Source organism: Hydrogenispora ethanolica, assembly GCF_004340685.1.
Classification (GTDB): Bacteria; Bacillota; UBA4882; order UBA8346; family UBA8346; genus Hydrogenispora; species Hydrogenispora ethanolica.
In genome coordinates this window covers 168,967-217,779 of record NZ_SLUN01000004.1, presented here as the reverse complement: position 1 = coordinate 217,779, position 48,813 = coordinate 168,967, and the positions used below count along the sequence as shown (strand labels likewise).

51 protein-coding genes and 1 riboswitch (1 of these 52 only partly in view) are annotated in these 48,813 nt (G+C 52.1%); of the genes, 12 read left to right on the top strand and 39 right to left on the bottom strand.

Going from position 1 to position 48,813, the window contains the following annotated elements; genetic code table 11:
- Positions 1–475: 475 nt before the first annotated feature.
- The 3 genes from EDC14_RS05585 to EDC14_RS05575 all read left to right on the top strand — a co-directional run bounded on the left by EDC14_RS05585 (position 476) and on the right by EDC14_RS05575 (position 4,225).
- Positions 476–1,264, top strand: coding sequence for a response regulator transcription factor (locus tag EDC14_RS05585; RefSeq protein ID WP_132013275.1), 789 nt, complete (start codon positions 476–478; stop codon positions 1,262–1,264).
- 156 nt (positions 1,265–1,420) lie between these two features.
- On the top strand, positions 1,421–3,052 hold the full coding sequence (locus EDC14_RS05580; RefSeq protein ID WP_132013274.1) for a sensor histidine kinase: 1,632 nt from the start codon (positions 1,421–1,423) through the stop codon (positions 3,050–3,052).
- Between the two features lie 138 nt (positions 3,053–3,190).
- The gene (locus EDC14_RS05575; RefSeq protein WP_132013273.1) at positions 3,191–4,225 is read left to right on the top strand and encodes a Gfo/Idh/MocA family protein; all 1,035 of its coding nucleotides are present in this window, start codon (positions 3,191–3,193) and stop codon (positions 4,223–4,225) included.
- Between the two features lie 198 nt (positions 4,226–4,423).
- Here EDC14_RS05575 and asd read toward each other — a convergent pair whose 3' ends face one another.
- The 11 genes from asd to EDC14_RS05520 form a co-directional block, all read right to left on the bottom strand.
- Positions 4,424–5,509, bottom strand: coding sequence for an aspartate-semialdehyde dehydrogenase (asd, locus tag EDC14_RS05570; RefSeq protein WP_132013272.1), 1,086 nt, complete (start codon positions 5,507–5,509; stop codon positions 4,424–4,426).
- 378 nt (positions 5,510–5,887) lie between these two features.
- Positions 5,888–6,418: a 2'-5' RNA ligase family protein gene (locus EDC14_RS05565; RefSeq protein ID WP_165907813.1), complete on the bottom strand. Its 531-nt coding sequence runs from the start codon at positions 6,416–6,418 to the stop codon at positions 5,888–5,890.
- Positions 6,419–6,534: 116 nt separating this feature from the next.
- A complete protein-coding gene (gene dapF / locus EDC14_RS05560) occupies positions 6,535–7,383 on the bottom strand; it encodes a diaminopimelate epimerase (protein ID WP_132013270.1) in 849 nt (282 codons plus the stop codon).
- 312 nt (positions 7,384–7,695) lie between these two features.
- Positions 7,696–8,163 carry a GNAT family N-acetyltransferase gene (locus tag EDC14_RS05555; RefSeq protein WP_132013269.1) on the bottom strand — a complete coding sequence of 156 codons (468 nt, stop codon included), beginning with the start codon at positions 8,161–8,163 and terminating at the stop codon, positions 7,696–7,698.
- An 18-nt stretch (positions 8,164–8,181) separates the two neighbouring features.
- Positions 8,182–8,589 (bottom strand): VOC family protein, encoded by a 408-nt coding sequence (locus EDC14_RS05550; protein WP_132013297.1) that lies wholly within the window; start codon positions 8,587–8,589, stop codon positions 8,182–8,184.
- Positions 8,590–8,691: 102 nt separating this feature from the next.
- Entirely contained in the window at positions 8,692–9,336 is a 645-nt protein-coding gene (locus EDC14_RS05545) for a gamma carbonic anhydrase family protein (RefSeq protein WP_132013268.1), read from the bottom strand.
- An 89-nt stretch (positions 9,337–9,425) separates the two neighbouring features.
- Positions 9,426–9,818: an ASCH domain-containing protein gene (locus EDC14_RS05540; RefSeq protein ID WP_165907812.1), complete on the bottom strand. Its 393-nt coding sequence runs from the start codon at positions 9,816–9,818 to the stop codon at positions 9,426–9,428.
- A gap of 14 nt (positions 9,819–9,832) precedes the next feature.
- The gene (locus EDC14_RS05535) at positions 9,833–10,249 is read right to left on the bottom strand and encodes a GNAT family N-acetyltransferase (RefSeq protein ID WP_132013266.1); all 417 of its coding nucleotides are present in this window, start codon (positions 10,247–10,249) and stop codon (positions 9,833–9,835) included.
- Positions 10,250–10,391: 142 nt separating this feature from the next.
- On the bottom strand, positions 10,392–11,042 hold the full coding sequence (gene trhA, locus EDC14_RS05530; protein WP_132013265.1) for a PAQR family membrane homeostasis protein TrhA: 651 nt from the start codon (positions 11,040–11,042) through the stop codon (positions 10,392–10,394).
- Positions 11,043–11,108: 66 nt separating this feature from the next.
- Positions 11,109–12,302 (bottom strand): acyltransferase family protein, encoded by a 1,194-nt coding sequence (locus EDC14_RS05525; protein ID WP_132013264.1) that lies wholly within the window; start codon positions 12,300–12,302, stop codon positions 11,109–11,111.
- A gap of 214 nt (positions 12,303–12,516) precedes the next feature.
- On the bottom strand, positions 12,517–13,098 hold the full coding sequence (locus tag EDC14_RS05520; RefSeq protein WP_132013263.1) for a nicotinamide mononucleotide transporter family protein: 582 nt from the start codon (positions 13,096–13,098) through the stop codon (positions 12,517–12,519).
- A gap of 110 nt (positions 13,099–13,208) precedes the next feature.
- Here EDC14_RS05520 and EDC14_RS05515 point away from each other — a divergent pair, with 110 nt between their 5' ends.
- Complete coding sequence (locus EDC14_RS05515; protein ID WP_165907811.1) at positions 13,209–13,874, top strand: Crp/Fnr family transcriptional regulator; 666 nt, start codon at positions 13,209–13,211, stop codon at positions 13,872–13,874.
- Positions 13,875–13,974: 100 nt separating this feature from the next.
- Here the strand turns inward: EDC14_RS05515 and EDC14_RS05510 are convergent, their stop codons facing one another.
- From EDC14_RS05510 to EDC14_RS05500, 3 genes are all read right to left on the bottom strand, one after another.
- Positions 13,975–14,622 carry a Crp/Fnr family transcriptional regulator gene (locus tag EDC14_RS05510; protein ID WP_132013261.1) on the bottom strand — a complete coding sequence of 216 codons (648 nt, stop codon included), beginning with the start codon at positions 14,620–14,622 and terminating at the stop codon, positions 13,975–13,977.
- A gap of 388 nt (positions 14,623–15,010) precedes the next feature.
- Positions 15,011–15,733 (bottom strand): radical SAM protein, encoded by a 723-nt coding sequence (locus EDC14_RS05505; protein WP_132013260.1) that lies wholly within the window; start codon positions 15,731–15,733, stop codon positions 15,011–15,013.
- A gap of 75 nt (positions 15,734–15,808) precedes the next feature.
- On the bottom strand, positions 15,809–16,261 hold the full coding sequence (locus tag EDC14_RS05500) for a hypothetical protein (RefSeq protein WP_132013259.1): 453 nt from the start codon (positions 16,259–16,261) through the stop codon (positions 15,809–15,811).
- 246 nt (positions 16,262–16,507) lie between these two features.
- Between EDC14_RS05500 and EDC14_RS05495 the strand changes: the two genes are divergently transcribed.
- Positions 16,508–17,506 carry a 3-oxoacyl-ACP synthase III family protein gene (locus EDC14_RS05495; protein ID WP_165907810.1) on the top strand — a complete coding sequence of 333 codons (999 nt, stop codon included), beginning with the start codon at positions 16,508–16,510 and terminating at the stop codon, positions 17,504–17,506.
- Between the two features lie 18 nt (positions 17,507–17,524).
- Here EDC14_RS05495 and pflB read toward each other — a convergent pair whose 3' ends face one another.
- On the bottom strand, positions 17,525–19,747 hold the full coding sequence (gene pflB / locus EDC14_RS05490; RefSeq protein WP_132013257.1) for a formate C-acetyltransferase: 2,223 nt from the start codon (positions 19,745–19,747) through the stop codon (positions 17,525–17,527).
- A gap of 44 nt (positions 19,748–19,791) precedes the next feature.
- A riboswitch (ZMP/ZTP riboswitch) is annotated at positions 19,792–19,875 on the bottom strand.
- A 656-nt stretch (positions 19,876–20,531) separates the two neighbouring features.
- On the opposite strand from pflB, the gene EDC14_RS05485 reads away from it, so the two are divergent.
- The 4 genes from EDC14_RS05485 to EDC14_RS05470 all read left to right on the top strand — a co-directional run bounded on the left by EDC14_RS05485 (position 20,532) and on the right by EDC14_RS05470 (position 24,135).
- A complete protein-coding gene (locus tag EDC14_RS05485; RefSeq protein ID WP_132013256.1) occupies positions 20,532–20,996 on the top strand; it encodes an aminoacyl-tRNA deacylase in 465 nt (154 codons plus the stop codon).
- Between the two features lie 198 nt (positions 20,997–21,194).
- Complete coding sequence (locus tag EDC14_RS05480) at positions 21,195–21,620, top strand: bacteriohemerythrin (RefSeq protein ID WP_132013255.1); 426 nt, start codon at positions 21,195–21,197, stop codon at positions 21,618–21,620.
- Complete coding sequence (locus EDC14_RS05475) at positions 21,613–22,080, top strand: chemotaxis protein CheX (RefSeq protein WP_132013254.1); 468 nt, start codon at positions 21,613–21,615, stop codon at positions 22,078–22,080. Before EDC14_RS05480 ends, EDC14_RS05475 begins: the two co-directional genes overlap by 8 nt.
- Before the next feature lie 285 nt (positions 22,081–22,365).
- Positions 22,366–24,135: an ABC transporter ATP-binding protein/permease gene (locus EDC14_RS05470; RefSeq protein ID WP_132013253.1), complete on the top strand. Its 1,770-nt coding sequence runs from the start codon at positions 22,366–22,368 to the stop codon at positions 24,133–24,135.
- 123 nt (positions 24,136–24,258) lie between these two features.
- Here EDC14_RS05470 and EDC14_RS05465 read toward each other — a convergent pair whose 3' ends face one another.
- Complete coding sequence (locus tag EDC14_RS05465) at positions 24,259–24,603, bottom strand: hypothetical protein (RefSeq protein ID WP_132013252.1); 345 nt, start codon at positions 24,601–24,603, stop codon at positions 24,259–24,261.
- A gap of 727 nt (positions 24,604–25,330) precedes the next feature.
- Here EDC14_RS05465 and EDC14_RS05460 point away from each other — a divergent pair.
- Positions 25,331–26,065 carry a 2'-5' RNA ligase family protein gene (locus EDC14_RS05460; RefSeq protein ID WP_132013251.1) on the top strand — a complete coding sequence of 245 codons (735 nt, stop codon included), beginning with the start codon at positions 25,331–25,333 and terminating at the stop codon, positions 26,063–26,065.
- A gap of 119 nt (positions 26,066–26,184) precedes the next feature.
- Here EDC14_RS05460 and EDC14_RS05455 read toward each other — a convergent pair whose 3' ends face one another.
- From EDC14_RS05455 to EDC14_RS05425, 9 genes are all read right to left on the bottom strand, one after another.
- Positions 26,185–27,318: a serine hydrolase domain-containing protein gene (locus EDC14_RS05455; protein ID WP_132013250.1), complete on the bottom strand. Its 1,134-nt coding sequence runs from the start codon at positions 27,316–27,318 to the stop codon at positions 26,185–26,187.
- 285 nt (positions 27,319–27,603) lie between these two features.
- Positions 27,604–27,771 carry a hypothetical protein gene (locus tag EDC14_RS26660; RefSeq protein WP_165907809.1) on the bottom strand — a complete coding sequence of 56 codons (168 nt, stop codon included), beginning with the start codon at positions 27,769–27,771 and terminating at the stop codon, positions 27,604–27,606.
- Between the two features lie 485 nt (positions 27,772–28,256).
- Positions 28,257–28,610 (bottom strand): hypothetical protein, encoded by a 354-nt coding sequence (locus tag EDC14_RS05450; RefSeq protein WP_132013249.1) that lies wholly within the window; start codon positions 28,608–28,610, stop codon positions 28,257–28,259.
- Positions 28,591–28,806, bottom strand: coding sequence for a hypothetical protein (locus EDC14_RS05445; RefSeq protein WP_132013248.1), 216 nt, complete (start codon positions 28,804–28,806; stop codon positions 28,591–28,593). Before EDC14_RS05445 ends, EDC14_RS05450 begins: the two co-directional genes overlap by 20 nt.
- Before the next feature lie 6 nt (positions 28,807–28,812).
- Positions 28,813–29,826 (bottom strand): ParM/StbA family protein, encoded by a 1,014-nt coding sequence (locus tag EDC14_RS05440; protein ID WP_132013247.1) that lies wholly within the window; start codon positions 29,824–29,826, stop codon positions 28,813–28,815.
- A 274-nt stretch (positions 29,827–30,100) separates the two neighbouring features.
- Entirely contained in the window at positions 30,101–30,994 is an 894-nt protein-coding gene (locus EDC14_RS05435; RefSeq protein WP_132013246.1) for a hypothetical protein, read from the bottom strand.
- A 114-nt stretch (positions 30,995–31,108) separates the two neighbouring features.
- Positions 31,109–31,279 (bottom strand): hypothetical protein, encoded by a 171-nt coding sequence (locus EDC14_RS26655; protein ID WP_165907808.1) that lies wholly within the window; start codon positions 31,277–31,279, stop codon positions 31,109–31,111.
- Between the two features lie 92 nt (positions 31,280–31,371).
- Positions 31,372–32,055: a hypothetical protein gene (locus EDC14_RS05430; RefSeq protein WP_132013245.1), complete on the bottom strand. Its 684-nt coding sequence runs from the start codon at positions 32,053–32,055 to the stop codon at positions 31,372–31,374.
- Positions 32,056–32,150: 95 nt separating this feature from the next.
- Entirely contained in the window at positions 32,151–32,339 is a 189-nt protein-coding gene (locus EDC14_RS05425) for a hypothetical protein (protein ID WP_132013244.1), read from the bottom strand.
- 133 nt (positions 32,340–32,472) lie between these two features.
- Here EDC14_RS05425 and EDC14_RS05420 point away from each other — a divergent pair, with 133 nt between their 5' ends.
- Positions 32,473–32,673, top strand: coding sequence for a helix-turn-helix domain-containing protein (locus tag EDC14_RS05420; RefSeq protein ID WP_243662818.1), 201 nt, complete (start codon positions 32,473–32,475; stop codon positions 32,671–32,673).
- A gap of 6 nt (positions 32,674–32,679) precedes the next feature.
- On the opposite strand, the gene EDC14_RS26650 is transcribed toward EDC14_RS05420, so the two are convergent.
- The gene (locus EDC14_RS26650; protein WP_165907807.1) at positions 32,680–32,856 is read right to left on the bottom strand and encodes a hypothetical protein; all 177 of its coding nucleotides are present in this window, start codon (positions 32,854–32,856) and stop codon (positions 32,680–32,682) included.
- Positions 32,857–33,454: 598 nt separating this feature from the next.
- Here EDC14_RS26650 and EDC14_RS05415 point away from each other — a divergent pair.
- Positions 33,455–33,880, top strand: a complete 426-nt coding sequence (locus EDC14_RS05415; RefSeq protein WP_132013243.1) for a LexA family protein — start codon at positions 33,455–33,457, stop codon at positions 33,878–33,880.
- A 61-nt stretch (positions 33,881–33,941) separates the two neighbouring features.
- Here EDC14_RS05415 and EDC14_RS05410 read toward each other — a convergent pair whose 3' ends face one another.
- The 13 genes from EDC14_RS05410 to EDC14_RS05355 form a co-directional block, all read right to left on the bottom strand.
- The gene (locus EDC14_RS05410; protein ID WP_132013242.1) at positions 33,942–34,604 is read right to left on the bottom strand and encodes a hypothetical protein; all 663 of its coding nucleotides are present in this window, start codon (positions 34,602–34,604) and stop codon (positions 33,942–33,944) included.
- Entirely contained in the window at positions 34,588–34,764 is a 177-nt protein-coding gene (locus tag EDC14_RS26645) for a hypothetical protein (protein WP_165907806.1), read from the bottom strand. Before EDC14_RS26645 ends, EDC14_RS05410 begins: the two co-directional genes overlap by 17 nt.
- A 479-nt stretch (positions 34,765–35,243) precedes the next feature.
- A complete protein-coding gene (locus EDC14_RS05405; RefSeq protein ID WP_132013241.1) occupies positions 35,244–35,870 on the bottom strand; it encodes a hypothetical protein in 627 nt (208 codons plus the stop codon).
- Complete coding sequence (locus tag EDC14_RS05400; protein ID WP_132013240.1) at positions 35,867–36,349, bottom strand: glycoside hydrolase family 73 protein; 483 nt, start codon at positions 36,347–36,349, stop codon at positions 35,867–35,869. Before EDC14_RS05400 ends, EDC14_RS05405 begins: the two co-directional genes overlap by 4 nt.
- The gene (locus EDC14_RS05395) at positions 36,336–36,815 is read right to left on the bottom strand and encodes a phage holin family protein (RefSeq protein ID WP_132013239.1); all 480 of its coding nucleotides are present in this window, start codon (positions 36,813–36,815) and stop codon (positions 36,336–36,338) included. The genes EDC14_RS05400 and EDC14_RS05395 overlap by 14 nt, the downstream gene beginning before the upstream one ends.
- Positions 36,816–36,964: 149 nt before the next feature.
- Positions 36,965–39,103, bottom strand: coding sequence for an LVIVD repeat-containing protein (locus EDC14_RS05390; RefSeq protein ID WP_132013238.1), 2,139 nt, complete (start codon positions 39,101–39,103; stop codon positions 36,965–36,967).
- On the bottom strand, positions 39,104–41,548 hold the full coding sequence (locus EDC14_RS05385) for a phage tail protein (RefSeq protein WP_132013237.1): 2,445 nt from the start codon (positions 41,546–41,548) through the stop codon (positions 39,104–39,106). It lies immediately after the preceding gene.
- Positions 41,548–42,351 carry a phage BR0599 family protein gene (locus EDC14_RS05380; RefSeq protein WP_132013236.1) on the bottom strand — a complete coding sequence of 268 codons (804 nt, stop codon included), beginning with the start codon at positions 42,349–42,351 and terminating at the stop codon, positions 41,548–41,550. The genes EDC14_RS05385 and EDC14_RS05380 overlap by 1 nt, the downstream gene beginning before the upstream one ends.
- Complete coding sequence (locus EDC14_RS05375) at positions 42,344–42,970, bottom strand: hypothetical protein (RefSeq protein WP_132013235.1); 627 nt, start codon at positions 42,968–42,970, stop codon at positions 42,344–42,346. Before EDC14_RS05375 ends, EDC14_RS05380 begins: the two co-directional genes overlap by 8 nt.
- Positions 42,963–44,180, bottom strand: a complete 1,218-nt coding sequence (locus EDC14_RS05370) for a hypothetical protein (protein ID WP_132013234.1) — start codon at positions 44,178–44,180, stop codon at positions 42,963–42,965. Before EDC14_RS05370 ends, EDC14_RS05375 begins: the two co-directional genes overlap by 8 nt.
- A 14-nt stretch (positions 44,181–44,194) precedes the next feature.
- On the bottom strand, positions 44,195–45,226 hold the full coding sequence (locus tag EDC14_RS05365) for a hypothetical protein (protein WP_132013233.1): 1,032 nt from the start codon (positions 45,224–45,226) through the stop codon (positions 44,195–44,197).
- 13 nt (positions 45,227–45,239) lie between these two features.
- Complete coding sequence (locus EDC14_RS05360) at positions 45,240–46,202, bottom strand: hypothetical protein (RefSeq protein WP_132013232.1); 963 nt, start codon at positions 46,200–46,202, stop codon at positions 45,240–45,242.
- Positions 46,202–48,813, bottom strand: partial view of a tape measure protein gene (locus EDC14_RS05355; RefSeq protein WP_132013231.1) — the 3' portion only. The gene runs 868 nt beyond the window's last position; the window shows 2,612 of its 3,480 coding nt (coding positions 869–3,480); its start codon lies off the right edge, out of view — the gene reads right to left on this strand; its stop codon occupies positions 46,202–46,204. Before EDC14_RS05355 ends, EDC14_RS05360 begins: the two co-directional genes overlap by 1 nt.

The window sequence follows — 48,813 nt, the reverse complement described above, 5'->3', positions numbered from 1 at the left end:
GCGCATGCTCACTCAGTTACTGCGCATGCTCACTCAGTTACTGCGCATGCTCACTCAGTTACTGCGCATGCTCACTCAGTTACTGCGCATGCTCACTCAGTTACTGCGCATGCTCACTCAGTTACTGCGCATGCTCGCTCAGTTACTGCGCATGCTCACTCAGTTACTGCGCATGCTCGCTCAGTTACTGCGCATGCTTATGGAGTTGTCGAAGATGCACATCCGCACCAACAACAGGAGTGAAGCCGGGCTCCGCACTGTTTTTTGAACATCCGCTTCGAAACTCCCTTTTCTTTTCCAGCAATTCTGCCGACTTTGAATCCGAGAGAGAATCGCAAATCTTTACATAATACTTATTTTATGAACGGTGCGTGACATTCTTTAGCAGATATTGGATGATCTTTAGATTCAATTGTTAACTTCAAATTAACATGATACAATAAAGTATCATCGCATAACGAGGGAGGAATTCTGCTTGTATCAAGTCATGATCGTGGACGACGAGCCGAGCGCCCTGGATGAATTGGCTTTGTACATCAACCGGGTCGGTCCGGAGTTTCACGTGACCGCCAAGGCGCAAGGGGCGGAAGACGCCCTCTTTTCGCTGGAGATGACCAGTCCGGATCTGGTGATTACGGATATCCGGATGCCGGTCACCGATGGCTTGACCCTGCTTCAACAGATTCGCGAAACCGGCTGGGAAGGCTTCGCGGCGATCGTCACCGGCTATGAGGACTTTTCCTATGCCCAACAAGCCATGCGCCTGGGCGTCTTTGAATACATTCTGAAACCGGTCTTTTCCGATGACATTCAGGCCCTGCTGCAACGGACCAAGCAACTTTTGGACAACGAGCAGATGAAAAAGGATAAACTCCGCGATGAAATTCAGGCCGAACTGTATCACCAATCGTTGGAAGGGAACGGCGACTGCCATATCCCGTCCTATCTCGGACAGGCGAAGGCCTTTATCAAAGAACATTTCGCCGAGCCGCTCTCCTTGAGCAAGATCGCGAAGCAGGTCGCGGTCAATCCCGCCTATTTAAGTTATAGTTTCACCAAGTATTGCGGGCAAAACTTCCTGGAGTACCTGACCCAATACCGGATTGCCAAAGCGAAGGAACTCCTGATCCAGACTTCTTTTCAGATTCAGGAGGTGGCCCACCAGATCGGTTATACCGATATCTCTTACTTTACCCGGGTTTTCCGGAGAGAGACCGGCTTGACTCCGGGAGGTTTCCGTTCGCTCCACCGCAAGCAGCAATAGCCGGAGGAGCATCTCGGGTTGCCGCCAATTTGTCCTTTATAAGCAATCCCGGCCACGGTCCGCCGATTGTGTCATCCTTATATTGTACTGGGGAAGTCTTCCCGGCGAATCCGAGATCCCATGGAAAACTTCGAATAAAACGACTTCGAGGCAGCTTTGAAAAGAAGACCGCTTTTTATTTACACCAAAGGCTTATTTTATAAAATCTGGCTCGCCGCCTGCGCCCTCATCATGGTCACCGCCATTGCCAACAGCGTTTGGGTATACCTTCAGGTATCCGAACAATTGAATCATAATATCCGGCGGCGCCTGCAATGGGAGGCCCGCTTTTACCGCCAGCAACTCGACCAGGTGTTTATCCGGACGACCGAGAAGCTGAACGCCCTGGTCGATTCGCCGGCGGCGGTCGCCGCCAATCTTCCGTTGCTCCAAGACGAGATGGAAACCATTCATAATCTTGCACCCAGCATCGTCCGGAGCTGGGTTGCTTACCCCGACGGCAGGCTGATCCCTTCAACCCGGACCCGGCCGGAATATGTGCGGCTGCTGCCGTGGTGGCGGGAGTATCTGGTCGGCAAGACTCCCCAGACTGCGAACGGATTATGGGTCGGCCGCGGCCAATCCCTGATCGGAAGGCCGCGGGTCGCTCAAGCGGATGTCATGACGCTGGTCCCCTTATTCAGCTTCAAACTGCGCGGCATCAAAATCATGCGCGCCGCCGGGGCGGAGCTCGATCTGAACAGCATTCTGAGCGACGAAACCAATGCCAATTCCAGTTGGGCCGATGTCCCGGTTTCCATCTATACCATGGATGGGATCTTGATCGCCTGTCCCTACCGGTACCAGCGCGGGAATTTGAAATTATTCGCGCGAACCAGCGATCACCCCTTGATCCGCCAGATGCTGGCCCATCCCAATGAAATTTCGGGGTTTGGGATCTACGCGCACGACGACCAGAAAAAAGTCGGTCTTTATCTCCGCGATCCCTCGCTGGGACTGGTTTTGACCGTTGAATATCCGACCGCCGAGATCGTCGATCCGGTCAGCCGCACCACCACCGGATCGCTGATGGTCACCGCGCTGCTGTTAGTCATCGCCACCATCGTCCTAAGCACCATTTATTCCAATACCAAACGCCTGCACCGCCTGGAGCAGCTGGCCCGTTCCGCTGAGATCCGCGCCCTCCAGGCCCATATCAATCCGCATTTTTTATTTAACACACTGGACCGGATGGTGGGACTGGCCACCTCGGCCGAGAATCTTCCCTTGCTCAAGATGTTAAAATCCCTGGCCAATATCCTGCGCTACACCATCCGCAAGACCGGAGAATTAGTGACCTTGCAGGAAGAATTGAACTATCTCCGCGAATATATCAACTTGCAGCAGGTTCGCTTCGGTTCGCGCTTTTCGTTCGAATTGGAAGCCGCTCCCGCCTTACTGCAGTATAAATTGTTCAAATTGAGCATCCAGCCGATCGTGGAAAACTGTTTCACCCATGGGGTGGACAAGACGCTCGATCCCGTCGCCATTACGCTGGCGATCCGCAAGAAAGGGCATTGCCTTGAGATTTGCGTTTTCGATAACGGCGTGCGCGTCCCGGAGGAGCGTTTTGCGGAGATCAACCGGCGTTTGGAGCAGGAAACCTACGAGGCGGACCTGCTGGAGCACGGTCTGGGGTTATCCAGTATTCACCACCGCTACCGCTATGCTTACGGCGAACTTTACGGGATCCGCCTGGAACGGCTGGAACAAGGGTTGGCTGTCTATCTGGTGATCCCGCTACTATAGCTTGCATCCCCCCGGCCCTGAGCCAGCGTCATCCGCTGGCCGCTCCCGGGACGCCGAGCGCAAAAAGGGGGTCCTTGCGGTGTAAAACGGTTCTTATCGTAAGGAAATTGTCAAAATAAAACGGAGACGGTGACCAAAATGCTTCCATTGAATTCAGCCATTATCGGTTGCGGAGCTATCTTCCCGATGCATGCGGAAGCGCTCCGGCAGCTCCCCGCGGCCCGCTTGGCGGCCGTGGTCGATATCGATAAAACGAGGGCGGCGGCCGCGGCAGAACAGTATGATTGCCGGAGCTACGCCGATTACCGGGAGATGTTGCAAGATGAGACGATCCAGGTGGTCCACATCTGCACTCCCCATTATTTGCACGCGGAGATGGCCCTGGCCGCCCTGCGCCGCGGCAAGCATGTCCTGACGGAAAAGCCGATGGCCATCGAACTGGCGGACGCGGCGGCCATGATCCGGACCGCCCGGGAAACCGGCAGGCAATTGGGGATCTGCTTTCAAAACCGCTACAACGCCACTTCGCTCCGGATCAAAGCCCTGCTGGACTCGGGGGCGGCCGGGAAGCTCATCCGCGCCCGGGGCAGCGTCCGCTGGCACCGCGATGAAGCCTATTACCGGAGCGGCGACTGGCGGGGCACCTGGGCGATGGAGGGCGGCGGAGTCCTGATCAACCAGGCGATTCATACCTTGGATCTGCTGCAATGGTTCGGCGGGCCGATCCGGGACATCCGGGGCGAGATCGCCACCACCGGATTACAAGGCGTCATCGAGGTGGAGGATACCGCGCAGGCGGCAATCACCTTCCAGAATGGCGCAGTCGCCACTTTCTCCGCCACCAACTGCCATCCGGTCAACGATCCGGTGGAGATCGAGCTCGAATGCGAGCGGCTCACCCTGAAGCTGGCCGACGGCCTGACCATCGAGACGCGCGACGGCCAAATCGAGCGGGTCGAGGAGATCAATACCGCAACCGGGGAGAAATCCTATTGGGGAATGAGCCACGCCGTGCTGATCGGCCATTTCTACCATTGCCTCGAAACGGGCCAGTCGTTCCCCATCGCCGGAGAGGACGGCTTGACCGCGCTCCAGATGGTTCTGGCCATCTACCGCTCGTCTCGGGAGCAGCGCGCCATCCCCTGGGAGGAGCTGGCGCTGGCCGCCGGCTGAAGCTGCCGCGCCGCAGCATGAAAGTTCCGGAAATAAAACAAGGAGGCCCTCCTCCCGCCCCCGGTTCGGCGTTTTCGCCCAAGCCGCGGACCGGAGAATGCCTCCTTTGACTCACTCCCGGCCCCGGAACTGACCATCAACGGTCAGCCGGGGCCGGAGCGTTCATGCTCATGAATGACGCCGCCGTGTTCACCAAACCTACTTGGCGGCGATGTACCCTTCGGCCGCCAGCAACTCGGCGGTCAACACCCCGCCGCCGGCCGCGCCCCGCAGGGTATTGTGGGAAAGGGCCACGAACTTATAGTCGAAGAGCGGATCTTCCCGCAACCGGCCGACGGTGATCCCCATTCCCTTGTCGAAGTCCCGGTCCAGCTTGGTCTGGGGCCGGTTCTCCTCCTCGAAGTACTTGATGAACTGCTCCGGCGCGCTCGGCAGCTTCAATTCCTGCGGCCGGCCCTTGAAGGCCGCCCAGCGTTCGAGAATCTCGCTCCGGCCCGGTTTTCGGGCGAAGGCCACCGATACCGCGGCCAGATGGCCGTCGGCCACCGGAACCCGGATGCATTGGGCGGAGATGACCGGTTCCGCCGTATTCACAATGGCGTTCCCCTCGATCCGGCCCCAGATCTTGAGCGGTTCCTGCTCGCTCTTCTCTTCCTCGCCCTTGATGAAAGGAATCACATTGTCGATCATCTCCGGCCAATCCTTAAAGGTCTTGCCGGCGCCGGAGATCGCCTGATAGGTACAGACATTGACCCGGGTGGGACCGAACTCCCGCAGCATATGGAGGGGCGGCACGTAGCTCTGGATCGAACAGTTGGGCTTGACGGCGATGAAGCCGCGCTTGACCCCGAGCCGGGCCCGCTGGAGCGGGATGATCGCCAAATGCTCGGGATTGATCTCCGGCACCAGCATCGGCACATCCGGGGTAAAGCGATGGGCCGAATTATTGGAGACCACCGGCGTCTCCGCCCGCGCGTACCGTTCCTCCAGGGCCCGGGTCTCGTCCTTACTCATGTCCACCGCGCAAAAGACGAAATCCACCCCTTCGCAGACCGCTTCGACCGCGGCGGCGTTCTGCACCCGGATCTTGCCGATCGCCTCGGGAACCGGTCCGGCCATGCTCCAGCGGTCAGCGACCGCTTCCAGATAGGTTTTGCCCGCCGAACGCTCGCTGGCCGCAATGGCGGCCACTTCAAACCAAGGGTGCTCCGCCAGCAGGGTCACGAACCGCTGCCCGACCATGCCGGTTCCCCCCACGATGCCTACTCGCAGTTTCCGTTCCATTCACATTCACCTCAGTTATGAATCATTTCATTTCCCGTTACGGATACAAATAAGCGTAAACTTTCTATAAGACAATACTTTAGCATAGTTTCCACGGCCACGGTATGGTCCGGAGATTACGATTGGGTTAATAATACCGTAAAATCGCTTCATTCGCAAGATCCAGTCCGCGGCAGTTTCCGCGCCCGCCTGGTTCCGGCACTCCGAAAAAGGCCGCGCCCCTCGCGGTATCCCTTGCGCCGGCCGAGGGACCGCCCTGGGCTCCGGCAGGATCGGCAAAATAAAATGCTTCGCCGGCTCATTCGAGTCGCGGCGAAGCATGGATGTCAGCAAACGGAGATCCGGGGCAACGGGCCCTCCCCATGGCAGAGCCGTAATTTATTCCAGCTTGTAACGGCAGAGATTCCGCACCGGACGGAACTCGATCAGTCCGACCTCGGCGATCCGGCATTCCAACGGCAAGGGGATGGCCATGGCCAGGGCCACCGCCTCGGGAATCTTCGCCCTGGGGATGTCCATTCCCAGCGTGCAATGGGGCACCCAGCGCCCGCCATGATAGGATTCCCACTCATGCTCGATGAAGGGCGTGAACAATTCATGGAAATTGCGGTGCATCGCCAGCAACTCCGGAGTCACGGTGGGCCCCAGGAAGACCACGTTCTTTTCGGAATGGAAGACTCCCAAGTGGGAGAATTCCAGCGGGAAAAACCGGGTCTGTTTCACAAACCGGTCCAGATAGCTCTGGCACTCCTCCAGCCGCAGATCGTCGAAGACCGCCAAGGTAATATGGGGCCGGGCATCGGATTCATAGAGATAGGCGGTGATCCCGGCCCGGGCGTACTGCTCCCAAACGCCGCGCACCAGCCGTTCAAATTCAGAATCGAAAAACAGCTCAATGGCAAAAGGCATCCTCATGCTCCTGTCGTGTTATAGCATTTTGATAAAAAGTGTAAACGGCTTTGTTCGATCCAAACCCGTCAACGCTTTCGCAAAATGCTGTATCGGGCGTCCCGGTCCGTACGGCCCTATTCCAAAGCTGCTTCCAAGTCGTCCGCCAGTTCCCCGCGGGCCACCCCGGCCACGGGCCCGGTCATCAGGACGTGGCCGTCCGGCTGGATGGCAATGCCGATGCTGCCGCCCGGCATCTCCACCGTCAGCTCCGAGTCGACCAGACCCAGCCGGTGGGCGGCGCAGGCCGCCGCGCAGCTGCTGCTGCCCGAGGCCAGGGTATATCCGGCGCCCCGCTCCCAGATCTCGATCCGGATCCGCTTCCTGTCGATCACCTGCAACAGCTGCAGGTTGATCTTGTGCGGGAAGAGCGGGTGCTGCTCCACCGCCGGGCCGATCGCCAGGGCCAGCTCCCGGGAGACCTCCGGTAGCGGAATCACGCAGTGCGGATTGCCGATGGAGAGACAGGTGGCCCGGTAGGTGGTACCGACCACCTCCAGCGGCTGGTCCACCATCTCCCGGGGCGGGCCGCTCACCGGAATCGCCGCGCTCTGGAAAGTCACGGTACCCATATCCACCTCAAAAAGGTCGGCGCGCTCCGACAGGACCATCACCGCCACCCGGCCGCCAAGCGTGCTCAAGGTGAAGGAACGCTGCTTGGCGTAGCCCGCTTCCACCAGATAGCGGGAGAAGATCCGGATGCCGTTGCCGCTCTTCTCGGCCTCGCTGCCGTCGGGATTGAAGATGCGCAAGCCGAAGCTGCCGTCCGCCAACAATTCGGGGCCGTATAAAATGCCGTCCGATCCGATGCCGTAGTTGCGGTGGCAGACCAGACGGATATTCTTGGCGGTCGGGTTAAAGCGCTCGCGGTTCCGGTCGATGACAATATAATCATTGCCCAGACCATGGTATTTATGGAATTGCATTTCCCAAGACCTCCTGCTGCGATAGTGCCCGGAACCGCCCCCCCGCCCAAGCGGAGCGGACCGGTGCGGCCGGCGGGCTATCTTCTAGTTTAAACCGCAAGCCCGGGCTTTAACGATCTACCCGTCCGGGCCCGCGTTTTACTTTCAAAATGAATGATTCCATCCCGCAGAGGATTCTCCTTCCGGCGGCGGATCGTTTCGTCCCCGCCGCCTTCTCTCCCGCCCGGTTTGGGGATGAAAAAAGCCGGGCGTTCCGGGCCTTGACGAAGGGATCGACGCGCTAAAGGCCGGCGGCCTCGGTCCTCCGCTCTCTCACCGGCTCACCCGCTGCAACGAATAACTGCGCGGCCGGAAACCGAACTTCTCATAAAACGGCAAGGCCGCTTCATTGCCGCAGGCCACGCTGATGGTGACGGCGCTGATTCCCGCCGCGTCGAGCCAGCCCAACGCCGCCTCCATCAACTGTCTTCCCACGGCCCGGCCCCGGAGCTCCGCCGCGACATACAGCGAATCGATCTCACCCCAGGCCTGGTCGGTGATGGTTGCGATGCAATAACCGGCCAGGCCCGCGCCGGACTGGACCGCCAGTATCTTCAGCTGTTTATTCGGCCGGACCAGTTCGCGTTTGCGGTCCTCCCAGCTTTTTCCGCGCATATCCTCCCAAGGATACGGAGCCCGCGCCAGATGGTGCTCCTTCAACCTTTCCCACAGCGGTTGCAGCAGGTCCAGCCGCTCCGGCGGCAGCTCGATGATGGTGATCTCCGTCATGCCCATGCTCATTCCTTTCTCTTTGAAAAGCTACACGCCGGGATAGTCTCGGATCTCTATCTCGGTGCCCTCGGGCGCTTTCACTTTGAAGAGGTATCCGCCCTCCACCCGGTACAGCTCGGCGCCGTCTCTAGTCTTAAAATCGCGGTACCCTTTCTTTTTAAGTTCCGCCAGGGCTTCCCGGACGTCGTCCACTAGAAAACATAAGTGCACCGGCCCGCTCTGCCGCGGGCTCCAGGCGGAGAGTTCCCGGCCGGCCTTGACGGTCTGCAGCTCAATCAGGAAGGAGCCGTTTTGCAGCCAAGTATTGTATTCCCGGTCATGAAAATCCGGCGTCTCTTTGAGCACCGTGAAGCCAAGCATATCGCGGTAAAAACCCAGCGACTCCCGGTAGCGGCCGGTCTGGATGCAAACATGGTGCAACTTTTGGAGCAGCATTTTCTTTCCTTTCGGTCCGTTTTCATTTTTGACGCATTTTTTTAAGCTGCGCACCCATCCTCCCGCGCGGCGGCGGAGCGGAAGTTAGCCGGACCCGGCTTACTAATTCTCAGAAACCCGGCCCGCCGGTTCCGATTCGGCCTCTTCCAGCACCCGGTCAGTTTGATGAGCTCCCAGCGCCCGGGCCATCCCCGTCATAATCTCGGGCATGATCGTCCCCCCGTCCGGCCGGCGGTCGACTCCGTACACGAATTTCGGGAAATTCAGCGGTTCTTGGACCGCCCAGATCCGGTCGTGCTCCCCCGGCGGCAGGAGCACCGCAGGATCCCCCACGGCCACCCAGCCGATAGGCACCGTGGCATCGGCCGGCAACTCGGTGCGCAGATGGACGACTCCGTGAATGCGGACCTCCGAACCCGCGCCCAGCCTCGCGCCATGAAACACCGCAGCCCCGGTGGCGATGAAGACGTTATCCTCCAGCGTGCAACCGACGACATGGGCATTGGGGCCGATCAATACCCGATCCCCGATCCGCAAGGAATGCCTTGCCGTGCTGCGCAGCACGGCGTTTTCCAGTACGACGCAGTCCGCGCCGATCTCGATCGTGCCGCCCTCGGCAATGACTGTGGCGCCGAACATGATCCGGGTGTTGGCCCCGATCTTCACAGCGCCGCAAAGGGTGGCCGTGGGCGCAATGTAAGCGCTGGGATCGATCTGCGGTTTCTCGCCAAGATGTTCGATGCGCATTGGGACGCGCTCCTTCCTATTCTATATAAGTTGCTGACTTTCCCAGCCTCGTTTGGGGCTAGGAAGGATTATTCAAAATGGCTGGCAACTTACTTCGGTTCGACCGATATCAATCGGAAGTGTTCCACCACGATCACGAGATCATCGCTCAGGCTGTATCCCTCTTTCTCCAGGTCCGCTTGCCAGACCATCGCGTGGTCGGCGCGAAACTCCGCAATGTCGGCGCAATGCTCCCCCCGGGCGATCCGCTCATCGACCCTTCCGAAGGGCAACTCATAATTCTCCGTAATCTCAATGGTGCAGCGGTGAACCCCTTGGCGGTTATAGACCCGCACTCGATCCCCCACTTGGGTCGGTTCTTCCCCGGGATTGTCATAGTACCAGATCTTGGGCGTGCAGGTTACGGTCTTTACTTGCCGGATAACCTGCTCGATCAGACTTTCGTCGTTTTCATCCCTGCCCCACAACGTCATTCTTTTCATGCGCACAACTCCATTCATACCGGCCTCGCTTGCCGCCGCATGTAACGTACCGGGTCTTTGACAAAACCGTATTGTTCGTAGAGTCCATGGGCGTCATTGGTCGCCAGCACGCCGGTCAAACCCTGCAGTTCGGCCGATTCCACGATGCATTGGATCAACTTTTTGCCCAATCCCTGACCGCGAAAGGCCTCATCGATATAGACATCGCCAATCCAAAAGAAGGTGGCCAGATCGGTAACCGCCCGGGCGAAACCGATCTGCTGTCCGTCGCGGTAGACGCCGTAACAAATTGAATTTTGGATGGACAACTCGATCTTTTCACGGGTCCTTTGGTTGGCCCAATAGCTTTGCGCCAAGAATTCACAGATGCGGTCGATGGATAATAGCGATTTATCGGTACTGATCCGATAGGTTCCGTCCGTCCATTCCATGGCTCATCCCCCTTACAAGCGTTGTGATAAACCCCGTCCGAAAGGTCGGGGTATTCACAAAAGCTCAGAAAAGCAAGTGATAAAGTCGTTTTGAGTCCACTGAAAGGATGATTTCCGAATTGGAGACTTTATCACATGGCTTTTACAGCAATGCGATATAATGGTAGATCAGCCAAAAATGGCTGATGCTTCCCAGCAGCACGAAAATGTGAAATATCTCATGAAACCCGAATACCTTGGGCCACGGATCCGGGCGCTTTAGGCCGTAGATCACTGCGCCCACGGTATAAAAGACGCCTCCGGCCAGCATCCATCCCAAACCGGCCAATGGCACCCGTTGGACCAGCGGCCAAACCGCCACGACGGCCAGCCAACCCATTCCGATATAAATGGCGGTGCTCAGCCAACGGTAGGTGTTGAACCAGATGATCTTGAAACCCATTCCCAATAACGCCAAACCCCAGACGCATCCGAACAGGCTCCAGCCCCAGGGTCCGCGCAAGGCCACCAGGCAAAGCGGTGTGTACGTCCCGGCAATCAATACGAAGATCATCACATGGTCGAACTTACGCAAGAGCTTGGTTCCCCGCTCCGATAAGGGCAGCCAGTGATACAAGGTACTGGCCGTATACAACAGGATCAGGCTGACTCCGAAAATGGCAAAGCTGGCCACGCGCCAGGCGCTGTCCAGGGCCATCCCGCGTTCGACGAGCAGAACCAAGCCCGCCACCGATAAAATGGTTCCGATGCAATGGATCAGTCCGCTGAGCGGATCTTTCAACGTTTTAACCAATTTTTCCGCCTCTATCAAATAAATTTTTTACCATGTTAAAACAAATCATTTGATTCACCATTTCGGCTAAAAAACCTTCCGCCATAGCGGAATTCTCCGCAGCAAATCGCTCAATCCAAAACAGGACGGCAATACGATCAGGGTCATTAGGAATGTCTTGAGCAACGGCCGAAGCGGGATCTCACGGGCTAACAAAGTCAGGCCCACGAGAATCGGCGCATGAAATACGTAGACCGCGAAAGCATTCCGGGTCAAGAAACCGGCGATTTTCCCCTGACGGTTGAACTTCTCCCGAAATAAGACCAATAATCCCAAACAGATCCCAATACAGAAAAAAGATTCCCAAAAGGCGTAGGCCGCTGCTTGCCAATAAAGCCCTCCATAGTACGGAGTCATATTCGTCAATGCCCCGCCGAGTAGAATCAACATTATCCAAAAAGGAATCCCCACTAACCAAGCCATTTTAAACCAAGCGATTCCGAATGAATAGGGGATGTTCAGGAACCAATTCCGACGATAAGCGACGATTCCCACGCTGAAAAGGAAGATATATTGCGGGAAAAAACAGAGTTTCATGTTGAATACCGATGTCCCGAAAGGATAAACCAATCTTACGAAAAAACTGATTACCGCCAGGACAATAATGGACAGGATCACCCACGGATGGGTAACCGTTGTAGACCGCGGGGGCCGCGGGGATGAAGGCCGGATGAACGAAAGAAGCCGCCTGATCCCGGCATAGAGGAGTATAAATATCAACAAAGCCAACGCAAACCACAGGGGCCCGGAATAAGTAACGAACTGAAATGATTTGATGTAATGCCAATACCCCGTCAAGGTAGGCATGGGGTTTCTCGGGTTGAAAAACCAGGCTATCGCGGTGATCAGCGGTTGCAGCAACCCCATATGCACAAGCGTTGGAATCCCCAACCGAGCCGACCTATCCAGTACAAACCTTCCCATGCCTTTTTTATCATAGGAGCCGGGCGCGAAATATCCGGCGATCAAAAAAAGCAAGCCCATGAAATAGGCTTGGGTAAAGGTAATAAACGCCACAAAAATAATTTGGGAAGCAGGATCCAGCGCTCTATTTTCAGTATAATACCAGTCACCGACCTGCCCGTAGGTCAGGCTAAGGTGAAACATCACTACCAACACGATCATGAGCCAGCGGATATTGTCGATAAACCACAATCTGCCGCCGTCGCTAGTAAGTGCAGCCGGGAATATTGCGCTGCCGGATCTGGTTTGAATCTGCATGGTTACCTCCCTTCATTGCAACCGAAGTGATTCATTCGCTTGACTTTTCCCGAAAACGAGTCCGGAATCTTTCTATTTCTATTGACCTGACCTATTTTCTAAATTATTTCTGCGATTACTGTTTACCTCCTGCCATAATTTTTACATTTTAACATCAAACCCCATTCGCATCGGCGTTCCCGACCCGATTTCATCCTTACCTCCTATTTCACCGCTATTGAATTGAACAGGTAATGGATTTCGGACTATTTTTTTTATCAACTTTTCGCCACTCAAACAAACCCCATACCGATGCCGCGAAGTACACCACTTGCATGAGGAAGAGCGCATAAATATGGGCATTCCACAGGAACAGGCCAAAAACCAGATCGCCGCTGATCCAGAAATACCAGCAATAACGATGTTGGCGCGCGGTCAGCCAATTGGCGACGATTAACAGGCTCACCGCCAGCAGTTCGCAATAGCTATTCAGTCCGGTAAACCTGGTTTTCAGAACGGCCAAGCTAAAAATGATCAGCGATATCAGCGTACCGGTGTGCTCTAGTAACGGCGGAATCGGTTTTTGGGCTCGCTCCAACCGCCAACGGATAATCCCGTAACCCGAAAACAGGAAATAAGTAACTTGCAAACCCGCGGCAATCAATAGCGACCGCTCCATAAAAAGAAACAACCACATGATGTTGCAGACCATCCCACAACACCAGCACCAGATGCTTTTCTTAATCAGCAGGATTGCTCCGGCGGTCCCGATGGCCACGCTGATGGCGTCGTATAGCGATATTCCCCATTGCTCCATGGCATTTCCATTCCTTTCGGCATCAAATGGTAAAAACTAGATCTCTCACTCATGGTTGTTATGGTATAGTAGAAGTAGCCATTTCGAAAGGACATATTTCCGGTGCCATCATGAGAAAATATGAGGATTACCAAGAAACCCGCCGCTTTCTGGCCCAATATCAATTAGATCAGTATTTTGGGGAACGGTTTGTCAAAGAGTTCTCTATCTGCGCGTATGGGGAAAATGAGTATATCTTGGTGGCGGAAGAAGCAAATTCCGATATCCTGATCCTGGTGGAAGGAACCGCTCTGGTTACGGTACTGTCGGAGGATGGCGACGAATTGATCATCTGCTTGAGAAGGCCGTTTGATGTATTTGGGGACATTGAGTTTGTTTTGGGGGACCGCTATATCCTTAACAATGTGACGGCCAAGACCCCCTGCAAGCTGCTGAGCCTGCCCAAAGAGTGGGCAGCCAGGGAACTCCATCATCATGCCGGCTTTTACCGGCTGATCTCCCTCACCTTAGCCAACAAATTACGCGAGACTTCGATCAAGTACAATCGGAATCTGCTATACCCGCTACGGATCCGTCTCGCCCGCTTTTTGGAAGAGAGCGCCGCTGACGAGGGTCTTTTGCAGACCCTGCAATATAACGAGCTAGCTAAACTGCTGGGGGTCACCGACCGCCAGTTGCGCAGGGTGTTGGCGGAATTCGAGGAGCTGGGAATCATCGCTCGCGACCGCCGCGGCATCCGGATCAAGGATCTCCGGCGGTTGCAAGACATCGGTTGAACCGGTCCTGATCCGGGCGGTGGCGATTTTGGAGACCAACCCGAGACCGCGAGAGTATCCTCATCAAGAGAATCGTCGGGCGCAACCGGGACCCTGGGATTCAGGAAAGCCAGAATTCTTTGTTCAGCAGATCGATGGACAACACCTTGATGACGCCGTCCCGGCATTCGGCAATCCCTTTCTCCGTCAGTTCGCCGAGGATCTGTTCCACGCTTTGCTCCGTCGCTCCCAATGTCTCCACCAACAGCTTCTTTTGGATCGGCCCGTCCTCGCCATGTAAGTATCCAAGCAGGTTCATCAGGCGGTATTTCAACGGATATAGCCCGTCTTCGGCGCTTTTTTTGATCAGAAGGTAAAAATTATTGCATAGCAGCTTATGAACATAGAGGCTAAACCGGTGATCCTCACTCAACCACCGCTCGTACATCGGCTGCGGCACCGCGAGCACCGTCGAATCCTCAATCGCTTCCAAGGTTCCGATGTAGGGCATGCCGCCCAACAATGTTTCGACCTCGCCCACGATTTGACCGGCATGCTGAATGAGCAGAAAATACTTGGCTCCCAAAGGATTGCAGAGATAGGCCTTTAAGTTGCCTTTCAAGATAATATAAACGTATTGCGACGTTTCGCCCTGGCAAAATAAAATCTCGCCGGTCTTCAGCGTCTTAATCTCCGATTGACGGTATACCTCCGGCGGACAGTCCTTAATCAATTGCCGCAGGACCGAGATATCAAGGAATGCATTCATCCCATTATCAACCTCCTACTACCATTATAAGGCAAAATCAATTTTTGAAAAGGACCTTAGTCTAAAAGAGCTGTGATAAACCCGGCTAAAAGCCGGAAGGGTCACAGCGATTGCCTGAAGCAAGTGATAAAGTCGTTTTAAATCTTTTTATGAGCTGATTTCCGTTTCGAGAGACTTTATCACATGGCTTCTAAAAGCGTTGTGATAAACCCTGTCCGAAGGTCAGGGTGAACACAAAAGCTCAGAGAAGCAAGTGATAAAGTCGTTTTGAAATCCTCTTGCCAGTCGAATCGTTTGGAAAGAGACTTTATCACATGGCTTCTAATCCGAGGCATAAAAAATCCCGGCCAAAAACCGGGATCATCAAGAGGATATTTGAAAGAGAGAATCATTTTGATTTTCCGTCCGGCTGCCAACCGATCAATCGCTCCGCCGCCCGCACCGCTTCCTCAGTCACCCGGAGCGGCGTGCCTTGAAAGAGTGGGCTGGTCAGACCGGTTTGATGCCATTTCTCTTCCGCCAGGCTATTGAAGGGCAGCACTTCCAGGCGCTCCAGATTCGGCAGCTGTCGCGCCATGCCGGCCAGCGCTGCCAAGGCCTCGGACTGGTCGCTCCAGCCGGGGATCAACACATAGCGCAGCCACACCGGAATGGGCAAGCGCGCCAAAGCCCGCCAGTTCTGGGAGATGTCCCGGGAATTGCAATGCGGCGCCAGCCGTTCCGGAGACAAGGGGTGCTTGATGGAGAAAATGACCAGATCGGCCGCAGTTGCGATTCGAATGAAAGTCTCCGGCGGCCCCCAACCGGAAGTATCCAAGGCCACGTGCCAGCCGGCCCGTTTCGCCCGCTCCATCAGTTCCAAGGCGAATTGCGGTTGAAACAGCGGTTCTCCGCCGCTGAGCGTCAGCCCCGGTTGACGCAGAAAAGGCCGAAAGCGCTCCAGGCGGCGCAATAGTACCTCAACTTCCAGCTCCTCACCGCCCGTAGCGGCCCAGGAATCCGGATTATGGCAGAATACGCAGCCCATCGGGCATCCCTGAAAAAAAACCACCGCGCGGGATCCCGGACCATCGACCGTGGAAAAACTTTGAATGGATTGAATTTTTCCCAAAGAGAACGCTCCTCCCTAAGCGTAGCGGGGCAAACGCCGCGCTGCGTTCCATGAATGAGTCTCCCTCGTGGAGTCTCACCGGATTTTCCGAAAATCAGCATACTTGGCAATGATGCCGGCATTGATGATCCCTAGAATATTAAATTCGATCACCGCCATGATATTGGAGAGCGGATCGCCTCTTCCTTCGATAGCGATGTGCAACAAATGCATAAAGAAGCCCACCGTCCCCATCCAGTACATCGCCCCGACACCGATGCCTTTCAGGATATAGTAATCCTTGCCGGTAAAGCGCAGCGTGTAGGCTACCGCGATCCCAAAGGTGGCCCCTAGGATGAATTGGCCGATGAAGCCGATCAGATACCCGACCGGCGTGTGGACCAGTTCCGGATTGAGAAAAATGGCCGCCGCCGTCTCCCAGGTCGTTATGAATTGAAAACCCATCCAGCGGACGATCAAGATAACGAGCGTCATAACCGCCGACGAAATGCATCCGGCAATCGTTCCGATTGTGATGGTATCCCGCATCGTATGCACCTTTTGAATGATTTTTGACGATTTACGGACGATTTCTCATTGAAAGCTGAATTGAGAAATCGCTACTTCCGGCACAAGCTCATGCCGGAACATCCAATCAAAATTTTGGAGTAGAATAAAGAAACCCATGCTCAAATGAGTATTCCCTCCGCTGACAGAACTATACAACATACGCCCGCTGTCTCCGGGCAATACTGGATTTATATAGCGGTTTATCACCGTTTGGGAGGTTTTCTTATGGGCTTATCCATCGCCGGCATCGGATATTATTTGCCGGATCATCAAATTACCAATGACCAGTTGCTTCAGATGCTCAGGACCCGAGGCGGTCCGGACGTTGATATCGAAAAATTAGCGAAAAAGCTCACGCTCAACCAAGCGGAGCTGCGCCATTTCAAAGCTCCGGGGGAAAGCGGGGCCGACATGGCGGCCCAAGCGGCCCAAAATTGCCTGGCCAAGACGAACTTTGACCCCCGGGATCTGGACTTCATTCTCTACGTCGGAATGCTGCGCGATTATGTGGAGCCGGCCATGGCCATTATCCTGCAGGACCGGCTGGGCGCAAACCGCGCCCATGCCTTTGATCTGTCCAACGCCTGCAATAGTTTTTTAAACGGCATGGAGATCGCCGACCTCTATATCAAAAGCGGCAAATACCGGAATGCTCTAATCGTCGCCGCCGAGGACGGATCGGAGCGGATCCCGTGGCATTTGTTCGATTCCGGGGAGAACCTCTCCGGTTTCTCGGCATTGACCATCTCCGACGGCGCTGCCGCCATGTTGCTGCGGGATGACCCGGAGCATCGGGGGTTCACGGAATTTGATTTCGAGACTTACGGCCAGTATAACGACCTCTGCCGGGTAAAGATCGGCAAGGAAAGGGACGACCTGAAGATCCTGGTCAAAAGCAAACGGCTGGCCATGACCGCCCTGGAGATCTTGCCCCAATTCGTGCCGGCCTTTTTGGAAAAGGCCCGAAACATACTGGGGGACATCGACATTTGGTTTTTTCATCAGGTGACCGGCGATCCGCGCAAGTTCTGGGGCGATCTGGATGAAAACCTGGTTCAAAAGGCCTATAACACCTTTTCGCGAGTGGGCAATACCGGCAGCGCCTCCATTCCGCTGGGCATGGCGCTGGCGGAGGAGAACGGCCGTTTAAAACGGGGCGATCGCGTCGCCGCAGTGGTCGGCGCATCCGGTTTCAGCTGCGGCGGGACCGCTTTTATTTATTGAAATGAAGCACTTTTTACCCTACATCCGCTCATAGATGGTCCGTTCAATCACTTCCAGCTGTTGTTCCCGGCTGAGTTTGATGAAGTGCACCGCATAGCCGGAGACGCGGATCGTCAGATTGGGGTAGAGTTCCGGATGATCCATCGCCTCGATCAAGGTCTCGCGGCTGTAGACATTGACATTGATATGGTGCCCCAAAGCTCCGAAATAGCCGTCGATCAGGGCCAGCAGATTCAGGACCCGCTCCTCGGGCCGGTCGCCCAACGCCCGCGGGGTAATCGAAAAAGTATACGAGATCCCGTCGCGGCAGATGTCATAGGGCAATTTGGCGACCGAACGCATCGCCGCAACCACTCCGGCCTTTTCGCGGCCGTGCATCGGATTGGCGCCCGGGGCGAAGGGTTTCCCGGCCGGCCGGCCGTCCGGCGTGGGGCCGGTCTTCTTGCCGTACACTACATTGGAAGTAATGGTCAAAATGGAAAGGGTCGGCAAGGCATCCCGGTAGATCGGTTGGGCGGCCAGCGAATTGTAGAAGTAACGGATCACCCGGACCGCCAGGCCGTCGACCCGGTCGTCGTCATTGCCGTAGCATGGGAAGTCGCCGGTGGCCACGAACTCCTGGGCGATGCCCCGTTCATCGCGGACCACCTTGACCTTGCCGTAACGGATCGCGCTCAGCGAGTCCGCTACCACCGACAGGCCGGCCATTCCGAAGGCCATATGACGGTGGGGTTGCGAATCCAGCAGAGCCATCTGAACCCGTTCATAATTATATTTATCGTGCATATAGTGGATGCAGTTCATCGTGCGGCTATAGAGAACCGACAGCCAGGTCAAGACGCGTTCGTAATTGCTCCAAACCTGGTCCCAGTCCAGATAGTCGCCGCTCAATTCCGGCACTTCCAGGACTGGTTCGCCAGTGGCTTCATCCCTGCCGCCATTCAGTGCCAGCAGCAATGCTTTGGCCAGATTGGCCCGGGCGCCGAAAAACTGCATATCCTTCCCCAACCGGGTCGCGGAGACGCAGCAGGAGATGGCGTAGTCATCCCCAAAGACCGGCCGCATCAATTCATCGTTCTCAAATTGGAGCGCCGAGGTTTCGATGGCCAGCCCGGCGCAGAATTCCCGGAAATTCTGGGGCAGGCGGGGGCTGGAGAGCACCGTCAGGTTGGGTTCGGGCGCCGGCCCGAGATTTTTTAAGGTCTGCAGCCAGCGAAAGTCCGTCTTGGTCACCAACGGCCGGCCATCCTCGCCCATCCCGCCCAATGATTCGGTGATCCAGGTCGGATCGCCGGCGAACAGTTGATCGTACTCCGGGGTTCGCAAATGCCGCACCAGCCGCAATTTGATAACCAGCTGATCAATGAGTTCCTGAGCCTGAGCCTCGTCGATCAACCCTTCCCGCAGATCACGCTCGATGAAAATATCCAAAAACGGGCTGGTATGGCCGAAGGACATCGCCGCCCCGTTCTGCTCCTTGACCGCGCATAGGAAGGCCATGTACAACCACTGCACCGCTTCCCGGGCATTGGCGGCCGGACGGGAGATATCGAAGCCATAAGCCTGGCCGAGTTCGATCATCCGCTCCAGCGCCCGTACCTGATCGGCAATGTCCTCCCGCAGATGAATGGCGGTATCATCGACATTGTCCAAAGCGTAAAGGTCCTTCCGCTTCTCCTCCATCAACCGCTCGGCCCCGTAAAGCGCCAGCCGGCGGTAATCTCCGATCAGCCTGCCCCGGCCGTAAGCGTCGGGCAGGCCGGTGATGATCCCGAGTTTTCGGGCTTGCCGCATCGCCGGGGTGTAAATCCGGAAGATGGCTTCATTCTGGGTCCGCCGGTAGCGGGTGAAGATCTTGGCCATCGTCGGGTCCGGCTTGATATTTCGCGCCGCGCAGGACGCTTCGACCATCCGCCAGCCGCCCCAGGGATTGACCATCCGTTTCAAGGGTTGATCGGTCTGGAGTCCCACAATAACCTCGTCTTCCCGTTGAATGTACCCGGGAGGCCAGGCCGTGATCCCGGCCACCCGGCGGGTATCGATGGCCAGCACTCCGCCGGCGGCCCGTTCCTCCTCCATCAGCTCCAGGCAACGCCGCCAGAGCCGGCCGGTCTTCTCCGAAGCGCCGGTTAAAAAATCCGCCGTGCCATAATAAGGTTGATAGTTATCCCGTACAAACTCCGCCACATCGATTCGATCGCGCCAAACCTGACCGTTAAAATCCCGCCATGGCTCCATCATCTCTTCCTCCTTTATGGACAGCCCAATAAAAAAGCCGCCCAGGCATATTGTGCCCAGGCGGCCGGCTAAAAACGATTCCCGTATTCCCTCGTGGTGACCCACTGTTTCCGCCAGTCATACGGGTTGAATGGATGATTTAATTGTACCCAATTTCCGGGGGGAAGTCAAGGGATCCTTCCTAGAAGCGTTGTGATAAACCCTGTCCGAAGGCCAGGGTGAACACAAAAGCTCAGAGAAGCAAGTGATAAAGTCGATTTTTTATCCTTTGAAAGAGTGATTCCGAATTTGAGGACTTTATCACATGGCTTCCAGACCGTGTGAAACAAATGCCTGGAGGCACTATAGGATCGGGCTTCGCCTCGGCATTACGGCTTCAGCCGACGAGCCGCAAAGCGAGTGGCCGAATGGAAATAAAAAAAAGACTCATTCTGTAACGAATGAGACAACGAAAAGGAGTAATTTGATGATTGTCATAACGAAAGGATGCCGTTCTATCGTTTCTTTTGCCCCCAACCGCCTTACTTTTCTTATTGTAAAGGAGATCCGCAATCATGAATAGCGACAATACCTCATTTTCAAGCGACAAAATATGAGTTGCCAGCCATCCGAACGAAACCCCGATCGTGGAGAAGCCCGGAATATGCCGCAAAGGCGCCCCCTATGTCCGCTTCATCCACTTTCTGTTTCCGCTGCTAACTTCGAGGAGGAACCCGGTCAAATGGATAGAAATTAACGGGTAGACTGATCTTTTGGCTGAGATGCCGGATTTTAACGGAGGAAATCGATGAATCGCTACGAAGCGAAACTCAAGGACTTTATGACGGCCCGTCATATCCGAGCCGAACAATTGATATTCACCCAATCCTGCCACTCGGTCCAGGAAGCGGCGAGCGCCGCCGGCGCTTCTCCGGAAGATTTTGTGAAAAACATTTGCCTGGTGAGCGGGGAAGGCAATCTCATTGTGGCCATCGTTAAGGGCGAGGATAGCGCCAGCCGCTCCCGGGTCGGAAAAGCCTTGCGCGAGGACCCGCCCCGAACCGCCACCGCGGACGAAATTCTCGAAAAAACGGGATTCCCTTGCGGCGGCGTTCCCTCTTTCGGCTATTGCGCCACGTTTCTCGTCGATCCGAAAGTGCTGGAAAAGGAGATCGTTTATACCGGCGGGGGTTCGCCATGTTCCCTGGTGCGGATCGCCAGCCGGGAACTGATCCGGTCAAACAACGCAACCATTATTCGGATCCGAAGGTAAAAACTTAACCAGTCCGGGCGCTTTTCAGAGGGCAAAGATTGATGCTCCAATTTTCTCCGTCAACGTCTGTCTATTCTAACATTTTTGAAAAAATAACGGATAGCAATATAAAATTACGATGTTTCCTGATATATTAAAATTATAATTTTACTTTCAAAAGCGAAGATTTAAAAAATCTCCGCTGGAAAGGAAGAAACCATGATTTGGAAAGAAAAATATAATTTGGGGGTTCCCCTGATCGATGCGCAGCACCGGGAACTTTTCAGCCGGGTCACCGATTTTGTGGAAACCTTACGCAAACCGGTCCGCTGGGAAGAAAAAGTGGACAATGTCAATCAAACGCTGAATTTCATGAAAGACTACGTGGTAACCCACTTTCATGATGAAGAGGCTTACCAGCGCAAAATCGGATATCTGGAATTCGAGGCGCACCGGAAAATCCATAACGACATGGTCGAGTATGTCGTGAATATTGCCAAGCAATATGAAAAAGAGGGTTATCAGGAGCAACTGATGCAACAATTTGCCGGCAAGCTTTTGGCCTGGCTCATCAACCATGTCGCGGCGGAAGACCAAAAGATTGCCTCGTTTGCCAAGGCGAAGGGGGTGGAATGCAATGGCTGACGAACTTTACCGTCTCTTCTTCCATGCCACGCAAGACGTATTCTCCCTGATGCTCGACCTGAATCATATTTCGGAGGTCCTGGATGGCAAGAAGGAAGATACCGGCTCCAGCGGGAAAATCAATATTTCCATCGGCGTGGTCGGCGATCTGCAAGGAGAAATTATTTACCACTTCCCCAAAGAGACCTCGCTTGAAATGGTAAAAATCATGAGCGGCATGGATTTTCCGGAAGTCGATGATTTTGTTACCTCCGCAATCGGCGAGATCACCAATATCATCAGCGGCAAAGCGCTGATGGCCCTCTCCGAAAAAAAGGTCTCCTGCGACATCCTGCCGCCGAAAATTGTGATTGACGGCCAGGTGAGCGAGGATTCCGCCCCATCGTCATCCAGCGCCCGGATCTGTACCGACATCGGCGAAATTGACTTGGATGTAAGGCTCAACCGTAAACAAGCATAAACGGAACCGTCCTTGATTCAAGTTAAATTCTGTGCCTCCAATCTATCGCAACCTCGGACTGAGCAATCAGTCTTTTTTCTTGCCTCCGATGATGAGGCGGACGGTCCGATAAACTCGCCAAACTTTCCAACTTACTTGCCGTTCAAAAACCCCACTGTTTCGATAAAAATGGCATAATCAACCTGCAACTCCCCGGATAAAAGGCCCGTTATGAAAAATAACGGTTTTTTTTATGGGTTGATAACCCGCCGGGAAATCACCAATTCTCACGGAAGGAATGCGTACATGCGGAAGTTTGATATTTCGTTTATCAAAGCGGGATGGGGGCTAACCCGTGAATACTGGCGCTCGACCGAAAGATGGCTGGCCGGTGGTTTATTGGCGGCTATCGTCGCGCTGAATTTAGGGGACGTCTATTTGCTGGTGCGGTTGAATGAATGGAATAACGGCTTTTACAATGCCTTGCAACGTTATGACCAAAAGGCTTTTTTCGGCGCGCTGGGCACGTTTTCGATTCTCGCCGGAATTTACATCCTGGTTGCCGTCTACGAGCTATACTTCCAGCAAATGCTGGAGATCCGCTGGCGTCGCTGGATGACGGAGCATTATCTCCAAAACTGGCTGCGGAAACAGCATTATTACCGGATGCAGCTGCAGAACAATGGCTCCGACAACCCGGACCAACGGATTAGCGAAGACATCCGTTTATTTGTGTCTTCAACCTTAACGCTCTCCCTGGGCCTTTTGAAAGCGGTGGTCACGTTGATTTCGTTTACCGCGATCTTGTGGAATCTCTCCGGCGTATTGACCATTCCATTGGCCCAGGGCAAAGTCGCGATTCCCGGTTATATGGTCTGGACCGCGGCCGGATATGCCATCCTTGGAACCTGGTTAACCGCCAAAATCGGCCGTCCGCTGGTGAAACTCAATTTTAACCAACAGCGTTATGAAGCGGATTTTCGTTTCAGCCTGGTACGCTTGCGTGAAAATAGTGAGAGCGTTGCTTTTTATCAGGGAGAATCCCAAGAAGAAAGCAATTTCACCGGCCGTTTCAAGAAAACGTTTGAAAACTTTTACAAATTAATGAAGCGCCAAAAAAGGCTGACCTGGTTTACCTCTTGTTACGGCCAGATTGCGATCATCTTTCCGTTCCTGGTGGCGGCCCCCCGTTTTTTCAGCCGTCAGATCCAGCTGGGCGGTTTGGTGCAGACAGCTTCCGCCTTCGGCAAGGTGCAGGACTCCCTCTCTTTCTTTGTCAGCAGTTACGCGTCCCTGGCTGAGTGGAAGGCCGTTCTCAATCGTCTGGTCGGCTTCAATCAACAGATCGACTCCATCGAGAGCAGCCGGGAACAGACGGCGTTTCAATTCATTGCCGGCAATGAACCACAGTTCACCGTATCCGGGCTGAAGGTGGGTCTCCCCAATGGCGCGATCTTATTCGACAATTTTGAATTGAAACTTCGCAAAGGCGACTCATTGTTGATCACCGGTCCTTCGGGATCGGGGAAAAGTACCCTGATGCGAACCTTCGCGGGTATCTGGCCTTTTTCTGAAGGCAAGGTCAGTATCCCCCGGGGAGAAAAGATATTGTTTCTGCCGCAGAAACCCTATCTTCCCCTCGGCACGCTCCGGGAAGTGTTGCTATACCCGTATGGAACCGGGACGGCGGCTGACGATAGACTCAAGGAGATCTTGAGCCAGTGCCAATTGGAAGAACTTATCCCATACCTGGATACCGTCGAAAACTGGAGCCAGCTTCTTTCCCTGGGAGAGCAGCAACGAATCGCGTTCGGCCGCGCTTTATTGCATCAGCCCCAATGGTTATTCCTGGATGAAGCAACATCGGCCCTGGACGAACCGCTGGAACGGACGATGTATGGCCTTCTGCAAACCAAATTGAAGGATCTGACCATCGTCAGTATCGGGCATCGCCAAACGCTGTTGGCATTGCATCAGCTGCGGCTGCATATTGACAAACGAAGCCCGCTCCATTTCTCGGATGCCCGGCAGAGCGGTGAAATCCCCCGGTATTCCCGCCGGTCAACTGCTTCTTGAAGTCTTAACCGTAAAAGACCCGGCGACTGGTATCTCCACCAGCGCCGGGTTTTATCATAACGATATCATGACACCGCCGTATATGATGGTCTCATGAAGTTATATAACCGCCTCACCGGGCGGTTATTTCACGATATGCAAATGTCTTTTCGGTTGATGCTCGCCCGCTTGACGGCATGTCTCTTTCTGCTCTTTCATCCACTTCATCATTCCCTCTTTGGAGTCCCCGTAAGGCATCCCCGCTTTTTGATAGACCTCCTCAAACTGGGCATAAAGCGTTTGACAGGATTGCGTTAACTGTTCGACCAAGGGGTTCATTGCTTGACTTAGAGCAACGGCGGCATTCCTTAGTTTCTCGCTAAGTTCGAGAAGCTGTCTTCGCTCTTCATCAGACAATGGCGATTCCCCTGCCGGGGTTTCATTCTTGATTAATTTCAAATGCCGAGAGTAACCGGAGGGTTTTTTCATACCGCGCATTCCTCTCCAATCGAATTTTTTGGCTTGGGTCCGTTATCGGTTCCGCTCGATGGGATGGCTCATATCCGCGATCGTAACGCTTATGCATATTTCCTCTTTAACTTGGCTTCTCTTTATTGTTAACTTGCTCTCTAATCTATCAATCGGTTCATCCGGGCTTTTCCATGAGTGTAAATCCCCTAAATTTACGATGTTATTATCATTGCCCGATTAACCTTGATTGATTCAAATGAGGCAGTTGCACTTTTGCATCGATATGAATATATTGCGCTATTTCGCAACGTTACGGTGCATGCTATCTCAGTTCATGTGCATGATCGCTCGATTACGGAGGATGTTCGCACAGTTACCGTGCAAGCTTCCACAGTAACTGTGCATGGTCTCGCGCTTGCCGTGCATCCTTACACAGTAGCCGTACATGGTCGCCCAGTTACGGAGGATACTTGCACGGTTGCCGGGCTGGTTCACAAAAGTGCCGTGCATGCTCGCTCAGTTGTCAAACCGGTCTGTAGAGACTGAGCAATCAGTCTTTTACTCTCGGCAGGAACCCGACGAAACACTTTTTCAAGCGTTTTTGAATATCCGGTAGGAATTTTGAAAATTATTACAGAATTAAGGTCTCAGAATCCCTTCGCAAGTTCAATTTCCCTGCCCTATTTGGAAGATGGGGCGAACGTGGTGAACTGATACCGGCAGATGGACCAGGAAGGTTACTGAGATGGATAAAAATGATCGATTAACCGGAGATTTGGAAACATTATACACTACGATCAATTTGGAAGGCATGGAAGCGATCCGCAGCGGACAAGAGAAAATCGATCCTCATTTAAACAATCTGGGACAGGATAAAAGACTCGGTTTGACCCTATTGATAACCATCAAAGGAGAAATAACGCAAGGCTTTCAATTTTTAACGGAAGAAATTCAAAAAATCGAATCCGAACAGTATTTTTACCCGGAAACAGACTTGCATATCACAATTCTGGATCTGATCAGTGCCACCGAATCGTTTGAAAAAAATGATGCTATGATCAGGGAATCAATTAAGGTAGTGCAAAATGCCATGAAAGGTTTATCGCCGTTTGATGTTCAATTTAACGGGATCATCGCCAGTAACGCTGCTATTTTAGTGAAGGGTTACGATGATGGTGGTCTTCAAAAACTGCGGAGGCGGACGAGAAAAACGGCATCCGAATACGGTATAATTTTAAAGGAAAGATACCAGAGCATTTCAGCCCATTCTACCATTGTTCGATTCAAAAAAGCCCTAAAAAACCGGGAACAATTATCGGCCGTCCTTCAACAATACCATGATTTCGATATGGGGGTCATGAAAGTGAATGAATTGGAGTTGGTCGTCCATGATTGGTATAATCGAAAAAAAGATAGCGTCCGGAAGTTGCTTTGGCTTAATTTGGCTGCAAGTGCTGGGATTTGCGGGGAAAAAAACTGAGGTCGGGATAAAAGGTGGAAAAGAGTCTTTCAGGCGGAAATTCGATTCCTTGCCTCCACCAATCTTCAGTTCTCGAATGTATCATTTACTATTACTACTGTAGATTGTAAAAACGCATACTATTCCAACACATTAAAAACATCCCTATCGTCATTGCTCAAACTATCCAGTAACCTATACCCTAAAATATCTAGAGCATCATCCTCTTTGGAATTATCGTTTGTAGGATAGTTGGATAATACCACAACCACAGTTTTATGCTCTTTGTCGATGCCAAGAAAGCTTTTATATGATGATGTACCACCGTTGTGCCATAAATAACCGGTTTGAGGGTCAATAATCCATCCTAGCCCCATGGAGAATCCAGCTTTTTTGAAAGTTCGATAGGTTTTATGGGATAAAGCAAGATAATTCGGAGAATTATGTAAGTGCATCCGGCCGTATTGCAATAAATCGGTCACAGTGGATATAAATCCGCCCGCTGCAAAGTATGCATCATCATCATTCCAGGTCCAGTAATGACTCAGATTCCCTATGCCATTTCCAAGGCGAGTTTTGGTGAGGCCAAGGTCGTTTTCAATAAAATTTTCGGCCAGTAATTTATAAGAGGTATGATATACTTCACCAAGAAGCGTACCCAATACTGCGAAGCCAAAATTAGAATACTCCCAATCATAAGGTTTGTCTTTTAAAATATGCGATTTTAGCTTATCGAGTAGCGATGCTGAATTGATTCCCCGATAGATGTTAAGCCGCTTTTTGTAAAAGTCATCATTTATCTTTTCCTGTTCTTTCTCGGATAATGTAGAAGAGTCAAATGGGTATTCCCCATACCCCGACGTATGAGTTGCAAGATGTAGAATCGTTGGGTAAAAGGTATTAGAATCCAATGGCAGATACTTTGTTATAGAATCATCTAAATTTACACGGCCGTCAGCAATTGCTTTGCAAAGCATGGAAGCGGTAAAAGTTTTCGAAATAGAACCAATTTCATATTCGTATTCAACCGGTTCCAATTCTTTTGAATTGGCGCCAAATAGCTTATAGTTTATTTTGTCCGATTTTAACACGCCAATCGTTAATTTAAGATCGCTTTTATCTCTGGCGTATCTTTGAATCATGGCGGATATCGGCGCCTCCGTGTTTTGCTTCGTTACAAACCAATCTTCAAATAAATTATAAAAAAACCATATCGCACCACTTAAACCAAATAATAAAGTAAAAATTGCTACTTTTTTTGAATAAATTTTCATTTGTACCTTTCTTTGAGCAATATTACAAAGAAGCTAGTTAGCATTCCCCAAAGCAATTCCCAAACTAAAATAAAAAAGAACTTTCGGTCTTGAAAGTCCTTGTCATTTCTGGTGCGCCCGGAGGGGCTCGAACCCCCGACCTACAGATTCGAAGTCTCCGGGCCATGTTGTTTTAGCAACATTTTCATTATTTCATAATTGAAAATTGCCAGCTAAAAGGACTGTTATTGTTTGTATCTGTTTTAATTTATTTATAGTTGCAACGGCACATTTTTAGAAAAATTCTTAGAACAGAATTTTGGCTGAACAAACAGTATTATTTTTCTTAAGGGTCAGTTCTTTATCAGTGCCTATAGCTTGGATAATTTGATGAAAATCAAAGGAAATTTCGCCATTTTCGTAATAGTATGTTAACTCAATTACTTTACGCTCTCCATGCGTATCACTTTTCACTTCCATGTCCTCCCATTAATATCACTGTTGACTCATGGAGGTCAGTGTGATATCATCTTACTGACTTATGTAAAATTAGATTCTCCTTGAAAATACTCCTGGTGCCACAGGAGTATTTTCCTATCGACCACCAAGCTTACTTCTCCCCCTCTCCTTATTATGGCTTTTTTCACTTTTAGCTTTTACCAGGTAATATGTTCTGTAAACAATTTTATTCTAATCCTATACCATTCCGTTAACAAGCGGGAAATACCTTTTAAACTGGGGAAGCTTAAAAGGTTAACGATTATTACGAACATGTGTTCGATGGTCTAATTATATAACTCTTTCTTACGTAAAAACAAGTCCCGATATCTTGGGGCTTGACATTTTAGTTAGCGCAATATATTGGCAATAAAAGTTCTCCTTAAAAAACGAATTCACGATAAATTAAGTCCGACAAAGAAAAACCCCTTTAGTTATATTATCTAAAGGGGGAATTTTTCTCAATCCTCAAAAAACCCACCAACATCCGGATCCGGCTCTCTGTTTTCCTCCGTCTCTTTGTTTCCGCCAATCTCCGATGCGGCCGGCGCCGTAAATGGCCGCTTCTTCAGTTCTTCAACTTCTTCCCGTAGAGCGGCAACCTCGGCGGCCAGATCGATAGTCTTCTCGATGGATTGCGTTTCCCGGTCGTTTTGTTCCAGAATAGCCTCAAGAATGGCGTTCGTTATCTTCTCGGTTGAGTGCCGCTCCCGCCAATCTTCGATTTCTTTCGCCCGGGGATGGTCTGGGTAATAATAACAGGTTAGGACTTGCCGAGCATTGGGGTTATCTTTGTTATGTCGGTGGTTTCCCATCTTGTTGCTCCTTTATTTCTACAAACTTTCGGAGATATGCTCCTGGATGGCGTTTAATAACAACTTTTACGATAAATTTTACTATCTCCGGATCATCCATTGTCGTATCAGTACCGACAAGTCCTGCAAAACATTCATGGACTGTCTTTCTGCCATTTCTTTTGGTTTTAGTAGCAAAATAGCGATACGTTGGCACTGGTTTTTATCCCTTCTTCCTATTCAATTCATACATAACCTTTGCACCGTAAGCATTAAGCCACTGGGCATCTTCCGGGCAATGAATATCCAGCAGATCGCCAAGCCGCCGCTGCAATTCATCACGGAGCGGACCCGCGCCGCCGCCGGCCAAGAGTAAGTGCTGGTAGTTTCCAAATTTTAACCTGGATTGGAGCTGGTTCAAAATCTTGGTGACCAGCCCGGCGTAAGCGTCCCGGAGCGCCGATCGGTAATCGATGATGTTCTTGCCGCGGTAAATCGCTTCTTGGCCGATAATGACCCGCGATAATTCAGACTGTGTGATTTCGACTCCCTGGGATTCCAGCCACTTTTGTACGTCAGCGTGGGCGTTGTATAGGCCGAGATCGAGGCTTCCGCAGTCATCATCCCGATACACGCCGCGCATCATGGATATGTAGTTGATAGTCTGATCGCCGCATTCCAAAACTAAGACATTGGCTTTCAGAAACTCGGGGTGAAGCTGGACCATGTTCTCATCGTCATAGACATATCCGAAATAGGCCATGGCACCCTCGGGAAGCACTTTGACATCGCCGATCGTAAAATCGACTGTTTCCCGGTCCGGCCCAGCCTTCTTGGTCACCGTATAGCGGCCGAGGAAAGCCTGTCGGATATGGTCCTTCTGGCGCCGCCAATCCCGCGCCGGGCAGTTGGTCAGAAGGGTAACTTGTTCGTCGCTTCTGTGCAGAAATGACGCGCAGGCCGTGACAACCAAGATGTGATTGTTTCGGTTCGTCTTGTCCGGGTCGCGCTCTTGGGCGGCGTCCTTTGATTGCTCCAGGGCCAGAGCGCCGACGAAGTATTCTTGGCCATCGATGGCCACCCAATGATACTTCGGATCCGAGAGGTTGAGATCCATGCGGAACTCTCGGGCTGGAGCGACGACGGATGGGATTAGGCGTAAAGTTTGGCCGCAAATCGCCTTAACAAATTGCCGCCCGGAATCGACGATAATAACGGTTTGTTCTTGGTTTGACAAGGTTTTTCCTCCTTCGTATTTATAGTATTTAAAAAATTTATTTTGGAATAAAGAAAAATTGAAGGTATCACCTGCTTTTATCGGCTTTATCCACCGCCTTGTTTCCTCGGCAGCTCAAGCATAGCTGTTGCCTGGCATATACCCGATCATAAATTTTTTCCTCGACCATGATTGATTTGCCACATTTCGCACAAACGAATATGAGCCGCATGGTATCACCAGCTTTCTCAAATTAGAGCCCGATCAGAGGGCCGGGTTATCGGATGGAACGCTATCAAACCATTTCGATAACCTTTTCGGCAATATGAGACGCTTGAACAGATCGCATTCGTTGCCAACAACTGTTAGAGGGCGACCAGTGAAAACCATTCGATTTTAGATAATTTCTGACATTTGAAGCCGGAATCGAAGGGAAGAAGATTTGAACACGATTGGCCTCTACGTTTTCGAAAATTTTAATTCCGTCCGTTTCTTTCTCGGTTGGGGAATCATTGTGCTTCCTTTCAAGACCTTCTAGACGCTGCTTCAGACGCCGAATGTTCGCGCTATTATTGGTTAACTCAAACGGTTCAAAACCAATACCGCCATAACAATCCGGGACAAACAATTTTTCGGCCTGTTCTTCGGTAAAACCAACTTCGACAAGAGAATTAATTTTATCGGACATTTCGGATTTGGAGCGAATAATTTTATTGGCCGCTTTCATCATTTCTTGATTACGTTCCAATTTAGCGATTTTTTCTTTCAAAAGTTCAATGGCATTAGGATTGTCGGAACTGATAATCCGTTCGCAATTGATAATTCGGGAAATACCGTCATTGATCATGTCTTTGATATGGTCATATTCTCCCCAAAGTGTTCTTTCGCGGCTTAAATACTTCTCGTGTTTACCCATTGGGTAATTTGACGATCCTGAAATCATTACGCTAACATGCCGAGCACCGTTCGCATTCGAGTTGTTTATCCATTCAGCATATTTTACTTTATACCGTTCAAGTAGGGTATCAAGCCGGGCCTTGTTTTCATCAGAAACTATTAGCTTGGCTGCTTCTATTTTTTGGGTCGCTTTCGCTATCACTTGATTGTACTCATTTGTCGCACTACCAGGGACATAATCCGAAAAGCTATGGTTTTCTTTGTTGCGTCTTGCTAATTCTTCATTAATCATCAAACAACCCCCTTTATCGTTTTCATTTTTAGGTTAGGCCTAAAATGTTGGCCGAACCTAATTCGGACCTGGCCGCTACATTAACCGGGTTCCCCGGCCCCGTCTGCGAATTAATTAGAGGTTTAAATATCCGTCATCGCGATATTTAATGGCTAAAGGAATTAACATATGAGCACCAACACAACCAGAAAGGCAGCGGTAAAGCTCGTTATCTGATAAATCTTTAGCGTTCTCCGCTATTAATCTACATTTTATTGCTTCTAAGTGTCTAAGTGGATTTAACATTTTCATTATCTCCTTTCCGCCTCTGGTTCGGATGAGGCCCCCGCATTACCCCGGATGACCGGGGGCCTGTTAATCTTCGGGTGTTAAATATATCATTCAATCCATATCCTATCCGGAATGGATGATAGCAGCAGATCAAACCGTTTGCTTTCATTGTGATAGTATGCAAAATTTTCCTTTTCGGCATCACAATAGGCGTCCTCGATTGCTTTTATCGTCTGGAGTATTGATGTATTCTCATCCCGCAGAATGTCTAACGTCGCCTTCAGGTAATCATAGGCCTGACGCAGGTCAAGGAATGCAATAGTTACACCGAGACATTGGCCGATGCTCGCAATCATCTCTTGTTTCGTTTTACGCATCAGCCTTTGGCCACTCTCGGTGAAAGCCAACTCTTGCTCAAATGACGTGAGCGAAAAATAATCCTCTTCCATGCTGTCATATCCAATCGTTTTGTAGCGGTTTCCGATTAATGAAACCGTACAGTCATCAAACATTTCTCTGACAACGCTGTCCCTCATTGCATTATCTAGAGCATCCGCTTTGGCAATTAAATCCGAAAAAGCCATGCGGAACTCGTATTCGTCCTCTTCGTTTCCGTCGAGAGCGTTAAGCAACGTATCATCGTCGCTATCAATAAACCACTGTACATCTCCGCAAGCCGATTGAATTTCATACAGTTCACTGGTGATCATATCGTAGCCCAGTATAGCTAGAGCCGGCCGCTTGTACAGTAGTTTTTTGACACGATCTGCTTTGATAGTGTTTGTGGTCATATTGTCATAACCTCCCTTCTTCTAATCCCCGTTTCGTCCGACTTCCACGGACTCCTCAGCGGGCTTTGCCCGGACGGGACCGGCGCTGGGCCGGGTTAGATTTGGATGGCTGCAAAATCCATGGTGTTTGTTCCGGTATGCTTTCCATAAATTTTGTATTGTCCATCTTTATAATACGTCGGTTCATAAAATCCATCTTTTCGGGCTTGACCTTCGTCTTTATAAACCTTTTTAATTTTTACTGAACAAAATCTCGGAGTGTAAATATAATCGCCAGCCTTCATCCTTCAGCGCTCCCTCTTGATTTACTTATCTTAACTGTCTTAATTGTAGCATATGTAGTTTTTGTTGTAAAGAGATATTTTCAACATTTACAACAAACGCAAAAGATGCTACAATCTAAGCGAGGTGATCGGATTGGATGAGCTGATGCATATCAATGACGCTGTGATTATTTTAGAGGTTGACCGATCGACCATTTACCGGTGGTCGAAGGCTGGGAGATTGCCAATTTACAAAAAGGCCGGTAAGTCGTGGGTTAAAAAAGAAGATGTTGAAAGGATCCAAAAGGAAATCGGGGAATTGAAGCCACTTCACCAAATTGAGGACAAAAAATAAACCGGGTCATTGCCCGGTTAGTATTTTCTTGAATTCTTCGACTTGTTCTTTCGTCCATGCCGGCCTATCCCCTACCATAGCAAAAGGTTCGGGTAATTTCCCGCGTTGATAATAAACCCGTAGTTTTCGGTCGTCCCATCCTATGGCTTCGGCAAATTCTTTTTGGCCGTAAAGAATTAACATGCTTTACCTCCTGAGGTAACCGGAAGCCGGGATCGGCTCCCGGTTACCTTTTTACTTTCAGCGCGAATAAAGTTACCCAAACTGCCATTAAACCAAGCTTGACAACTTGTAGCAATGAAACCCTTTGATAGTCCAGATCAAGCAGCGAAAGAACGATCAACGCCAGCATTACCCAATCGAGCGTGCTAATTTTCTTCATATTCTCCGGCCTACATGGTATAATAAGGGGGAGGGAGGTTTCCCTCCCCGGTGGTTAGCGTCTCCGTCTGGAGGACTTTCGACGCTTGGAGTGCTTGATTTCCTTTAGCGCTTTCACTATCGCGAGTAGTGTTAGCAAGATTTCAAGCACTTCCTTTATTATACCAAGCACCTTTTCACCTCCTTTCTACATTTTTATTATAACATGATATGTTGCTAAAAGCAACAAAAATTATAAAAAAATATCCCATTTCGGGGATTGTTCATTAAGGCAAATATTTCCACATTCCTCCAAAGACCCTTCCATACAATCCAAAATTATCCACTTTAAAATTTGAGCTATTCATATTATACTAATTTTATCGAACGTATGTTTGCCAAAGGGAAAGGATAATCCAGAATGAGCTTAATCATTCACTCTGCCGAGACGCTCTCCAAGTCGGGCCTACCATACGTAGGCCACCAGGTAACCGCCGGATTCCCCTCCCCGGCAGAGGATTATCTTGAAAATATCCTCGACTTGAATGAAGTCGTCGTTAAGAATCCGGTATCGACTTTTTACGGCCGAGTCAACGGGAATTCCATGAAAGACGCCGGCGCGGAGGACGGGGATCTACTAGTGATTGACAAGTCGCTGGAGTACCGGGATGGTGCTATGGCGGTTTGTTGCATCAATGGAGAGTTTACGCTGAAGCGGATAATGAAAAGCGGAAATCGGGTTTTCCTCATGCCGGCCAATCCGGAGTATGAGCCAATCGAGGTCAAAGAGGATGACGAGTTCGCCGTGTGGGGGATCGTGACCTATATTGTGAAGAAGGCGTTTTGAGAAAAATAAAAAAGCCCACTGTAAGTGGGCAAAATATTTATGATTTTGACAATGACATATATTAAGCACCTTTTTCAAGTTGCTTTCTTAGCTCTTCGACTTCTTGTTTAATATCACAATTTTCACAAAGTTTTTTTGCACATTCTTCACACTGTTCAAGCTTATTCTGGGCTAGCACAAGGCCTATCTTTTTAGATATAACTTCAAAATCGGTTTCTTGTAATTCTGCTGATTTTTCTTGCAATAGCCAACTTTTGGGAATCGGGCCAATACGACTAAGATCTATAAAGCAATGCATACCAGTAACAGAAGGTTCTAAATAATGGGCTGTAAAATAAGAAGGGTCCCTGCTAATAATTTTTTTAACACGTGGCTTGTCCAACTCATCATCATGAATTCCAACAATCGGAGCTACTAAAACGCTTGACCACCTTTTATTTTGGTTAAGCACTTCCGTACTTAAAATGATAGCATATCTTGCTTTAAAACGATTAATTACATATACCGGAGCATCGTCTTGTTCTTCAAATCCATCAGGTTTTGATGTTACCCTTCCGCAATAATTTTGCCCGCAAGTAGCATTCGCGCACTTATTACACTCTGAACATTTTTCAAAAAACTCTAGCGGACGCTCTTCTAAATACGGAAAAGCAGCCCGAAATATTTTCCCTCGAATAATTTTTTCGTCTGAAATCAAAAGAGGTAGGTCAGTCGTTGTTATCACCCCTTCTTTTTACATCGAAAAAAGCAGACCCTGTTTCTCGTTTGCTCATATCTGACAAGAACTCAAGATCTTCATCGCTGGGCATTGGGATATGTTTGGGCCAGCTAGGGCTTTGCTGTTTTTTTTCTGGCTCTACAATCCGAAGTGTTGCGCCAGCCATATTCCTTACCCCCTTCTTTTTTACCTTTCTTTTTTTCACAAAGCATCACCCATCCATTATATGGCATGAATAATGCTTAGTATAACCAAAAAGAAAAGATAAACGTTTATTATTTTACCACTTTAGATAGTAATGGTAAACTACTTTACTAAAGTTCCTTCCTCTCAGTCCAAAATTTAACATTTTGTTCGGTTTGTGTTCGAATTGGTTCCAATGAGTTCCAATTGGTTCTTACTATTTTAATCGGCAAGAGTTCCCCGAAACTTAGAACAAATTGCCCGCCTCCTCTTCATCCTATAACAGCAAATCCTTTTTAATTACCTATCGTTAATATTATAGCACGATATCATTGATTTCAAGTAATTAATATGTGTTGAATTTGTTCGACTAAAATTAAAAAAGCCCCCACTCCGAAAGGAATGAGGGCTTTTGCAATACAGAGATTTTAGAGAGATTATTTGACTATCCATCATATGAGGTCAAAATCGAAATTCAACTCCGACCATCGCCCTTAGGTCATCCTGCCCATCCCGCCTTTCCCACTCCGCCCGCACCGGCACGGCCAGACTGATCCGTTTCCACGTCTGCTGCCAAACGTCATATTGACCATACGCCACCCTTTTAAAGTCTCCATGCGTATCTATCCCGGCCATGAACCCAACCCGCCACCGTTTCTCATTTTCCGGCACCGACACAGCTATTTCAACTGAATCATCAAATTCCGTATCCGCCCGGATTCCGCCGCCATCTTCGACCGTCACAGTGGTTTTCCCCACTACCGAATGCTCGCCTTGCCCAACTACCTCGCCGGTGTCCGCATCCTTGTAAACAGTAGAAACAAACCCGGCGACTGGTACTTCTACCGAATCGCCGGGTTTTAAAAGGGAGGTAATGGGGGTGTGCGCTTTTCCGGAGAGCCTGGTCTCACTCTCCTTACTCAATTTAACGTCCGCCTGCCGTTTTTGTTCCCTGTTTGGGTTTTCAACTACAGTTTTCCTGGGGATCTCAGTTCGGACCGGATCGGGCCGGGGCCAGAAATAAAAAAACGCACCCGCTGAGACAACCGCGAGAGCGCCGATTAATGCGCCTACCAGATACTTTTTCATATCCACTTCGGCCCACCCAGCCTTTCAATCTTGGCCCCGACCATCCGGACCTTCGAAAAATAATTAGGATCGGTAGCCCATCCCGGCTGCCCCGGCTCCGGAAGGAGCGCCCGGAGAAAATCATCGGCACAGTTGACGTGTTGCAAGGCATCTCGGAACCAGGATAACCGCTTCAACATCCCAGCATAGTAAACGATGCACCCTGACCAGTCGGGCCATTTACACCAGTTCGCGGACGTCGTATACCATCCGCGTTCCCTGCTCCATTCCTTTGTCGGAAGCGCCAGCGTTTGCCCATTCCAAGCCTTGGCCGCCTTAATTCCAAATAGATTGTTAGCTTTCTGAGCCAGCCCCGAATTACCCCAGCCCGATTCCAACGCCGCCTGAGCAAAAACAACGGCCTTGTTGATGTTGATCCCCAAGGCCGTTGCCTGCTGCCAAGCCAGTTCCATTTGCCGTATGAAATCAGATTTTGTCATTCTGTTTTTCCTCCAACTCACCCAACCGGCCCCGGATCGTCTTCATGATCTGGTCAATCAACGGCGCGGGCCAGCCCTTCAAGACGCAGATTTTCTGGATGTTCTCCAAGATCGAGTAGCTCTCGGTCAAAATAATGAAAGCCTCAATGATGGTCTGAATGACAATGGTTAGCTCAGTTTGGCTGCAGAAGTTCCCCAAAATCAACAGGAGCAAATAGATCCCCAGTTTCACCAGGCCATGATAGAGGCGGCGGCTCTCTGGCACGATCGCCGGATTAGCCCGGGCGTGATAGAACCCGGTCGCGAAATCTGCCAGCCACAACAGGATCACCGTGCCATAGACCGGCCGGAAGACCGGCCCGAAGAGCAACTTCAGCAGCCATAAGCCGACCCCAGCCACGATCTTGGCCAGCGGAAACTCCCCCAGCCGTCGCATGAAATGCACAAACGTTTGATAATCTTCCATTCCTTTTCCCCTTTCGTTTGATTTCAGCAAATAAAAAACCCGGTCACCAATTTCGTAACCGGGAACTCGCCGAGCCGCCGTAGAAAATGAAAAAAGACCTGCTGGTCTTCCATCCCCTCATCTCCCTGTCAATATTTCGCCCATCTCCTTTAAATAAAACTGGAGAATACGTCCCGCTTATAGATCTTGGTCGGTGACGTATGTAACCCGAAATACACGTATGTGCCATCACAAGTAAGCATGCCAGCTCGATCAATCCCGCCATCCATGGTCAGCGTAGCACCGACTTTTGTCATGGTTGCCGGATCGATTTTTACAAGCTTTGCCGGTGATGTTCTTAACCCTACATACAAGGACACGCCGTCAAAAGTAATTGGGCCGCAGTAGTCCTCTCCTGTAGCCAGGCTAAGCGTGGCGCCAACTTTTATCATTGTCACCGGATCAATTTTAATGATTTTCGCCGGCTGCGTATTTGACCCGACATATAAATAAGTGCCATCAAAAAAAAGAGCGTTACAGCGATTCTCGTCCGAAGCTGCAGTAAAAGTTGCAACTTTTGTCATCGTCGCCGGATTGATTTTTACAACTTTCAACGGCGACGATATTAATCCGGCATACAGGTACGTACCATCAAAGACAAGGCCAGCGCAACTGTTCCCGTCTGTAATGGTAAGCGTATCCCCAACCTTTGTCATTGCTTCCGGATCAATTTTAACGATTTTCGCTGGCTGTGTAGCCAAACCGGCATACAAGTGTTTGCCATCAAAGGCCAAGGAAAAAATGTATGCTCCTTCAGAAGTAAAGTCAAACTCACCAACAATTGTCATTGTTATAGGATTAATTTTAATGAATCTGAATTTGGTTGAAGTGGAATATAAGTAGGTACCGTCGAAAATAAGCGTGTTAAAGGTTTCGTTTCCAACAAACGCAAGGCTAGCAATGATTGTCATCGTTGTTGGGTCAATCTTGACAAATGAAGATGGATTTCCATTTACAGAAGCATACAGGTACGTACCATCAAAGGCAACTGCCCAACAGAGCCCGATTAAAGGATTCAGAGTAAACGCATTATGAGTTGTCTTTTTTGCCAACCAAGGCCAAACCCCCAACATTCTTGGCATAATCACCAGCGGAACTTCTGAACCGGAATTGGAGGCTGTCGCGCTTAAAACCCCATTCGCGTCAATGCTCAGATTGGCTCCAATCTTCACTCCGCCGAGCACCGTAGCGGAAGCCATTGGAATCGTAGCTGTTTTTTGATCAATCGCAGTTTTCAGCGATTCCAGCACCGCTTGAACAGTGGCCCCAGTGATCCCGCTGATCGCGGTAGCGCCAATCATGTCGGCGCCGCTGGCCCCGTCAGTCGTCGCCCCTAATTCGGTTTCGGTAAAATAGCGCTCGTCATGGGTATGGGCTACCGGCGTCCTGGCATCGCTTAATCTCGGATCGGCATTCGTCACATACTTATTCGTACTGCCCGGCGTCCCGCTGGTCCCGGCCAGCGCCGCTTTCTGATCGGCGGTGGGGTCGTTGGCGTTGGAGTGACCGGCGATCGTCACCCGATCATTCGTGGCATCGGGAGTCAAGGTGATCCCCGTCCCTGCCGCAAGCTCCAGCGTATCACCCGCCGAATCAGCTTGAATCGTGGTGCTGCCGACAAGTACATTGGAAAAAGCCGGACCGGATTCTCCAGACGACGCCTCGGCACTCAGCACCCCATTGGCATCAATGCTTAAATTGGCTCCCACTTTAATCCCGCCGAGCACCGTGGCCGAAGCCGTCGGCATGGTCTTCTGGTCAATCGCCGTCTTTAGCGACTCCAGCACCGTCTGGACCGTCGCTCCCGTGAGACCAGAGATCCCGGTGGCCCCGATCTTATCGGCCCCGCTCGATCCATCCACAGCGGAAGCGAGTTCCGCCTCCGTGAAATACCGGTCATCATGGTTATGCGCCGTCGGGGTCCGGGCATCACTCAGCCGCGGATCGGAGTTGGTAACGTACCGGTTCGTATCGCTGGGCTCCCCGCTCGTACCCGCCAGAGCGGCTTTCTCATTCTCCGTTGGAGCGGCGGTTCCCCCCTCGGCAGCAGCAACCGCCTGGCCGATCTGTTCGTTGCTGTAGGTGTAAGCATCGAGCAACGCTTTGTTCTCATGAGAATGTGCTTTCCCCTCCAGCCCCTCCACCGCGGCATCGATCTTCTGGATGTTGCTGTCCATCTCCGCATTCCAGCCGTTTTCGCCTAGTTTCCACCCAAACGCCAGCTTTAAAAACTTCGTCAATTGCGACATTTACGCTCCTCCATAATATCTGCCATAAGTCATTCCATACCCCGCCATGTCAAAAGTCATCGTTTGCGGCAAGTAGCTTTCGCCCGCGGCCGCCACCGTCGTAATCTCCACCTTCACCGGATTGAGACCGTCGGTTTCATCGGCCAGCCGTTCGGCCGCGGTGTATTCGAACGCTGTTCCTGTTAATCCGGAGATCGTTCGTTTCAATTGATTGCCGGAATAAACCCGGACGGTGTAAGTTCCTTCCGGATCGCCGGTGCTCTCCGCGTCCTGGGTCACGATCTCCGCCTGATCCCGGTAGCGGTGCGCCCAAGTGATAGCCGCATCGCCCGTTACAACCTCCGGATATCTTTGCCCGTTGATCCGCACCCGCCCCGGCGGGTAGGGCCGGAACGCCCGGCTCCGCGTGGTCAAACTGGATGCCTCCGCTCCATCCAGCGCCGCCACCCCGTTCATATTGAAGGGTAGTAGCTTGGCAATAATCATGCGATCGGACGCCAGCGCCTCCGGGGTGACAAGTCCGGTCCCGGCGGAGATAAACCAGGCCAGGGCGCCAGACTCGTGATTCAGGGGAACCGTGTCCATGACGCCCCGGACGATTCCGCGGATCCGGTACCGCCTCTCATCAAGCTTCTCAATAGTCTGCCAGGCCATGATCTCATCCCCGACCAGTAGGAGATTCACGCCGGACATCATCGCATCGTTCGTGACCGACCGCAGATAATCCATTCCCTGGAGGGATTCCAAATCCATCCCGGTTTCATCGACTGCATCCGTCGCCTGAGGATATGAGGTCGTCAGGATGCCCGCCGGGGTAAACAGATCCCCAACGCCGGACTGCGAAAAACCATCTCCGTCATCGTTCCAAATCTGATACCCGAACGCATCGCCAGGGTTAACCGCCAAAGCGGCCACGAACCGTTCCTCGCCCTCGGCAACCTGGTAGGGCAGTTCAATAAGCCGTTGAACGGGGATTTGGGCCGGGGGCTTGTAGTAGTTCTCCGCGCCGTCCGGCGGCAGATAGAAGCCGCTCTCTAGCCCAAACGCATCCTCGATCGCCTCAATCTCCACTGTACCCGATTCGATGGTCCCGTAATTGGGAACCGTGCAGCGGAACACCCGGTTTGTGATCCCGAGCGGCGGCCAATTCAAAACGAAGATTGAGCCCGGCAGAAGCTGCGTCCCGATCCGGTTGGTCTCTAGCCGGACTTTCGCCAGCGGCAACGAGAGCACTCTGAGGGACCGCATGGCGACCCGCTGCGCCAGATCAAGACGGGATAGGCCGAGGTAGTCCATGACCTCTTCCTCAATTTCGCCGTTTCGAATGGCGATATTCGCCGCGTCGTGAAAGGGCGCGATGCCCTGTTTAAACCCCTTGCTCCGGTCTACATAGCGGATTTTGATGTTGTTTGAAGTCTCCGACCAGCCGCTTTGGACCAACTCCACGTTGTTGGTGTTGCTGGGATCCAGCACTATCGTATCCGGGGTAACCTCTTCGTGCCGGATTAGCTTAAACCGCAATTTCCCCACCGAATAATCCTGGTACATGACCGCGTCGATATGACGTAAAATATCGTAAAGGTACTCTTTGGCCGTCGATTGCTGGCTATATTGCATCGACAGCCCGAACTCTTCCCCGGCCAGGGCCTCCGCCATTTGCCGGAGATTTTCGGCGTCCAGGAAATCCGGCGGCATCCCAATCGACCACACCGGATTCGTGGCCAGTTCGTAAATCATCTCTGCAGGATTAGCGTCACCCTGAATGTCGTGCCGCCCGCCGCCGAGCTCCCGGGGGAAGCGCCGCATGACAAACGACCAGTTTCTCAAGCTTGTCGAATTGCCGATATAGACGCCCCGGAGCACCACGTAGCAAATCCCCCGCCAGGCGGGGACGGCTTCCCCCAGCTTCTCCGCCAGATAATCATTGGGCCGTTGGGTGTCGGTCCCGAAGTAGACGTCAATCTGCCCTTGGACTCCGCCTTCTTCCTTGCTGCCGAAAAGCAAGGGGTTGTCAATCAAGATGCTCGCTTTATCGCCATTCTCGGGGCAAGCCAGATCGCCGGACCAGGCCAGTTTGTCGCCCACCCAGATTTCAAGCAGGGAATCAATCGCCCCCATGGATAAAACCAGCTGCATCCCCATGTAATACTTGTAGCCGACCGTGATCTTCTCTTTCTTCTTCGGCCCGAACAACCCATACTTCCGGCCGATGACCACCTCGTCCACGATGGGGACATTCCTCAGATCGCCATACCATACCACATTTGGATTCTCCACTTTCACCGTCCCGGATACCACCGGGATGTTTAAACCCTCTTCCGCCGTCGGCGCTTGAAAGTCGCTTAAGGCCGACGGTTTCGGAGCGTCATATTTCGGCTTCGGTTTCAGGAGCGCGGCGATCGAGCTCAGGACAATGTTGAGGAATAAAACTGCAAGAAACGCCATCAGCCGATACCATCCTCAAATGGATTTTTGGTGGGGATCGTGTACCACCCCAAGAAATTATCCAGATTCTTGAACTTGTCCCGGCAGGTGTCTTTACGGTGGTCACAGCCGGCATAGACCGTGACCTTCGTCCCGGCCTTCCAGCCCGTCGCCATCGCCAACACCCGGACCGCCTTTCCAGAGTTTCCGACGATCATTCGGTAGGTGTCTTGATACTGGACATAGCCCAAAGCGAACCAGTCATCCGGATACTCCGCAAGTTCGGGGAGAATGAGCTGGTCTCCCTGGATGTCGGTAATCGTGGCTGGACATGAAAAAGCGGCGCTATTCACGCCGCACCGTTCGTCATAGAGCACCCGGTTACAGAAGGTTTGATAGAGATTCCGGGGGATTTTAAAATCGAGCGCCGCCAAGGGCGGTTTACATTGGAGCGTCGCTTCCCCCGAATTCCCCTTGAAAGTCGCCAAAGCGATCTGCCCCCGGAAATATTTTTGATACTCGCTCGTCCCCTTCTGGATTCTCGTAATCTCCACCCATATCGGAGCGGCCGGCACGCCGGAGGCGAACTTCAAAGCAATGGGATTGGAATCCGACACGGTAATGTCGATGGACCCTTCCCCGTCGTCGGTTTTTTGTTCGAGGTTGGAGCTCGCGATCGTCTCCGGCACATACACGTTTCCCCCGAAGCTCTGCTTTGAGGCCGTGCTGGTAAAGTACCAATGCTGGTTTTTTTGGCTGAAATGATACAACTCGATGGGCCGGCTGGAGAACCGGCTGAGTTCGAGATTGAAAAGGCTATTCAATTTCCTCCGCCTCCCCGACGACTTCGACGACCGGGAAACTGACGGTCATGATGCTTTGAGTTTCCCACCGCCTGGCGATCTGGTCGGTATCGAGCCGGACCAGATAGACGAAGCTCGTCATGATTACATCGTCCATGGCGATCCGTTCACCAAAGGGTGAGCTGAAATAGAGCGATTCCGTGCCGTCCCCGTTATCGGTCGCCGTCATGATGTATTCCGTGAGATAACCGCCCCCGCGCAGGAACAGAATGATCCGCCGCCGTCCCCGGCTCGGCAGATAGTTCTGGGTATACCCCATATGTTCAATCCGCATCGAGGACTGGCCCGGCTCGATATCCCGGGCCAAAGCGATGTCCATCTGCCAGGAGGGAAACCAAAACGGGACCAGCCGCCCGGCCCGCCGCGCCAGCCATTCATTGTGCGCGGCGATCGTCTCGCGGGACATCAACGTGTAGGAAATATTTTTAGCGTAGCGCGGCCGATCCGTTTTGAGCTGATTCGAGAACATTCCGATCCGCTGGTCCCGCCGCAAGACCGCCCGAACGATGTCGTCCTGGAGATCTTCCACCCGGTTCGGCTCGTCGAGAAACATTTCATATCCTGCAAAATAATCAGGCATCCGGATTCACCACCAACTCAAACCGGACCGGCGCCTCAAGTAGGCCGGCCGTCGCTTTTTGTCCGGTAATCTTCTCACTCGGAACCGCACGCGCCACGGGGATCACAAGCGTTCCCTGGGGCCAGGTTTTCTGAACCGGCACCAGAAAGAAAACGGCGCTGTCATAGATGATGGTCACCCGCTTGATTTCCCAGTGGACCGGGTCTTGATACAAGACGACATAGCCGTCTTCCTGGAGTTCAAGCCACGCCCCCGTCTCGACGCGCGCTTGGGTCCCACCGTCGGGGATGGCGTGCGTCGTGAACCGGGCGTCCGTCCAGAGCGGCAACCAGAGCTCGCTCCCCTGATGCTTCCAAATAGTTGATTCCAACAGCGCCATTTCCGCCCGGTTCATGGCCGTAAACATATACTCGAAGCTGCGGCGCGGTTCGTCCCGTACCCGGATCCGCTGTTCGGTCTCATCGTAGGAGGTAATGATATCCGTCAAGTACTCGATCTGTTCCGTAATCCCGTCCCGCCAGTTCGGCATCAGGGGGAAAATGGGATCGGTGATGCTCTCGTATCTGCGCTGCCAGCGGGATAGGCCCCGGTAAATCCGCAAGGAGAACTCGCCGCTGCCGCTCCAATTCACCCGGTTAATCCCGGTTACCGGATTGACTGCGCCGAAGGATTGGCGGTTTCGCCGAACGGTGGAAGACTCGCCCGTTGCGATGATGCCGGTGTTCGAAGGCGCTGTTCCAAACAGGCCGCTGTCCGCTCCGAACAAGGTCGCCGCCAGGGCCAACTCCGCCGCTTCCCGGTGAATCGTGTGAGCCACAAAACCCTCTAACGCCAGCTGTAAGAGGTCCGAACTTGGAGCCCGGCCAACGACCGGCGGGACTCCGGTAGTCGCGCCCAGCGGTTCGGCAACCTCTCCGGATTTATCAATTCCCCTGCTTAGAGTAGAAATGACAGAGACGCTCCAAGCCCGCCCAGACAGATCCCGGGTAAATTGGGTCAAGTCTCGGGTAAGTCCCGGGACCGGGCTCAAGATTACGACATATTCCGCGGGTGTTTTAAATTTGACGCCGGCCTTACGAACAGGAGCTTCAATGGGTGCGCTCCAGGCCCGTTCCGGCCATTGCCCGGCGGCTTCGGACAGGTCCTGGCTGATTCCGGGATGATGTAAGAACGACGGCACGCCCTGCAAGGATCCGGGATAGGTTTGCAACTCAGAACGCCCCCTTACGGCAGATATCGAATGGCGATTCCGTCATATCCCATGGCTGATCCTTTTTTGCTAAAGGGAAAGACCTTGTAGTCGTTGCCGTCGACATAGTCCATGGGGTAGGCCGAGCCCGGCGCCAGGTATTTCGTGTTGCAGTAATAGGCGTGCGGGATGGTCCCGATCGGGCTGAAAATGTTGTCGGCATTCGGATCGCGCTGCGCCAGGAGATAGAACGGCAGGTTCACGGACAGGGCGTTAAAGACGTTGCTGGTGTACCCTACCGTGTTGGCCTTGGATTGCAATAGATCGTAACTGGGCAAGGCGTAGGGCGTCAACGCCCCATTCGTTTCTTTCAGCAGTCCGATGACCCGCTTGCCGGTATTGCCGTGCTGCACGGTTGTTTGGGTCTCGCAGTTGCAGAGCCACCCCTTGGCGAAGGCGTCGATGTCGCCGCGGACGAACAAGGTTGAATAGACCGCCTGGCTGAAGATTCTCGTTTGGGAAGTCTCTAAGCTATCGGGCATAAAGTACCCCGGCTTGGAGGCTCCGGCAAACTCGCCGCCGTCCCAACTCCCGATCTTGTTGAGGTTCCCAAACACCATCATCTGATAGGTGTTCTGCGTGGGGTCGGTGTTGATTGGACCAGAGGTCGCCACCACAAAAACCGCATCCGGCTCGGACAAGCTGAAAAGGTGATATTCAATATCGCCGGTTTTCGCAAGCTGTATCGCCGCCCCGATCGGCCGGTCCATCATATCCGCCGCGGCGCCCGGCTGCGAATGCCAATCCCGGGTCGAATCGAACCCGGTGGAGGGATTGATGCCGATCCCGTAGTTGGCGGCTTCCGTGGTTGACGATACGTTCGGGAAAACGGGTTTCCCCACAGCCGCTTTGAAATTGACGTAGTTCGTCCCCTTCCGGACATGAAGCCGCCGGCCGGTGTCGTCGCCCTCGAACAAATTGACGGTCCAACCGTTGGCGATTAAAAATTGCCGGAGTTTGTCGAGCAGATCGACCGATGAAGTCGCTGTACCATTGATATATGCCATCTCTGATTCCTCCTTAGGATAGGCGCAACGCCCAAAAATCGCCGGCGCCGGTTCGCCAGACGTTCGGGACGGCAAGATAGGTGTCGGCCCCGATGGTCAATACATCTTCCGGCGCCAGACCTCTTCCAGTAACCCAGTAGCAGCCGTCAAGCTGGCCGAGACAGTTATTGTCCGTCTTCTCCACCAGCATAAAGGGGAACAAATGATAGGTCCCGTCCATGGCTTGCAGCATGCTTTCACATTTCCCGCAAATGCCGGGCCATACCACATACCCGGAATTCGATCGCAGAACATCTCCGCTATAGCTGGTTCCGGAGTAACCGCCGGAATAGTTTTGGAAAACGGCCCATTTCCCGTCGATTCGCCGAATCCGCAAAGTGCTGTTGAAATTTACCGCGGATGTTCCGCATCCGGGATCGCAAAAATGGCGGTGATCGGTGTACCGTTGGGTGTATCGATAATCGTTGGCGGATCCGCCTGAGGTTGCATACTGCCCCACTAGACTCCCGCCCACGGCCAGCGGGTACGGATATTGGCCGTCCAGTCCATAGGGTTGGATGAAGCCCAGATATCCCGCTTCATACTGGGTTCCGATTTTGGCAATGACAATGATCCGCCGGCCGCTTGCGACCAGCCAATACTTGATCTGCGAGTCTTTCACCAGCGGTATCTGGGGCTGAAAGTCCTCAGGGATACCTCCGGGCTGATCCATAAACGCCAGCTTCGGATCGTATCCGACGAAACCGTTCAATAGCAGGTTATAATACTCCGGGTTCGGGGAGCTCTCAAAAATCCGCGCCCCGACAAAAATTTGGTCCTGGCCGGATTCGCCAGGACCTTTTAGAATCAATTCTGCTGCAGTGTCTCGCACAACCTCCCACTTTTCGGCGCCCATAATCTCCTCGTCCGAAACGTAATCCCGAATCCGATCGAGTAGCGCCCGATGGCTGTTGACTGTTCCCGTCTCATAGGGCATTAGAAAATCACCTTCCTTATGCTGTCCCGCTTATCCGAGAGAATATTGAGAAACTTCCGTTTCCCGGTGCTCGATTCCAGATAGCGGTCGAAAACTCCGTAATCCACCAGATTGACCATCTCCAAGTTGATGATGTTCTTCGGGTCGAAATTGGCGGTAAGCGTCCGGTCACCGACCAGCCCGCCGGTGGCGAACCGGGGGATGGATGTCCGGGGGATGCTCATCCGGTTGATGGCGTCCATCAGCCGGGGGCCGTAGTGTTTAACCGCCGCCGCCCGCATCACCCATTCGCCGTTGGAGAGTTTGGCGAGGATGGAATCGGAGGTGCCGGTTCCCGACCCCGATACCTGGCCGCCCCCGGCGAACCCGAACAAACCGCTCAGCCATCCGCCTCCGCCGGATCCCCCGAACAGGTTGCCAAACAGCCCGCCATCCCCATCGCCCGATCCGAAGAGGCCTTTGGTGATCTTGCTCGTCAGTTCCTGGGCGGCCATCTTCCGAAGTTCGTTGATGACGGTTGAACCGAGTTTCTTGAAGGCGTCGCCCAGGCTCTTGCAGTCGTCGATCCCTCCGGCCAGTAAATCGGTAAGGCTGTCTTGGAATGTCGATTTAAACCTCGCTTCAATCGGCGCCAATTGGCCGTCGATGGCTTGCAGTCGCAGTTGCAACTGGTCCAGTTGGTTCTGGTCCTCGTCGGTTACGACGTTTTTACTTAAATCCTGAATCCGATCCCGGAGCTGCTCGGCATATGCCTTATCATCCCAGTATTTGGCGTATTCGGCCTCCAGTTCCGACATCTGGCCCTGATCCGCCTGGAGATCAATCCATTGCTGGGATAGTTGCCGCTCGTTCTCCAACTGTTGCAGCTGGCGCATGGTGTCTTCGAACTGAAGCTTGGCTTCCTCAACGCCTTTCAGTTTGATAACGATATCTACTTCTTTTTCTTTACCATTCTTTTTTAATTCTGCGATCAGCTTTTCATATTCTTCAGCCACGGCCTCAAGCCGTTCTTTCAACCCCTGGCCGGTCGCTTCCGCCAATTGCAGCTGGGCGTTTTTCACCGCTTCATCCAGATCGGCGATGTCTCGCTCGTAATTCCGCTTGAAGACCTTGGGTAACCCGTCGATTTGAGCGTCGATAACTTGGATATCGCCTTTAAGGGCTTCAATCTTTTGCCGGATCTTCTCCTTGTCTACCTCGCCCGGGGTCTGATCCAGTTGTTTCTGCGCAGCCTCAAGCTCGTGCTGCCGCAAGCTTTTTTCGGTACGTAGGCTTTTGGTCTCAATCGCCAGCCGCTCATCCCAATATTTCTTAATGGAGATCTTTTGATGTTCCAGCGCGTCATCGAGTTCCTGGGACTGCTGGTTGAGTTGTTCTTCTTGGGTTCTGGCGGCCGCTTCGAGCTTGGTTTGTTCGGTTTCAAACTGCGCCTCCGCTAACGCATCGCTTAATTCCTTGAGTTCCCGGTCGCGTCTGCGGGTGAATTCTTCAACAATTCCTTTTTGCTTAACTTTGTTGAGGTTGATATTGCCTTGAATGTCGTTGATGTCTTTTTGGGCGTTTTCCTTATCAACCGCATTTGTAGCCCTGGCCTTCCGATTCTTGGCGTCTTCAAGCTGCTGCTTTAACAGCTTTTCCTTATTCTTCAAACCCTGAGTCTCAAGCTTAATCCGGTTATCCCAATACTCCTTTATTTTAATTTCATCGTTTTGAAAAGAATCTTCCAAGGCTTTTTCTTTTTGGGCCAGGAGTTCGTTCTGAACTTTCAGCTCGGCCTCCAGGGCGGCGGCGCGGGTATTCTCCTTCGCTTCGGCGAGTCTCCGGGCCTCGTCGCTCTGCCCGCTCGATGAAGTTCTTCTAGGTTTAGGAGGCGGATTTTCCTTGGGTTCTTTGGGTTCTTTCTTTTCCTTCGGACGGGGTTTCGGATTCGCCGGCTTGCTGCTCAATTTGGATTCGATAAAATCCATGATCTTATCGCCGAAGAGCAATCCGGCAGCGGATAAAAGCAACAGAATAATGTTGGACTTGCCCAAATTAAGAAAAGCCATCCGTAACGCCATGACTGCGGTCTCCAGGTTTTTAACTCCCCGGATGGCGCTCATTACGCCCGTCAGCATGGTTTGGAAGACTTCGATTCGCGTGATGGCTATCATGGCGGCCTTCAAAGAACCATAAGCCTTAATCAGTCCGCCGATCCAGGATGTAACTTGCTTCACGATGATGAAAGTTCCAAGCGCGACTACCAGGTTGTCCGTATGACCGGTCGCCGCTTTTAAGACGTCGGCCACCACCCGGAGAATCGCGATAAACGCCGGAGCTATCGCGTTTGCGATGTTTACCATGATGTCAGCCACTTTTACAAGTGAAGGAAGGATCTGAAGGAACGACTCCCCCAATGATTTTAGAGCGCCGGATGATGCGGAACTTAGCGTTGCCATTAACCGTTTGACATCGGCAACAAAAATGTCCCATTGGGCTTTGATGTCCCGCAATTCGTCAAAAATTTCCGCGGGTATCATGTCTCGAAAGGCTCTTGCGATGTCTCCGTCTTTGATGGCACTGAGGATTTGACTGGATGCGTCCCGCATGCTTTTCACCCAACTATTGGCGA

What these genes read in the sequence shown, in the direction of transcription:
- EDC14_RS05575 (WP_132013273.1), top strand. Translation starts at nt 3,191, where the DNA reads ATGCTTCCATTGAATTCAGCCATTATCGGTTGCGGAGCTATCTTCCCG.
- asd (WP_132013272.1), bottom strand. Translation starts at nt 5,509, where the DNA reads ATGGAACGGAAACTGCGAGTAGGCATCGTGGGGGGAACCGGCATGGTC.
- EDC14_RS05565 (WP_165907813.1), bottom strand. Translation starts at nt 6,418, where the DNA reads ATGCCTTTTGCCATTGAGCTGTTTTTCGATTCTGAATTTGAACGGCTG.
- dapF (WP_132013270.1), bottom strand. Translation starts at nt 7,383, where the DNA reads ATGCAATTCCATAAATACCATGGTCTGGGCAATGATTATATTGTCATC.
- EDC14_RS05555 (WP_132013269.1), bottom strand. Translation starts at nt 8,163, where the DNA reads ATGAGCATGGGCATGACGGAGATCACCATCATCGAGCTGCCGCCGGAG.
- EDC14_RS05550 (WP_132013297.1), bottom strand. Translation starts at nt 8,589, where the DNA reads ATGCTGCTCCAAAAGTTGCACCATGTTTGCATCCAGACCGGCCGCTAC.
- EDC14_RS05545 (WP_132013268.1), bottom strand. Translation starts at nt 9,336, where the DNA reads ATGCGCATCGAACATCTTGGCGAGAAACCGCAGATCGATCCCAGCGCT.
- EDC14_RS05540 (WP_165907812.1), bottom strand. Translation starts at nt 9,818, where the DNA reads ATGAAAAGAATGACGTTGTGGGGCAGGGATGAAAACGACGAAAGTCTG.
- EDC14_RS05535 (WP_132013266.1), bottom strand. Translation starts at nt 10,249, where the DNA reads ATGGAATGGACGGACGGAACCTATCGGATCAGTACCGATAAATCGCTA.
- EDC14_RS05525 (WP_132013264.1), bottom strand. Translation starts at nt 12,302, where the DNA reads ATGCAGATTCAAACCAGATCCGGCAGCGCAATATTCCCGGCTGCACTT.
- EDC14_RS05520 (WP_132013263.1), bottom strand. Translation starts at nt 13,098, where the DNA reads ATGGAGCAATGGGGAATATCGCTATACGACGCCATCAGCGTGGCCATC.
- EDC14_RS05515 (WP_165907811.1), top strand. Translation starts at nt 13,209, where the DNA reads ATGAGAAAATATGAGGATTACCAAGAAACCCGCCGCTTTCTGGCCCAA.
- EDC14_RS05510 (WP_132013261.1), bottom strand. Translation starts at nt 14,622, where the DNA reads ATGAATGCATTCCTTGATATCTCGGTCCTGCGGCAATTGATTAAGGAC.
- EDC14_RS05500 (WP_132013259.1), bottom strand. Translation starts at nt 16,261, where the DNA reads ATGCGGGATACCATCACAATCGGAACGATTGCCGGATGCATTTCGTCG.
- EDC14_RS05495 (WP_165907810.1), top strand. Translation starts at nt 16,508, where the DNA reads ATGGGCTTATCCATCGCCGGCATCGGATATTATTTGCCGGATCATCAA.
- pflB (WP_132013257.1), bottom strand. Translation starts at nt 19,747, where the DNA reads ATGATGGAGCCATGGCGGGATTTTAACGGTCAGGTTTGGCGCGATCGA.
- EDC14_RS05485 (WP_132013256.1), top strand. Translation starts at nt 20,532, where the DNA reads ATGAATCGCTACGAAGCGAAACTCAAGGACTTTATGACGGCCCGTCAT.
- EDC14_RS05480 (WP_132013255.1), top strand. Translation starts at nt 21,195, where the DNA reads ATGATTTGGAAAGAAAAATATAATTTGGGGGTTCCCCTGATCGATGCG.
- EDC14_RS05475 (WP_132013254.1), top strand. Translation starts at nt 21,613, where the DNA reads ATGGCTGACGAACTTTACCGTCTCTTCTTCCATGCCACGCAAGACGTA.
- EDC14_RS05470 (WP_132013253.1), top strand. Translation starts at nt 22,366, where the DNA reads ATGCGGAAGTTTGATATTTCGTTTATCAAAGCGGGATGGGGGCTAACC.
- EDC14_RS05465 (WP_132013252.1), bottom strand. Translation starts at nt 24,603, where the DNA reads ATGAAAAAACCCTCCGGTTACTCTCGGCATTTGAAATTAATCAAGAAT.
- EDC14_RS05460 (WP_132013251.1), top strand. Translation starts at nt 25,331, where the DNA reads ATGGATAAAAATGATCGATTAACCGGAGATTTGGAAACATTATACACT.
- EDC14_RS05455 (WP_132013250.1), bottom strand. Translation starts at nt 27,318, where the DNA reads ATGAAAATTTATTCAAAAAAAGTAGCAATTTTTACTTTATTATTTGGT.
- EDC14_RS05450 (WP_132013249.1), bottom strand. Translation starts at nt 28,610, where the DNA reads ATGGGAAACCACCGACATAACAAAGATAACCCCAATGCTCGGCAAGTC.
- EDC14_RS05435 (WP_132013246.1), bottom strand. Translation starts at nt 30,994, where the DNA reads ATGATTAATGAAGAATTAGCAAGACGCAACAAAGAAAACCATAGCTTT.
- EDC14_RS26655 (WP_165907808.1), bottom strand. Translation starts at nt 31,279, where the DNA reads ATGTTAAATCCACTTAGACACTTAGAAGCAATAAAATGTAGATTAATA.
- EDC14_RS05430 (WP_132013245.1), bottom strand. Translation starts at nt 32,055, where the DNA reads ATGACCACAAACACTATCAAAGCAGATCGTGTCAAAAAACTACTGTAC.
- EDC14_RS05425 (WP_132013244.1), bottom strand. Translation starts at nt 32,339, where the DNA reads ATGAAGGCTGGCGATTATATTTACACTCCGAGATTTTGTTCAGTAAAA.
- EDC14_RS26650 (WP_165907807.1), bottom strand. Translation starts at nt 32,856, where the DNA reads ATGTTAATTCTTTACGGCCAAAAAGAATTTGCCGAAGCCATAGGATGG.
- EDC14_RS05415 (WP_132013243.1), top strand. Translation starts at nt 33,455, where the DNA reads ATGAGCTTAATCATTCACTCTGCCGAGACGCTCTCCAAGTCGGGCCTA.
- EDC14_RS26645 (WP_165907806.1), bottom strand. Translation starts at nt 34,764, where the DNA reads ATGGCTGGCGCAACACTTCGGATTGTAGAGCCAGAAAAAAAACAGCAA.
- EDC14_RS05405 (WP_132013241.1), bottom strand. Translation starts at nt 35,870, where the DNA reads ATGAAAAAGTATCTGGTAGGCGCATTAATCGGCGCTCTCGCGGTTGTC.
- EDC14_RS05400 (WP_132013240.1), bottom strand. Translation starts at nt 36,349, where the DNA reads ATGACAAAATCTGATTTCATACGGCAAATGGAACTGGCTTGGCAGCAG.
- EDC14_RS05395 (WP_132013239.1), bottom strand. Translation starts at nt 36,815, where the DNA reads ATGGAAGATTATCAAACGTTTGTGCATTTCATGCGACGGCTGGGGGAG.
- EDC14_RS05390 (WP_132013238.1), bottom strand. Translation starts at nt 39,103, where the DNA reads ATGTCGCAATTGACGAAGTTTTTAAAGCTGGCGTTTGGGTGGAAACTA.
- EDC14_RS05385 (WP_132013237.1), bottom strand. Translation starts at nt 41,548, where the DNA reads ATGGCGTTTCTTGCAGTTTTATTCCTCAACATTGTCCTGAGCTCGATC.
- EDC14_RS05375 (WP_132013235.1), bottom strand. Translation starts at nt 42,970, where the DNA reads ATGCCTGATTATTTTGCAGGATATGAAATGTTTCTCGACGAGCCGAAC.
- EDC14_RS05365 (WP_132013233.1), bottom strand. Translation starts at nt 45,226, where the DNA reads ATGGCATATATCAATGGTACAGCGACTTCATCGGTCGATCTGCTCGAC.
- EDC14_RS05360 (WP_132013232.1), bottom strand. Translation starts at nt 46,202, where the DNA reads ATGCCCTATGAGACGGGAACAGTCAACAGCCATCGGGCGCTACTCGAT.